The organism is Phenylobacterium sp., assembly GCF_030698145.1.
Classification (GTDB): Bacteria; Pseudomonadota; Alphaproteobacteria; order Caulobacterales; family Caulobacteraceae; genus Phenylobacterium.
In genome coordinates, this window is sequence record NZ_JAUYNW010000038.1 from 1 (window position 1) to 54,685 (window position 54,685).

Here is a 54,685-nt window from a genome sequence, read left to right on the forward strand (position 1 = left end):
GGTCGCAGCGCATCTGGACCGCCGCAGGCGGGCCGCGCTGTTCGACGAAATCGAGGCGCTCGAGCTGCAGGCGTTCCTGACCGGCACGGACGAGCTTCTCTTCGAGGATTTGAAGGGCCGGGCCCAGGGCGTCCATGTGGACGGCTCGAACCTGGCGATTCTGGACACCGTATGACCGACGAGACGCAGATTCCCGACAACACGCCCGAGAACAACGGCCAGGCCGAGTACGGCGCCGAGTCCATCAAGGTGCTCAAGGGCCTGGACGCGGTGCGCAAGCGCCCGGGCATGTACATCGGCGACACCGACGACGGCTCGGGCCTGCACCACATGGTCTACGAGGTGGTCGACAACGCCATCGACGAGACCCTGGCCGGCTGGGCGACGCGGGTGGAGGTGATCCTCAACGCCGACGGCTCGGTCACGGTCACCGACGACGGCCGCGGCATCCCCACCGACATCCACGAGGGCGAGGGCGTCTCGGCGGCCGAGGTCATCATGACCCAGCTCCACGCCGGCGGGAAATTCGACCAGAACTCCTACAAGGTCTCCGGCGGCCTGCATGGGGTCGGCGTTTCGGTGGTCAATGCGCTCTCCGACTGGCTTCGCTTGAAGATCTATCGTGGCGGCAAGGCCTACGAGATGGAGTTCCGCCGCGGCGACGCGGTCTCGCCCCTGATCGTCACCGGCGACGCGCCCCTGCGCGAGAACGGCGAGTTCCTGTCGGGCACCGAGGTCACCTTCATGGCCTCCACCGACACCTTCGCCTTCATCGACTACGACCGGAAGACCCTGGAGCACCGCCTGCGCGAGCTGGCCTTCCTCAATTCCGGCGTCACCATCTGGCTGAAGGACAACCGCGAGGCCGAGCCCTTCGTCGAGCTGCTGCACTATGAGGGCGGCATCGAGGCCTTCGTGCGCCACCTGGACAAGGCCAAGACGCCGCTGCTCAAGACCCCCATCGTCGTCCGGGGCAAGAAGGAGAACGTCGAGCTCGATATGTCGCTCTGGTGGAACGACGGCTATCACGAGAACGTCCTCTGCTTCACCAACAACATCCCGCAGAAGGACGGCGGCACCCACCTGGCCGCCTTCCGCTCGGCGCTGACCCGGATCATCACCGGCTATGCCGAAAGCTCGGGCGCCACCAAGCGCGAGAAGGTCTCGCTGTCGGGCGAGGACGCCCGCGAGGGCCTGACCTGCGTGCTGTCGGTCAAGGTGCCGGACCCGAAGTTCTCCTCGCAGACCAAGGACAAGCTGGTCTCCTCCGAGGTGCGCCCGGCGGTCGAGGGCCTGGTGTCCGAGGGCATCGGCCAGTGGTTCGAGGAGCATCCCAGCGAAGCCAAGCTGATCGTCCAGAAGATCGCCGAGGCGGCCATGGCCCGCGAGGCGGCGCGCAAGGCTCGCGAGCTGACCCGGCGCAAGTCGGCGCTCGACATCACCTCCCTGCCCGGCAAGCTCGCCGACTGCTCGGAAAAGGACCCGGCCAAGTCGGAGATCTTCCTGGTGGAGGGCGACTCCGCCGGCGGCTCGGCCAAGCAGGCGCGCAACCGCGAGAACCAGGCGATCCTGCCGCTGCGCGGCAAGATCCTCAACGTCGAGCGGGCGCGGTTTGACAAGATGCTGTCATCCGAGCAGATCGGCACCCTGATCGTGGCGCTGGGCGCCGGCATCGGCCGCGACGAGTTCGATATCGAAAAGGTCCGCTACCACAAGATCGTGATCATGACGGACGCCGACGTGGACGGCGCCCACATCCGCACGCTGCTGCTGACCTTCTTCTATCGGCAGATGCCGCAGATCATCGAGCGGGGCTTCCTCTATATCGCCCAGCCGCCCCTCTATAAGGCCACCAAGAACCGCCAGTCCCGCTATCTCAAGGACGACGCCGAGCTCGAGAACTACCTGATCGACGAGGGTGTCGAGGCCGCGACCCTTGACCTCGAATCCGGCGAGCGGCTGGTGGGCGCCGACCTGCTGGCGCTGGTGCAGAGCGCGCGCGGCGCCAAGGCCAATATCGAACGCCTGTCCAGCAGGGCCCCGGCCATCGCCATCGAACAGGCCGCGCTCGCGGGCCTGTTGAACGAGGGCGGCGGCGACATGGCCAAGGCCGCGGCCCGCATGGACCTCTACGCAGAGGAAGGCGACGGAAACTGGACCGGCGAGGTCGCCGCCACCGGCGGCTTCGCGTTCTCGCGGGTGCGCCGCGGCGTGTCGGAGCGCGTGGTGCTGGACGACCTGCTGCTGCACGCCGCCGACGCGCGGCGCCTGTCGGAGCGCTCGGCCGCCATGGCCGAGACCTTCCAGGGCGTGGGGACCTTCACGCGCAAGGACCGCTCAGCCAAGGTGCGCGGACCGCTCGACCTGTTCGCCGCGGTCATGGAGGCGGGTCGCCGGGGCCTGTCGATCCAGCGCTACAAGGGCCTGGGCGAGATGAACCCCGACCAGCTCTGGGAGACCACCCTGGACGCCGACGCCCGCACCCTGCTGCAGGTCAAGGTCAACCACGCCGACGACGCCGACGACATGTTCACGCGCCTGATGGGCGACCTTGTCGAACCGCGCCGCGAGTTCATCCAGGAAAACGCGCTCGACGCCGAGGTCGACGTCTAGGGCGTCGTCCGCGACCGTTCGGGAGGGTCGAAGATCGCGTCCAACCATTCGCCGGCCCGCCCCGGCGCAGCTTAGTTCCCCGTCACATTTCGCCGGCCGCGCGCACGCGCATGCGCCAATCCGTCGCAGAGAACGGCGTTCGCGTTAAGGCGGCGCTTGGGCCGCGCTGCTAAGTTGCCGATCAAGCGGCAAGAATCAGGGGCTCACCCGCGCATGCGCAGACTGCTGTCGGTTGGGTTCATCCTGCCGATCATCACCGGCCTGATGTCGCTGCTGTTGGTGGCCGCGGCGGTCGCCTTCGCGCAGTCGGCGTTGGAGCGGCGCCAGGCCGCCGATCGTGTGGCCTTCGTCACCGACGTCTCGGCCGACCTGTTCTCGGCCATGCAGCAGTTGCGGCTCGAGCGCGCGGGCGTGAGCTTCGCCCTGGCCAGTCCCCAACCGCCCTCTGAGGCTGCCCGGCGCCAGCTCAGTGTCATGCGCGCCATTGCGGCGAGAGGACTCGACGCGGCCGTCTCCAAGCTCGAGACGGCGGGCGGCGAGCATGACATCCCCGGCCTGGACGAGGCGCTGCTGGATATCCGCGCCAAACGCGCGCGCCTGGAGTGGATGCGGCGCGAGACCGACGCCGCCCTGTCGCACCCCGGCGCCGCGCGGCGGCCGGAACTGCGTGAGACCTGGGTTGAGGCGAGCACGGCCCTGCCGGCGTCGCTTGATCGCGTGTCCCAGGGGCTCGCCACCCAGGTCGACTATTCGCACCCCTTCGTCACCGAGATGATGGCGATCAAACAGGCGGCCTGGATCACGCGCGACGTCGCCGGCACGGACCTGCTGCTGCTTGGCGAGGCCCGCGCCCGTGGGGAGCCGCTCACACTCGACCAGCGTCTGGCGTTCGCGAACGCCGATGGCCAGGTCGCAACGGCCTGGCGACCGGTGGCCGAAACCATCATGCATGGCCGCGCGCCGCCGCGGCTGCGCCAGGCCGCGGACAAGGCGCAGACGGTCTATTTCGGAGAGGCGCGCGCCGCTCGCGCCGCCTTGATCGCCGACCTTGACGCCGGACGACAGCCGAAGGTCGGCCGCCAGGACATGAACCGGATGTCGACCCGGGGTCTGCGGAGCCTGATGGATGTCGCGAACACCGCGATCGACCTCATGGCCCAGTACGCGGCCGCCGACGCCGCCAAGGCGCGACAGGATCTCTATCTGGCCGTGCTGCTCGCCGGCCTGGCCGCGGGCTTCGGACTTACAGCGACGCTCTTTGTGGTCGGCCGGGTCGTGCGGCCCGTGATCCGGGTCACCGAAAGCATGCGCCTGGTCGCCGACGGCAACCTGGAGGGTCACATTCCCTATATGTCGCGGGATGACGAGATCGGCGAGCTCGCCCGCGCGCTGGGCGTCTTCCGCCGCAACGCCCTGGAGAAGCGGTGCGTCGAAATGCAGCTTATCGACAGCCGGGTGGCCAAGGAGGCCGCCGAGGCCGCCAACGAGATGAAGTCGCAATTCGTCGCCAATATCAGCCACGAGATCCGCACCCCGATGAACGGCGTGCTGGGGCTGCTGCACGTATTGAGCCAGAAGCGGCTCGATCCCTCGGCCCAGGGGCTGGTGGACGACGCCATCCGCAGCGGCAAGCTGCTGCAGCGTCTGCTCGACGACGTGATCGACCTCAGCCGGATCGAGGAGGGCCGCCTGGACCTGGACCCGCGCCCGATGGATCCGGCCCAGACCGTGGCCAGCGTGGTCGACCTGCTGCGGCCGCTGGCCGAGGCCAAGGGCGTCGAGGTCCGGCTGACCACCCGCGGCGCTCCGGGCTGGATGGTGCTGGACGAGCTGCGCCTGGGCCAGATCGTCCTCAACCTGATGGGCAACGCCGTGAAGTTCACCCAGGCCGGTCACGTGGAGGCGCGCCTGATCTTCGGAGATGCCGACCGGGCGGGGCGGCGGGAGCTGCGGGTGGAGATCGCCGACACCGGCGTCGGTATCTCCAAGGCGGCTCAGGCGGCGATCTTCTCGCGCTTCACCCAGGCCGACGAGGCCGTGGCGCGCCGGTTCGGTGGTTCGGGCCTGGGCCTCTCCATCAGCCGCGCCCTGGCCGAGCTGATGGACGGCGAGGTCGGCTTCGAGAGCCGCGAGGGCGAAGGCTCCACCTTCTGGCTAACGCTCAGCGCGTCGGCCGTCGTGGCCACGGGTCCGGCCGAGAACCAGGTCGGCGACCTGGACGGCGCGCGCATCCTGGTGGTGGAGGACAACGCCACCAACCGCCTGGTCGCCAAGCTGATCCTGGAAGAGATGGGCGCCGTGGTGGAAACCGCCGACGACGGCGCCGTGGGGGTGGCGGCGGTCCAGGCCGCGGGCTTCGACCTGGTGCTGATGGATGTCCAGATGCCGAACATGGACGGGGTGGAGGCCACGCGCCGCATCCGCGCCCTGCCTGGCCCCGTCGGGTGCATCCCAATCGTCGGCCTGACCGCCAATGTCATGCGCCGGGAACGTGAGGCCTATCTGGCCGCCGGCATGCAGGCGGTCGTCGGCAAGCCGCTGGACGTGGCCGAGCTGGTCGAGGCGATCGCCTCGGCCCTGGCGGCGCCCGACGAACAGGCCATGCAGGCCCGGGCCCGCGCCTAAACTCTAGGCGTCCATCCCGCGCAGCACGGCGAGCACCGCCTCGCCGTAGCGCTCCAGCTTGCCCTCGCCCACGCCGTTGATGGCGGCGAGCGCCGAGAGACCCGCGGGCTTCTTGACCGCGATCTCGGCCAGGGTCCGGTCGTGGAAGATCACATAGGGCGGCAGGTGCTGGCGGTGAGCCTCGTCCCGGCGCCAGGCGCGCAGGGCTTCGAACAGCGGCTGGTCGTGGGGGCCGATGGCCGTGGCGGCGGTGGAGGCGCGGGTCTTCTTGCGCGGCTTGCCGGAGCGGGTGGTGGGATCGTGTTCCTCCAGCCCCTGACGCAGGGCCACGCGGCGTTCGCCGCGATAGACCGCCTTGACCCCCTCGATGTCGCCCAGGCCCACCAGCGGGCGGCCGTCATTGGGGTCCTCGCGCAGCAGGCCGTCGAACAGCAGCTGGTCGATCAGGTCGCGCCAGCCGGTGGGGCTGAACTCCTTGCCGATGCCGAAGGTGGTGAGGCCGGCCTCGAAACTGGACGGCTCCTTGGTCTTGCCCAGCAGGTGCTCGACCAGGCGGCCGCGCCCGAACCGGCCCCCCATGCGGTGGGCCGCCGACAGGGCCTTCTGCGCCGCCTCGGTGGCGTCGACCGTTTCGACGGTTCCCAGGCAGAGATCGCACTGGCCGCAGGCGTCCACGCCTTCCTCGCCGAAATAGCGCCGCACCCCGGCGGCGCGGCAGGTCGTGCCGTCCAGCATCGTATAGAGCTGCCGCACCTTGCGGCTCTGGACCTGCTTGACCCCGTCGTCGACCTCGCGCCCGTCGATCCGCCGATAGGCCCATGCCATGTCGGAGGCGCCATAAAGGGTGATGCCCTCGGCCGGATCGCCGTCGCGCCCTGCGCGGCCGATCTCCTGCCAATAGGCCTCGATGGAGGCCGGCGGATCGGCGTGGATCACATAGCGGACGTCGGGTTTGTCGACCCCCATGCCGAAGGCGATGGTCGCCACCATCACCGCGGCGTCGGCCTCCAGGAAGGTCTCCAGCCGCTGGGCGCGCAGGCCCTTCTCCAGGCCCGCATGATAGGCGTGGGCCGGGACGCCCTCGCTGCGCAGCAGCTCGGCCAGCTTCTCGGTGCCGTCGCGGGAGCCGGCATAGATCACGCCCGAGCGGTCGGGCCGCGCGGCCACCAGCTCGGCCACCCGCTTGTGGGCGTTTCCCCGCTTGCGCTCGGCGAACAGGGCCAGTTCCGGCCGGGCGAATGAAGCCACGAACTCGGCTGACTCCTCCAGCTTCAGCTCCGCGCGGATGTCGTCGCGGGTCCGGGCGTCGGCGGTGGCGGTCACCGCCAGACGCGGGACCTTGGGAAAGATGTCGGCCAACCGCCCCAGCATCCGATATTCGGGCCGGAAGTCGTGGCCCCACTGGCTGACGCAGTGGGCCTCGTCGATGGCGATGAGGGCGAGCGGCGTGCGCGACAGCCGCTCCAGCATGGAGGGCTGCATCAGGCCTTCGGGGGAGATGTAGAGCAGGTCCAGCGTCCCTGCCTCGATCTTCTCCCAGGTGTCGGCCCGCTCCCAGGCCTCGCCGGTGGAATCCAGCCGCGCGGCCGAGACGCCCGATTGCTGCAATCCAGCCACCTGGTCGGCCATCAGCGCGATCAGCGGCGAGACCACCAGGCCCAGGCCCGGCCGCATCATGGCGGGGATCTGGTAGCAGACGCTCTTGCCGCCGCCGGTGGGCAGCACGGCCATGGCGCTGCGCCCGCCCAGGATCTCGGCGATCACCTCGGCCTGGCGGCCACGGAATTCGGCATGTCCGAAGGTGCGGCGCAGGATCTCCCGCGCCTCATCTAAACGAGAGGCTGGCATAGGGCGCTATATGGCGTGCGCCGCCCGGCAGGCGAAGAGGCAATGCGACGCGGCAGCGTTTTGCTGCAGTCCATGCTGCGCAGCATTTCCGCAGCAAAGCGGCCTCAGGTCACAGCGTCGAGCCGGCTGATCACCCGCTTCTGAGCCCAGTGCGAGCCCATGCGGTTGGTGAAGATGTCCGGCCGGTCGGCCAGGACCTCGGTCTCCAGCCACAGCCGCTTCAGGTGGCGGATCTTGCCGGCGGGGCGGTCGTCCACATAGGGCGTGCGCCCGTGGAGCACGTGGTAGTTGTTGATGAACTGCATGTCGCCGGGGCGGAAATCCATGATCACCGCGTGGCGGCCGGAGTCGGCCTCCGCCTTCATCCAGTCCAGGGCCTCGCGGGCCTTGTCGGTGAGGGTCGGGGCGTCATCGTGGCGCTGGGAGGCCAGGATGTAGGGGGCGATCAGGCGGATGAACAGGCGGCGGCCATGCTCGGTGAAGACCGGCATAAGGTACCAGCCGGGCTTCCCCGGCGCCTGCTCGCCGCGATAGTCGAAAGGCTGGGGCTTGTAGAGTTCGGCCGCCAGGTCGGGCCGCTCACGGACCAGCCGGTTGTGCAGCGACACTGAGTTGCAAACCGCCGAGAGCCCGCCCGAGGCTCCGGTCCTCAGGCACAGCAGGCCCACCAGGTCCGAACCGTCGCAGTGATAGTCGAGCCCGATCTGGCCCAGCTCGTTGCCCCGCGCGGTGGGGTCGTCCAGAGCCTTGCCGTGGTCGGTGACGTCGCCCAGCAGGTGGCCTTTGGCGTTCTGCGGCCAGGGCCGGCCCAGATGCGCGCCAATCCCCCAATAGGCCAGGCACATGTCGTCATTGGTCCAGCGGTCGCGAGGCAGGCCCCGGATCAGCACGAAGCCGCGCCCGTCCATCAGCTCGCGCTCGATAGCTTTCAGCCGCGCGGCCAGGGTGGGCAGGGGGAAGTCGGCCTTCTCGATCTCCAGGAAGTCGTCGGACTTGGCCCGGGCCGTCGCCATGGCCGCCTCCAGCTCGGCCACCTCGCCAGCGGTGAGCTCTTCGGTCCAGGCGGCGGGATCGGCGACATCGTCGGCGGTCCATTCGCAGGCGGCTTCCAGCACGTGCGGGGTCATGGCGACCCCCCTATTCCGCGGCCATGGCGACGGGGCCGCGCTTCGCGCCCCGCAGCAGGCGGCCCGGCAAGGCGCCGGTGGGTTCGCCGTCGCGATAGGTGACCTGGCCGGCGACGATGGTGGCCACATAGCCGTCGGCGCGCTGCACCAGCCGCCGTCCCCCGGCCGGGAGATCATGGGCCACGGCCGGCGCCTTCAGGGTCAGGTTCTCGTAGTCGATGATGTTGAGATCGGCGCGGTAGCCCGGCGCGATCAGGCCGCGATCGTGCAGCCCGACCGCCCTGGCGGTGTCATTCGTCTGCATACGGACCATGGTCTGCAGGTCGAGCCTTGGGCCCCGCGTGCGGTCCCGCGTCCAGTGGGTCAGGTTCGAGGTCGGGAAGGAGCCGTCGCAGATCATTCCCACATGGGCCCCGCCGTCTGACAGGCCGGGCACGGTGTTGGGATGGGTCAGCATGGCGTGGCTGGGGTCCAGCGAGCCGTTCGCATAGTTGAGGAACGGCAGGTAGAGCATGCCCTTGCCGTCGTTGGAGAGCATGTGGTCCAGGGCCAGCTCTTCCGGTGTCACGCCCTGGGCCGCCGCGAGGGCGGCGATGGTGCGGTCGGCGGTCTGCTCGTAGTCGGGAGCCTCGCCCATCAGGAACATGATGTGCCAATTGCGGGTCATGTTGGCCGCGAAGCCCGGCCCGCCGGGCGCGCCGTCGGCCAGGAGCCGAGCGCGGAAATCCAGGTCACGCAGATGGGTCAGGCGCTCGGCCAGGGGCAGCTGGGCGATGTCGCGATAGGTCGGATAGGCGCTGAACGGATTGAGGGTCAGCTCGAAGCCGAACAGGATCCCCACCGGCCGTCCGCAGACCTGGGCGCGCATCTCCAGTCCCGCCGCATTGGCGTCGGCCAGGCGTTCCAGCAGCAGCTTCCATTGGTCGGGATCGCGCGGGCTCTGGACCAGGGAGAACGACAGCGGCCGGCCCGACCGCTCCACCAGCCGGCGCAGCATGGCGAACTCGGCCTCGGGATCGGCGAAGTCGGAGACGAACTGCAGGGTCCCCTTGCCGGCCGCGGCCAGGCCCATGGCGATGCCGCCGAGTTCGTCCTCCGACGCCGTCAGGGTGGGCGTCGGCTGGCCGTCGCTGGTGCGGTGGTTCAGCGTGCGTGAGGTGGAAAATCCCAGGGCCCCGGCCTCCACCGCCCGTTTGGCGACGGCGGCCATGGCGTGGATGTCGGCCTCCGTGGCGTCCTCGCGATTGGCCCCGCGCTCGCCCATGACGAAGACCCGAAGCGCCGCGTGCGGGAGCTGGGTCCCGATGTCGACGTCGAAGGCGCGCTGGTCTAGGGCGTCCAGATAGTCGGGGAAGCTCTCCCAGTTCCAGGGCAGGCCCTGCGTCAGCACCGGGAAGGGGATGTCCTCGACGCCTTCCATCAGGCGGATCAGCCGGTCGTGGTCCTGCGGCTTGCAAGGGGCGAAGCCGACCCCGCAATTGCCCATCACCACCGTGGTCACCCCGTGCCAGGCTGAGGGCTGCATGTGGTGGTCCCAGGTGGCCTGGCCGTCATAGTGGGTGTGGATGTCGACGAAGCCCGGGGTGACGATCCTGCCCGAGGCGTCGATCTCCTCGGCCCCTTGGCCCGCGATGTCCCCGACCTTTGCGATCAGGCCGTTCTTCACGGCCACGTCGGCGCGGTACGGAACGCCGCCGGTTCCGTCCACGACGGTCCCGCCCCGGATGACGAGGTCCCAGGCCTTTTCCATGGCCGCTCTCCCTAAGACCATACTCTTGGGAAGAATTAGCCGCCCGACGGTGGGGTCAGGTCAAGGGCGCCCTTAGGTTACTTGCCGTCTTCGCGGGGCTGCTGCCCGACCTTGTTGGCGCAGCCGCGGAAGGTCAGGTCGCCCAGGGTGACCACGGCGAGGTACGGGTAGTTGAGGTTCGACATGCCGTCGGAACAGTCTTCCTGCGCCAGGCTGACCATGAAGGTCTTGCCGTTCGCCGTGGTCGACCAGACCGCCTTCTGGCCATCGTCATTGGCGCCGGGATTGGCGGCGACGACCGCGGGCTCCGGATCGGGGCGGGTCAGGGCGATCTTGTCGGCGCGGATCTGAACGGCCCAGAAGGGCTCGGTCCCGCGCGCGTCGATGTCGCCGGTGAATTCCTTGGGCGTCTCAGGCTCCTCGGGCTCCTCCGGCGGCGCGGGCACGTCGGCCGCGTCGGCTGGTGGCGGGGCGGGCTCGCCGTCCGGGGCCTGGGGCTGGCAGGCGGCGAGCATCAGGACCGCGACGGCCCCGGCGAGGCTCGCGGAAAGAGTCGTCGGAAGAACGTGTCGCATCGGCGATCCTTTCACGGCGGCGTGGGCAGGCTAGACTCGCACAAGATGAGTCGGAACAGAGCCCTTCGTTTTCTGGAATTCTTCGCGGGCGGCGGCATGGCCCGCCTTGGGCTCGGCGCGGGCTGGTCCTGCGCCTTCGCCAACGACTTCGACCCGGTCAAGGTTGCGACCTATCGCGCCAATTTCGAGGACGCCGAGCAGCATCTGCGGGCTGGCGACGTCTGGGCCCTGGACGCGGGCGACCTGCCGAGGGGGGGCGACCTGGCCTGGGCCTCCTCGCCCTGCCAGGACTTCAGCCTGGCCGGCGGCCGGGCGGGACTGGCCGGCGGCAAGTCCTCGGCCTTCTTCGGTTTCTGGCGGCTTATCGAGGCCTTGGGGCGGGACGCGCCGCGGGCGGTGGTGATCGAGAACGTCAGCGGCCTGCTCACCTCACACGGCGGGGCTGACTTCACCGCTCTCTGCGCGGCCCTGGCCGGCCAGGGCTACAGCTTCGGCGCGCTCGAGATCGACGCGGCCCGGTTCGTCCCCCAGTCGCGGCCCCGGGTGTTCGTCATCGCCACCCGTACGCCGCCGCCTGACCAGTTGGTCGGCGACAGCCCGTTCCAGACCCGCCTGGTCCGGGAGGCCCAGGCCCGCCTGCCCGCCGATCTCGCCGCGCGCTGGATCTGGTGGAGGGGCGAGGCGCCGGCGACGCGCAACACCGACCTCGCCAGCCTGCTGGAACCCGACGACGCGGTCGCCTGGCACAGCGCGGCGCGCACGACGCGGCTGATCGAGCTGATGTCGCCTTTGCACCAAAGGCGGCTGGCGGCGGCCCAGGCGAGCGGTGTCCGCCAGGTCGGCGCGGTCTTCAAACGCATGCGGGTGGAGGACGGCGTCCGGGTCCAGCGGGCCGAGGCGCGGTTCGATGGCCTGGCCGGCTGCCTGCGCACGCCCCGTGGGGGGTCTTCGCGCCAGACCCTGATCGTGACGGAGGGGCAGATCGTCCGTTCGCGCCTGGTCACGGCGCGCGAGGCCGCACGGCTGATGGGGCTGCCCGAGACCTATCAGACTCCATCCTCGGCGACCTCGGCCCTGCACGTGATGGGCGACGGCGTCGTAGTTCCCGTCGTGCGCTGGCTGGCCGCCGCGATCCTGGAACCGCTGCTGACGCCGACGCAGAGCGTGCTGGCCGCCGAATAGCCCAACTAGCGCCACCCCCCAGAGAAAGTGCGCTTCCAAATCCCGGCCACGGGCCTAAGTTCTCCGGCAATCGACCCTTGCAGCCAGAGACATCCCATGGCCGACGCCGGATCCACCACCAAGGACGCCGCCCGCTACAAGCGCTCCGGGCGCGGCAAGATCTTCGATTCCGTCCTCGACCTGATCGGCGACACCCCGTTGGTGCGCCTGCCGCGGCTGCACGCAGCGCTGAAGCCGCAGGGCGAGGTCGTCGCCAAGCTGGAGTTCTTCAACCCGCTGGCCTCGGTGAAGGACCGGATCGGGGTGTCCATGATCGAGTGGCTGGAGGCCAAGGGCCTCCTGAAGCCCGGCGGCTCCATCGTCGAGCCGACCAGCGGCAACACCGGCATCGCGCTGGCCTTCGTCGCCGCGGCCAAGGGCTATCCGATCACCCTGGTCATGCCCGAGAGCATGTCCATCGAACGGCGCAAGATGCTGATCATCCTGGGCGCCAAGCTGGAACTGACCCCCGCCGAGCGCGGCATGGCCGGCGCGGTGGCCCGCGCCAGGGAGATCGTCGAGGCCACGCCCGGCGCGGTGATGCCCCAGCAGTTCGACAACGAGGCCAACCCGCTGATCCACCGGGTCTCCACCGCCGAGGAGATCTGGAACGACACCGAGGGCCGCGTCGACGCGGTGATCTCCGGGGTCGGCACCGGCGGCACCATCACCGGCGTCGGCCAGGTGCTGAAGGCGCGCAAGCCATCGGTGCGGATGGTCGCCGTGGAGCCTGAGTCCTCGCCCGTGCTGTCGGGCGGCCAGCCCGCGCCGCACAAGATCCAGGGGATCGGGGCGGGCTTCGTGCCCTCGATCCTGGACCGCGGGATCATCGACGAGATCATCCAGGTCTCCAACGACGACAGCTTCGCCATGGCCCGCCGGGTCGCCAAGGAGGAGGGGATTCCGGTGGGCATCTCGTCCGGCGCGGCCCTGACCGCGGCCTTCGACGTGGCCTCGCGCGACGAGTTCAAGGGCAAGCTGATCGTGGCGATCATCCCGAGCTTCGCCGAACGCTACCTGTCGACGGCGCTGTTCGACGGCCTGTAGGCGATACGCCTCGGGTTGGGGCGCCGGGCGAAGGCGCCGCGGAGATAGAGCTCGGCCAGGATCAGGTTGGGGATCCAGCTCACATAGGCGGTCGCCACATAGGCGTCGTCCGGCGACAGGCCGAGCAGCGGAAGCACCAACAGGTCGATCCGCAGCATCACCGCGGCGAAGGTCATGGCGATGGAGCGGACCATCCATTCGCGGTGCTCGACGAAGCGGCGCGCCAGGGCCATGCGCCAGGCCTGCGCATTGGCGGTGATCCAGCACACCGCCAGGGTGGCGAACCCGACGGTGGCGACGGGTCCGGCCGTCGTGCCGAACGCCATGATGAAGCCGCCGATCCCGCCGGCGATGCAGCCGATGACATAGGTGCGGCCCATCCAGCGATGCAGCCGCCAGTGCTTCTCGCGCAGGCCGGGCAGGAACTGGAAGGGGCCCAGCAGCAGGGCCGTCGCGGCCCCCGCCACATGGACATCCAGCCAGGGCCGGGCGAACAGGTTCGCCAGGATCTCGGGGTCCATCAGGCCCATGCGCGGCAGGTAGCGATAGGAGAAGATCGCCACGGCCACGCTCAAGAAGGCGGCCAGGCTCCAAAGGGTGCGGGTCAGGGGTCGGGTCATCTGTTCGCTCCGGTTCGGGGCGAGATTGCCGCGGTCTCCAGGCCGCGCTAGCCGAGGTCCGCGAACGGCGCCAAATCTGCGTGAATGGAACAGATCGCCTGACCATGAAGCCCCTGGCCCAACCGGCGCCCTGGCGGCGCGTCGCTTCCGACGTCGCACTGCTCGTCGCGCTCGGCCTGTTCATGGGCGCGGTGGGACCGTTCGGCAGCGACGCCATGCCGAGCGCCACGCGCTATTCCTACTGGACGGCCTGCATCGTCGGCGGCGGGGTGATCGGCGTCGCGATCGACGAGATCGTCGGCCTGCGCCTGGGCGCGTTCTGGCGCCGGGTCGCCGCGGTCAGCCTGCTGATGACCCCCCTCGTCGCCCTCTACGTGCTCGTGGTCCCGGGCCAGATGTACGGCACGCCCTTCGAGGCCTGGCACCTGCGGGACCTGCTTTGGCAGGTGCTGGTGATCAGCGCCCTGGTGATGTCGGTGCGCGCCCTGGTCTGGCGGCGGCCGCGCACCGTGGTCGAGACCCGGGTCGTCGTCGCCCCGCCGCTGCCAGAGGCGGAGGCCGCCTTCCGGCGCAGGCTGTCGGCGCGCCGCCGCGCGGCCCGGCTGATCGCCATCGAGGCCCACGACCACTATCTCCGCGTCCATACCGACGCCGGGCCGGACCTGGTCACCCTGCGCTTCGCCGACGCCTTGGCCGAGCTGGCGGGCGCCCACGGCTTCCAGGTCCACCGCTCGTGGTGGGTGGCCGCCGACGCCATCGAGGCCGTGCGCTGGCGCCGCGGTGCGGGCGAGGCGCGCATGGCCGGCGGCCTCAGCGTGCCGGTCAGCCGCAGCCATGCGCCCGTCCTCAAGTCGGCGGGATGGTTCTAGGCCGATGACCGACGTCTACTCGCCGCAGAAGCGTTCGGCGGTGATGGCCCGGGTCAAGGGCAAGGGCACCACGCCCGAGCTCAAGGTCCGCAAGGCGCTGACCGCGCTCGGCGCGCGCTATCGCCTGAACCGCAAGGATCTGCCGGGGTCGCCGGACCTCGTCATGCCGGGCCGCAGGCTGGCGATCTTCGTCCACGGTTGCTTCTGGCACGGCCATGACTGCGCGCGCGGCGCCCGAGTGCCCAAGGCCAACCGCGATTATTGGGTCGGCAAGGTGGCGGGCAACCGGGCCCGCGACGTGGCCGCGTCCGAGGCCCTGGCCGCCAAGGGTTGGCGCGTCGAGACGATCTGGGAGTGCGATCTGAAGGATGGGGCGGCGCTGCGCGACCGGCTGGCGGCCCTGCTGGCCTGATCTCAGCCGGCGGCGCGGGGATAGCTCGGCGTGTCGGCGGGAAAGTCGAGCCAGCCGTGCTTCGTCTCGGTCCAGATGGTGCGGGCCGGCGCCTGGAACGACGGGTCGGCAAAGGCCCCGACAGCGACGCAGACCAGATGGGGGACCTGCGGATTGTCCCAGTACACGGTCGAGCCGCAGGTCGGGCAGAAGTGGAAGGTGAGCGTGCCGCCGCTGTCGCCCTGGCGCTGGAACGTGCGCTCGTCGCCGGCGATCGAGACGATCTGGTCGCGTGGGAAGAAGGCGCTGGACCCGAACAGGGCGCCGGTCCGCCTCTGGCAGGCCAGGCAGTGGCAGGAGGAGACCAGGGCGGGCGGGCCGGTCAGGCTGATCCGCAGTCCGCCACAGGCGCAGGCGCCGTCATGCGGCTTGGTCGACGTCATCGAGAACCTCCTGGCCGGGCCGGGCTAGACCACCGTCACCTCGGTGTTCACCGAATTGGCGATAAAGCATTCCTCGTGGGCCTCGTGATGCAGGTGGGCCAAGGCCGCGGCGTCGGGCGCCGCGCCCTCCCACACGATCTGTGGGTTCAGCGTCACCTTGGTCACCGCCATTCGACCGGGGGCGATCTCCTCCATGATCCCGGAGGCGTGGTCGCGATAGGCGGTCGCCACGAACCCCGCCAGCCGCGCCTTATGCAGGAAGGTCAGCATATGGCAGTTGGAGAGGGCGGCGATGAACATCTCCTCCGGATCGACCGCCGCCTCCACCGCCCACCTGCCCACCACGTGCGGCGAGGCCGAGGCGGGGACCACGGTCCCGCCGTCGAAGCTTAAGGTATGGCCGCGGCTGTAGCGGCCCTTGGCGAAATCCTCGCCCTCCTTGAGCGTCCACTCGATATCGGCCGTGTAGGTCGCCATCAGAACGCCTCCGCCGGCAGGGCCATCATCAGCTCCGAGCCGGTCTTCAGCTTGGTCAGGTGGCTGTCGGCCTCGGGCAGGATGCGCTGGACGAAGTAGCGGCCGACCACCAGCTTGTTCGAATAGAACGGGTCGCTGTCGCCAGCTGCGACCTTGGCGTTCGCCGCCTTGGCGATCAGGGCCCACATGTAGGAAAGTGCGGTCAGGCCGAAGAGGTGCATGTAGTCGGTTGAGGCCGCGCCGGCGTTGTCGGGGTTCATCAGGCCGTTCTGCATCAACCACATGGTGGCGTCCTGCAGCTTGGCCTTGGCCTCGGCGAGGCCGGCGATGAAGGGCTTGAGGGCCTCGTCGTCGCCATTGGCCTCCACGAAGGCGTCGATCTCGGCGAAGAAGCTCATCACCGCCCGGCCGCCGTCGGCCGCCAGCTTGCGGCCCACCAGGTCGAGCGCCTGGACCCCGTTGGCGCCCTCGTAGATCAGGGCGATGCGGACGTCGCGCATGTACTGGCTGACCGGGAAGTGCTCGGTGTAGCCCGAGCCGCCGTGGATCTGCACGGCGTCGGAACAGATATCGAGGCCCTTGTCGGTGAGGTAGCCCTTCACCACCGGGGTCATCAGCGCCATGTAGTCGCCCGCCCGCTGGCGCACCGCCTCATCGGGGTGCGCGTGGGCCAGGTCGCCGTGCAGGGCGGTCCAGAACAGGAAGGCCCGGCCGCCCTCGATGATGGCGCGCGAGTCCATCAGCATCCGCCGCACGTCGGGATGGACGATGATCGGATCGGCGGGGCCGTCGGGGTTCTTCGGGCCGGTCAGGGAGCGGCCCTGGAGGCGTTCCTTGGCGAAGCTGGCGGCGGCCTGGTAGGCGGCCTCGGCCTGGGCCACGCCCTGCATGCCGACCCCGATGCGGGCCTCGTTCATCATCACGAACATCAGCCGCAGGCCCTGGTTCTCCGTGCCCACCAGCCAGCCGGTCGACTCCTCGTGGCGGATCACGCAGGTGGCGTTGCCGTGGATGCCCATCTTCTCTTCCAGGCCGTCGCAATAGACGCTGTTGCGCTGGCCTGGCTTGCCCTCCGCGTCCGGAATGAACTTCGGCACGATGAACAGGCTGATGCCCCGGGTCCCCTGCGGGGCGCCTTCGATGCGGGCCAGGACGAGATGGACGATGTTCTCGGCCATGTCATGCTCGCCGCCCGAGATCCAGATCTTTCCGCCCGAGATCCTGTAGCTGCCGTCGGCCTGCGGGACCGCCTTGGTGCGCAGCAGGCCGAGGTCCGTGCCGCAGTGGGGCTCGGTCAGGTTCATGGTCCCGCCCCATTGGCCCGAGGCGAGCTTGGGCAGGTAGAGGTCCTTCTGGGCGTCCGAACCGCCGTTGAGGATCGCCGAATAGGCCCCGTGGGTCAGGCCCGGATACATGGAGAAGGCCATGTTGGCCGAGGAGCTCATCTCGGAGAACGACAGGTTCACCACATGGGGCAGGCCCTGGCCGCCATAGGCGGGCTCGGCGCCGAGCGCGGGCCAGCCGCCTTCCACCAGCTTGGCGTAGGCGTCCTTGAAGCCCGCGGGGGTGGTGACCGTGTGGTCGGGGTTCCAGGTGCAGCCCTGCTTGTCGCCGATGGCGTTGAGCGGGGCCAGCACCTCGCCCGTGAAGCGGCCGGCCTCCTCGATGATCTGCTCGACCACGTCGATGGCGGCGTCCTGGAAGCCCGGCAGGTTGGCGTAGTTCGCGATCTGCAGGACGTCGCGGAGCAGGAACACGTGATCGCGTACGGGGGGCTGGTAGGGCATGTCCGCTCCGATTGGGACGAAGAAGGGCTCGCAGCGCGCCGCGAGCCCTTCAGATAGCGCGAGGCGCGACGCCGCCGAAGCCTATTTGGCCTGTTCGTCTACTTGGCGTGTTCCAAGTCGCCCAGGCGTTCGCGCAGCACCTGGTCGTAGTCGGCGGCGCGCGGCAGCAGGTCGGGCCGCGTGGCGGCCAGGTGGGCCTCCAGGGCGTCGCAACCGGCGCGGAGTTGGCTGATGGCCTGGTCGATGTCGTGGCGCTGGGCCTCCAGCGCCACGATCCGCTCGCGGAACTTGGTCAGCGACTTGGCGTTCTGGGCCGCCCCGCCGTCGTCCAGTTCGTAGAGGTCGAGAATCTCGCCGATCTCGGCCAGGGCCAGGCCCACGCGCTTGCCGCGCAGGATCAGCTGCAGTCGCGCGCGATCCTTGTAGGAATAGACCCGGTTCATGCCGTCGCGGGCCGGGGCGAGCAGCCCCTTGTCCTCATAGAAGCGCAGGGCGCGCGGCGTGCATTTGAATTCCAGGCAGAGCTGGCGGATGGAGAAGGTGCGGTTCGGCCGGCGAAGGTCTGCGGGCATGGGCGTCCTCCCTGGACGCTTAAGTTTCTATTCCTGACAGTGTAAAAGCACGCTTCCGTTTACGTCAAGGTGATCGTTGGTAACCTGAGCGTGAGCGCCGGCCGGTCAAGTCTCGACGACGCCCTTGCCAACGGGGGTCAGAGACAGAATGGCGAGCTTCACGTGCTGCCAGGCGAAGGGGATGCCGATGATGGTCACCGCCAATCCCGCGGCCAGGATGATGTGGTGCAGCGCCAGCCACCAGCCGGCCAGGACGAACCAGAGGATGTTCAGGAGCAAGCTGGCGGCGCCCGTGTCGCGGTCGACGATGGTTTTGCCGAACGGCCAATAGCTGAAGCCGGCGATGCGGAAGGCCGCCGGGGTCCACGGCAGGCCGATGATGGTGATCGCCAGGATCGCCCCGGCGATCAGCCACAGGGTGCCGGAGATCCAGCCGCCGAGGATGAACCAGAGTAGGTTGAGCAACAGTCGCATCGGGTCGGCTCCGCTGATGGCGACCCGTACCACGGACCGCTCGCGAACCCCTAGCTCACCAGCTCGCCGGCCAGGGCCCGCTCGATGAGGGCGACGGTGCGGTCGAGGCCGAAGATGGCCGCGAAGGAGCCGAAGCGTGGTCCCTGGCTCTGGCCCAGCAGCACCTCGTAGAGCGCCTGGAACCAGCCGCGCAGCGGCTCGAAGCCCGCGACCTTGCCGGCCTCGAACACCTCGTTCTGAATGGCCTCGGCGTCGGCGCCGGCCGGCAGGGCCTTGAAGCGGGCGACCAGGTCGGCCATGGCGGCGCGCTCCTTGGCGTCCGGTTCACGGAACCGCTTCGAGGGCTTCACGAAGTCCTCGTAGTAGTTGATCGCGAAGTCGGAGAGCCGGTCGAGCAGGGGCTCGCTCTGCGGCGTGGCGCCGGGGATGTAGTTGCGGATGAAGCCCCAGAGGATCTCCTTGGTCGAGGCGTCCGCGGCCGAGACCAGGTTCAGGAGCAGGGAGAAGCTGACCGGCGAGCCCTTTTCCGGCGGCTGGCCGCCGTGTACGTGCCAGGCCGGATTGTCGATGGCAGGGCCGTTGGCGCCCTCCGCCCGGGCGCGGTTATAGGCGTCCAGCTGCTGGAGATATTCGTCGGTCGCCTTGGGGATGACGTCGAAATAGAGCCGCTTGGCCGACTTGGGCGACTGGTAGTTGTAATAGGCCAGGCTCTCGGGCGCGCCGTAGCGCAGCCACTCCTCCATGGTCAGGCCATTGCCCTTGGTCTTGGAGATCTTCTGGTTGTTCTCGTCCATGAAGAGCTCGTAGTGGAACCCGGCCGGCGGGGTCCCGCCCAGCACCTTGCAGACCTGGTTCGACAGCCGGACACTGTCGATCAGGTCCTTGCCGGACATCTCATAATCGACCTCAAGCGCGGTCCAGCGCAGGGCCCAGTCCGGCCGCCATTGCAGCTTCACGTGGCCGCCGGTCACCGGGACCTCGGCCAGGCTTCCGTCCTCGTCGCGGAACACGATGGTCCCGCGGTCCAGGTGTCGCTCGAGGGTCGGCACATAGAGCACCCGCCCGGTCTTGGGGCTGATCGGGATGAAGGGCGAATAGGTCGCCCGCCGCTCCTCGCCCAGCGACGGCAGCATGATCTTCTGGATGGCGTCGAAGCGCTCCAGGGCGATCAGCAGGGTCGCGTCGAACCGGCCGTCACGATAGCAGTCGGTGGCCGAGGCGAACTCGTAGTCGAAGCCGAAGCCGTCGAGGAAGGCCCGCAGCCGCGCGTTGTTGTGCGCCCCGAAGCTCTCATGCGTGCCGTAGGGGTCGCGGACCACGGTCAGCGGCTTGTCCAGGTCCTCGGCCAGCAGGTCGGCGTTGGGCAGGTTCGGCGGGATTTTGCGCAGGCCGTCCATGTCGTCGCTGAAGGCGATCAGCCGGGTGGGGATGGCATCGTCGGTCAGACCTCGGAAGGCGACGCGGACCATGGTGGTGCGGGCCACCTCGCCGAAGGTGCCCAGGTGCGGCAGGCCGGAGGGACCATAACCGGTTTCGAACACCACCGGCTTCAGCAGGGCCGGGAATGTCGCGACGGCCTGCGCGGCCTTGCCCTCGCCGATCAGGCTGGCGGCCAGGTCGCGCTCGCCGTCGGTCAGGCGCAGGCGCAGGATGCGGTCGAGCAGCAGGCGGGCCTGTTCGAAGGGCCAGCTCTTAGCGTCGCGGGCTTGCTGGGAGAGGCCTTGCAGGGTGTTGGTCACGGACATGGGCGGGCCGTAGCGCCCTAAGCCCCTCGCCTCAAGCGGACTTTTCGGCTCATCTCCGTCGCGAGCCTGTCACGGACGCCGCCGAAACTAGCGCCTTGGCCGCATATGGGGACGACGAATGATCGCACGGCGCACGGTTCTGGCCCTTCCCCTGGCGCTCGCCGCCTGCGCCGAACCGGCGGAGAAGAAGCCCGCCGCGCCGACCGTGCTCAACTTCTCGATCATGTCGACCGAGGGCCGCCAGACCATGATGGCCGACTGGGGTCCTTTCCTGGCCGAGATGGAAAAGCAGATCGGCATTCCGGTGAAGCCGTTCTTCGGGACCAACTACACCTCGTTGATCGAGGCCATGCGCTTCCGGCAGACCGATATGGGCTGGTTCACCAACCAGTCGGGGCTGGAGGCGGTGCGCCGCGCCAATGGCGAGGTCTTCGCTCGCACGGTGAAGCCCAACGGGCCCGACGGCTACCAGGCGGTGATCATCGTCAAGAAGGGGTCGGGGATCACGCTGGAGAAGCTGCTGGCCTGCGACAAGAGCCTGGACTTCGGCATGGGCGACGCCAAGTCGACCTCCGGCACGCTGGCGCCCATGACCTACCTGTTCTCGCCGCGCGGGGTCGATCCCAACGCCTGCTTCAAGACCCTGCGCTCGGCCAACCATGAGGCCAACCTGTTCTCGGTGGCCCAAGGCCTGCTGGACGCGGCCACCAACAACACCGCCTCCATGGAGCGGATGGGCATGATCGAGACTGATATGGCCCGCAACACGCTCAAGAACGTCGAGGTGATCTGGACCTCGCCGACAATTCCGGAGGATCCGATGGTCCGCCGCAAGGACCTGGACCCGGCGCTCAAGGCCAAGATCGACGCCTTCATGTTCAGCTACGGGGTCGGCGAAGGCCCGGAGGCCGTGCGCCAGCGCAAGATCCTCGAACGCATCCAGACCAAGCCCTTCGTCCGCGCCGACGACAGCCACCTGCTGCCGGTGCGCGAGATGGAGGCCGCCGGCCAGCTCATCCTCGCCAAACGCAAGGGCGACGCCCCGGCCACGGCGGCGGCGCAGGCCGAGCTCGCGAAGATCGCCGCCGAGAAGAAGGCGCTGGGGCTCTAGGCCGGAACCCAACCGCCACCTTGGGCGTCATTCTCTCCGAACTGGGCTCCGAGCTGGAGAGGACGCCGCCATGAACCTGCTGATCGCCAAACGCGCGCTGGGGCTGCTTTCCATCGGGCTGGGCGTGATCGCCGTCGCCTCGCCCGAGCGGGTGTCGCGGTTCTTCGGGCTGAAGTTCGAGGACGGGGCGATGAGCGCCTTCGGGGCCCGGGAGATCGCGTCGGGCGCAGGCCTGCTGTCGCCGGTCAAGCCCGGCCCCTGGTTCTGGATGCGGGTCGGCGGCGATGTCATGGACATCACCGCCCTGGCCCGCGCCATGGACCGCAGCAATCCGCGCCGGAAGTACGCGATCGCCGCCCTGGTCACCGTCGCCGCCATCGCCATCCTCGACATCGCCATGGCCGCGGAGGCGACGATGAACAAGCGCGAGAACGCGCAGGCGGCGGCCTAGCGGATTAGGTGTCGCCCGCCAGCAGGAAATGGCCGCGCAGGGCGGCGATGGGCTTGGCGCGGGCTTCCTGCCAGGCCTCCACATGCACATTGGCGATCTGGCGGCCGATCTTGCGCACGTCGGCGCGGGCGTAGGTGGTCTGGGCCTTGCCCGGGCGCAGGTACTCGATGGTCACGTCAATCGTCTTGTGCACCCGCGGGCTCTGGGCGGTCAGCGAGAGCTGCGACAGGGCCGCCATCTCCATGAAGGCGCCGATCACCCCGCCGTGCAGGGCGGGCATAAACGTGTTGCCGATCAGGTGCGGGGCGAAGGGCAGGATGGCGGTCATCTCGTCGCCGGCCAGCTCGGCGCGCATGCCGAGGAAGCGCACATAGGGCACGCGGGCGAGGAAGGCCTGCAGGCGTTCGGCGGGATCGCTCACGGCTTTGCCGGTTCTTCAGGCCGCTTCAGCACGAAGGCCGCCTGGGCCGTGGCGATCGGGTCGGCCGGGTCGGTGTCGAAGGCCTGGGCGCGGACGAAGGCGATGGAGCGGGTGATCTTGTAGCAATGGGCCTGGGCGGTGACGCCGGCGCGCGGCGCGGCGGGGCGCATATAGTCGATGCGCAGGTCCAGGGTGGCGGTGGAGAAGGCGGTGACCTTGCCCATCATGGACGAGGTTATCGCCAGTCCGCAGCAGTGGTCGAGGAGGGCGGTGACCACCCCTCCGGCGATGACCCCGGTGTCGGGATCGCCGACCAGGTCTTCGCGCCAGGGGGTGAAGATGGAGCCATGTCCGGGCTCGACGGTTACAAGTTCGAAGCCGAGGGCGGAGGCCTGGGGCACGGATTGCACCATGTTCCTAGCCAACTCGCGAAGGGCCTCTGGGAATGTGGTCATTCCCCAGGTGTGAGGCGCCTCCGCCTATCGGTCAACGTGACGGAAGGTCAAGGCCTCCACCTCAGACGGCGGTGAAGGCTTGGGTGTAGACGGCGAGCACGACGGCCAGCAGCGGGGTGGCGGCGAGGACGAGGTTGGCGAGGCCGTTGAAGGCGAAGCTCTTGTGCATGGTGGTGTCCCTCTTTTCTGGTGGGCCGCGACATCCGCAACCCGATGAGAGGGGTATATGAAACTTCTCTCGCGAATACTCGTTAAGTCTTGGTCATGACGCCTTTTTCACAATATGAATACTGTGTAATGTTCCTTAAGTCAGGTCCAGGCCCATATCCCCAGGCATGATCAAGCCCGAAGCCCTGCTCTGCCCCCGGCCCGAGGGGCTCTATTGCGCGCCCGGCGATTTCTACATCGACCCCGTCCGGCCAGTCGCGCGCGCGGTGATCACCCATGGCCACGCCGATCATGCGCGGGCGGGTCACGAGCGGGTGCTGGCCACGCCGGAGACCCTGGCGATCATGGCCGAGCGCTATGGTCAGGACTTCGCCTATGAGACCCAGGCCGCCGCCTATGGCGAGAAGATCGTCCGCGACGAGGTCGAGGTGACCCTGGTCCCGGCTGGCCACGTGCTGGGCTCGGCCCAGGCGGTGGTGCGCTGGAAGGGGCTGACCATGGTGGTCTCCGGCGACTACAAGCGCCGGCGCGATCCGACCTGCCCGGCCTTCGAGCCCGTGCCCTGCGACGTCTTCATCTCCGAGGCCACCTTCGGCCTGCCGGTGTTCCGCCATCCCGACGACAAGCTCGAGATCGCCCGCCTGCTGCGCTCGGTCGCCCAGTTCCCGGAGCGCGCCCACCTGGTCGGCGCCTATGCGCTCGGCAAGGCGCAGCGGGTGATCCGCCTGCTGCGCGAGGCCGGATGGGATCAAACCATCTATGTGCATGGCGCCCTGGAGCGGCTGAACCGGCTCTATGAGGCCCACGGCGTGCCGCTGGGTCAGCTGGCGCCGGCCACCTCGGACACCAAGCAGGCCTTCGCCGGCGCCATCATCATCGCCCCGCCCTCCGCGCTCGCCGACCGCTGGTCACGGCGCTTCCCCGATCCGGTCTCGGCCTTCGCCTCGGGCTGGATGCAGATCCGCGCCCGCGCGCGCCAGCGCGGCGTCGAGCTGCCCCTGGTGATCTCCGACCACGCTGACTGGGACGAGCTCACCGCCACGGTGGACGAGATCCGCCCGGGCGAGCTCTGGATCACCCACGGCCGGGAGGAGGCCCTGGCCCGCTGGGCCGAGCTGCACGGGATCAAGGCCCGGGCCCTGGCCCTGGTCGGCTACGACGACGAGGCCGAGGACTAGGAACGCGGGGGCCCGCGCCGCGTTGGGGCGGCGAAGGAGACGCGCCATGACCGAACCCCGCAATAAGCCCGTCCCGCCGCCCGAACCCAAGGCCGAGGGCGGCCCGAAATCCACCGAGAAGCCGCCCCCGGCCGAGACCGGCATGATCGACGAGGGCGCCCCCACGCCACGCGAGCCGAACCGCGAAGGCGGCATGATCGGGGAGGGTTGAGGCCAAGCTCGGCGTGGCGCGTTAAGCTCAGCCCATGCGCGCTTTCGCCGAGCTCCTGGACCGACTGTCGCTGACGGCGTCGCGCAACGCCAAGCTCACCCTGGTGCGCGACTACCTGGCCGAGACGCCCGACCCCGATCGGGGCTGGGCGCTGGCGGCGCTGACCGGTGACCTCGCCTTCAACGCCGCCAAGCCGGCCTTCATCCGCAAGGCGGTGGAGGCGCGGATGGACGCCACCCTGTTCCGCTGGTCCTACGACTATGTGGGCGACCTCGCCGAGACCGTGGCCCTGGTCTGGCCGGCGCGGCCGGGCGCCAACCGTGAGCCGGAGCTATCTGAGGTGGTCGACGCCCTGCGGGGCGCCTCGCGGACCGAGGTCCAGCGGCTGATCGAGGCCTGGCTGGACGGCCTGGAGACCACCGGCCGCTGGGCGCTGCTGAAGCTGATGACCGGCGGCATGAGGGTCGGCGTCTCCTCGCGCCTGGCCAAGCAGGCCGTGGCCGACCTTGGCAAGGTCGAGGTCGCCGAGATCGAAGAGGTCTGGCACGCCCTGCACCCGCCCTATGAGGACCTGTTCGCCTGGCTGGAGGGGCGTTCGGACCGGCCCTCGGCCGTGGCCCCGGGGCGCTTCCGGCCGGTGATGCTGGCCCAGGCCATCGACGAGGCGGTCGACTTCGGCAAGCTCGACCCCGCCGACTACGCCGCCGAATGGAAGTGGGACGGCATCCGGGTCCAGGCGGTGAACGAGGCCGGGGTGCGGCGGCTCTACACCCGCAACGGCGACGACATTTCGAAGACCTTCCCCGATGTGCTCGAGGCCCTGGAGTTCGAGGGCGCCATCGACGGCGAACTGCTGGTGATGCGCGACGGCGCGGTCGCCAGTTTCGGCGACCTGCAGCAGCGGCTGAACCGCAAGACCGTCGACGTGAAGACGATGCAAAGCTTCCCCGCCGCGATCCGCGCCTACGATCTGCTGGCCGACGGCGAGGAGGACACCCGCGTCCTGCCCTTCGCCGAGCGTCGCAGGCGGCTGGAGGCCTTCGTCGGCGGACTGAAGACCTCGCAGATCGACCTCTCGCCCATGCAGCCCTTCGAGACATGGGCCGAGCTCGCCGACCTGCGCCGCGCGCCACCGCCGGGCGATCCCCAGATCGCCGAGGGTCTGATGCTCAAACGCTGGGACTCGATCTACGAGGCCGGCCGGCCCAAGGGACCGTGGTTCAAGTGGAAGCGCGACCCGTTCCTGATCGACGCGGTGCTGATGTACGCCCAGCGCGGGCACGGCAAACGCTCCAGCTTCTATTCCGACTACACCTTCGGGGTCTGGACGGAGGGGCCGGACGGCAAGCGGGCGCTGACTCCGGTGGGCAAGGCCTATTTCGGCTTCACCGACGAGGAGCTGAAACAGATCGACAAGTTCGTCCGCGACAACACCGTCGACCGGTTCGGGCCGGTGCGGTCGGTCAAGGCCGACATCCATTTCGGCCTGGTGTTCGAGGTGGCCTTCGAGGGGCTGCAGCGCTCGACCCGGCACAAGTCGGGCGTGGCCATGCGCTTCCCGCGCATCAGCCGCATCCGGTGGGACAAGCCGGCCGGGGAGGCCGACGAGCTTACGACGCTGGAACGGATGCTGGCGCGGATGGAGGGGCGCTAGAGCAAAATCCGATCTGATTGGATCGGATTCTGCTCACGCCTCTTTGAATTTAGACCATTTTCTTCGCCGAACCGGTGCCCACTTCGGCGGAAAATGGTCTAGGCCCCAGCCGGCGCGCCACCAGCCCCCAGGCGATCGCCGCCTGCACCAGACCCGAGGCCAGGCTCAGCAGCGGCGCGGCGCCGAGCGGCGCGAACAGGGCCGCGCCGGTGTCGCGGTCCACCGACCAGCCGACGATCCCACCCACGCCGTAGAGCACGGCCAGGGCCACCACCGCGGCGAAGTCGCCGCGCTGCGGCCGCTCGCCCAGGCGGCACAGGGCGATGACGGCCAGGTCGCGCAGCAGGAAGGCGATCAAGGCGCCGGCCTGGGCCAGGCCCGGACCCACGAAGTCGCCCGCGCTGGCGGCGAAGGCCAGGAGCACCAGCAGGGTCGCGAGGATCAGCGGCGCGAGCGGGGCCGGCGCCAGCGGCGCGGCGCGGGCCAGGTCGCGAGCCTGGACGTGCTGGCGGAACTGACGCATCCGCACGCGGTCGGCCGGTTCGGCGAAGGCCGCGGCGTAGGCGCTGAGCGCCACGGCCAGGGCCCCGGTGGTGAGTGCGCCGGCGAGGCCGCCGTCCCGGAGTACGAAACCGCCGGCGAACACCGCCAGGAAGACCAGGAAGGCCGGCCAGACGATCGGCGCGTTCTGCATCTGCAGCTCCAGCCGCATCAGCCGCCAAGCCCCGATCACCGCCCAGCCGGCGAACAGGGTGACGGCGACCGCGCGGAAGCCATCGGCGGGCCAGTAGGTCCCGCCCCAGTCGATCAGGCCCTTGGCGCCCAGCATGGCGCTGAAGCCCTCCAGCCCCGCGCCGCGTTGGAAGCCGGCCGAGCCCGCCACCCACGACAGCAGGACGCCGCCGACGATCAGTCCGCCCAACACCCCGCCGGCCCGGGCCGTGCGGCCCTCGGCGCGGGCCTTGCGTACGCCGATCAGCGCCGCGGCCATGGACACCGCCTGCAGGAGCACGGCCAGGGCCACGAAGAAGGTCAGGGTCGAGAGCGTGCCGCTGTCGCCCCGTTGCAATCCCGCCACGGCCATCAGCACCAGGCCGGTGAGCGCGCACATCCAGGCCAGGCTGGCTCCGCCCGCGAGCTTGCCCCAGGTCATCGCCCAGGGATCGAGCGCCGAGAGGCGTTGGAAGTCCCAGGTGCGGTCGGCGATCTCATTGAGGATCGAACTGCCCGCCGCCCGTGCGCCCCAGACCATGCCGCAGGCCACGAACACCACCGCGCCCACGCCGGCCAGGCCGGTCAGGGCGCCGTAGGGATTGTTGCGCAGGACCATGATCGCCGCGCCGTAGATCATCACCAGGGTGATAGCCGCCCAGGCCACCCGGCGGGGCGCGGCCTCGAGCCAGAGATTGCGCTGGAATTCCGGGTTCATGACTGCATCTCCGGGCGGGCCTCGGCCAGGTAAGCGTCTTCCAGGGTCTTGCGGGCGGGCTGGAAGGCCGAGACCTTCAGCCCTGCGCCGATCAGCTTGGCCAGCACGGCGTCGTCGTCCTCGCCGTCGGCGGCGAGCAGGACGGCCTGGTCGCCGTCGCGGCGCTCCAGGGCGATGTCGAGCTTGCCCAGACGTTCGGCGAGATCGGCGGGTGGGCCGTTGAAGGTGACGCTGATCCGGGCGCCGTCACGCACGCCGGACCCGGCTGCGACGACGCCCCCGCCGGACACCTTGCCGTCGCGGATCATCAGCATTTGGGTGGAATAGTCCTCCAGCTCCGACAGGATGTGGGAGGAGACCACGATGGTCATGCCCTCGCGCGCCAGGCGCAGGATCAGGTCGGAGAGCGAGCGCCGCGCCTCGGGATCGAGGCCGGCGGCGGGCTCGTCCAGCAGCAGGACGCGGGGCTTGTGGACGATGGTCTGGCCGATGGCCAGGCGCTGGCGCAGGCCGCGCGACAGTTCGCCCGCCCGCATCTCCAACCGGTCGGTGAGCTGGACGCGCGCGGCGGCCTCCTCGACGGCGGCGGGAGTGGCGCTTTCCGAGACCCCGCGCGAGCGCGCGGCATAGGTCAGGGCCTGCCGCACCGACAGGTCCTCGTAGAGGCCGAAGAAGTCGGGCAGATAGCCGATCGCCCCGTGGACGCCGCGCGGGTCGTCGCGGGTGTCGAGCCCCGTGATGGAGATGATCCCCTCGGTGGGATTGTCCAGCGCCGCCATGCAGCGCAGCAGGGTGGTCTTGCCCGCGCCGTTGGGCCCGACCATGGCCAGGACCGCCCCGGCCTCGACCTTGAACGACACCCCGTGCAGCGCCCGCGCCGAGGGGTAGTCGTAGATGACGTCTTTGACTTCGATCATGCGGGAACCAGTTCCTTCCTCAGGAAGTCCATCAGGTTGTCGCTCGGGAACTTCAGGCCGCGGATGCCCGCCCGCCGGGCGGCCTCCACGTCGGCGTCCTTGTCGCCCACCATAATCGAGCGGGCCACATCGACGGGCCATTCGCGCAGGGCGCGCAGGATCATGCCGGGATTGGGCTTGCGGTCGGGCGGGTCGGGATGGCGATAGGCCTCGACCGTCGCCTCCGGATGCTGCGGGCAATAATAGTAGGCGTCGATGCGGGCGCCGGCCTCGGCCAGGCTCTCAGACATCTTGGCGTGCAGGGTCACGACGTCGTCCTCGCCGTAGTAGCCGCGTCCGACGCCGGACTGGTTGGTCACCACGAACACCAGCCATCCGGCGCGGTTGAAGGCGGCGACCGCCTCCCGCGCACCGGGGATCCAACGGAAGTCCTCCCAGCGGTGGACATAGCCGGGGTCTTCGTTCAGCACGCCGTCGCGGTCGAGGAACAGGGCGGGGCGGGTCTGGGTGTCGGGCAGGCTCACGGGCACCACTATACAGCGGCCGACGCGCCTTGGGGCTTACGCTTTCGCAATGGGCGGGCGCGAGGCTATGGTCGGCCCTCGCAGTTCTCGAGCTTGAGGTCGCCTTGGCCGGTCCCGTCCTTTCCATCGACAGTCTGAAGGTCGACTTCACCACCCACGACGGGCTGGTGAACGCCGTGCGCGGCGTCTCCCTGAACGTCCAGCGCGGCGAGACCCTGGGCGTGGTGGGCGAGAGCGGATCGGGCAAGAGCCAGACCTTCATGGCGGTCATGGGCCTGCTGGCCGCCAATGGCCGGGCGAGCGGCTCCGTGAAGTTCCTGGACCAGGAGATCCTGGGCCTGAAGCCCGGAGCCCTCAACAGGATCCGCGGCTCGAAGATGACCATGATCTTCCAGGATCCGCTGACGGCGCTCACCCCGCATGTGCGCATCGGCGAGCAGATCGCCGAACCCCTGCGCCTGCACCTGGGCATGAGCGCCAAGGACGCCATGGCCCACGCCCGGGACTGGATCGGCCGGGTCCGCATCCCCGACGCGGCGCGGCGCCTGTCGCAATATCCCCACGAGCTTTCCGGCGGCATGCGCCAGCGGGTGATGATCGCCGCGGCCATGGCCGGCGGCCCGGCCCTGCTGATCGCCGACGAACCGACCACCGCGCTGGACGTCACCGTCCAGGCCGAGATCCTGGACCTGATGGCCGAGCTCGGCCGCGAGACCGGGACGGCCATGGTGCTGATCACCCACGACATGGGGGTCATCGCCCGGCTCGCCGACCGGGTCTGCGTGATGAAGGACGGCGCCTATGTGGAAGAGGGCTCGGCCGAGGAGATCTTTGGCGCGCCCAAGTCCGACTACACCCGCGCCCTGCTGGACGCGATCCCGCGCCTGGACCGCACCGACCGGGGCGGTCGCCCGACCCTGGCCCCCGTGGCGCCGGACGCCCCGGTGATCGTCGAGGGTCACGACGTCAAGGTCTGGTTCCCGGTCCGTCAGGGGGCGTTCGGCGGCAAGCTTGCCCTGCGCGCGGTCGATGGGGTCAGCTTCCAGGTGCGCCAGGGCGAGACCCTGGGCGTCGTCGGCGAGAGCGGCTGCGGCAAGTCGACCCTGAGCCGCGCGGTGCTGAACCTGCTGCCGCCGACCGCCGGGGCGGTGACCCTGATGGGCCGCGACATCACCCATGCCGACCGCGAGAGCATGAGGGCGGCCCGCAAGGACCTGCAGATCGTCTTCCAGGACCCGCTGGCCAGCCTCGATCCGCGGATGACGGTGGGCGACTCCATCGCCGAGCCGCTGCAGGTGTTCCGGCCGAAGATGAACCACGCCGAGCGCGAGGCCGAGGTGAAGGCGATGATGCTGCGCGCCGGCCTCTCGCCCGCGCTCATCAACCGCTATCCGCACGAACTCAGCGGCGGCCAGAACCAGCGGGTCGGCATCGCCCGGGCCATGATCCTGCGGCCGAAGCTGGTGATCTGCGACGAGGCGGTCTCGGCCCTGGACGTCTCCATCCGCGCCCAGATCATCGACCTGCTGATCGAGCTGCAGAAGGAGATGGGCCTGGCGATGATCTTCATCAGCCATGACCTGGCGGTGGTGCGCGAGATCAGCCACCGGATCATGGTGCTCTATCTGGGCCGGGTGATGGAGCAGGCCGACCGCCAGCGGCTCTACGAGGCGCCGCAGCACCCCTACACCAAGGCCCTGCTCTCGGCGGCGCCGATCCCCGACCCGGTCCGCGAAAGGGCCCGGGCCCGGGTGAAGCTGGTGGGCGAACCGCCCTCCCCGCTCGATCCGCGCAGCGCCCTGCGCTTCCTGCCCTCGCGGCTCAGCGCCGACCCCCTGGCCCAGGTCTATATCCCGGAGCTGAAGGAGATCGCGCCCGGTCATCTGGTCAGCGAGTACGATCCGCCGGCCGGAGCCGCCTGAGTGACGCGCAAGATCATCCCCGTCCTGATGTCGGGCGGCGCGGGCACGAGACTGTGGCCGCTGTCGCGCCAGGCCCGGCCCAAACAGTTCCACCGGCTCGGCGGCGAACACAGCCTGATCCAGGACACCGCCCTGCGGGTCGTGGGCGAGCTGTTCGAGGCGCCCGTCGTGGTTTGCGCCGCGGCCCATGCCGACCTTGCCCGCGCCCAGCTCGCCGAGGTCGGCGTCAAGCCCCAGGCCCTGATCGCAGAGCCCGCGCCGCGCAACACGGCCCCGGCCTCCGTCGCGGTGGCCGCCTTCGGCGCCGAGCGCGACCCCGAGGCCCTGATGGTGCTGCTGCACGCCGACAACCTGGTGGCCGACGTCGCCGCCCTGCACGCCGCCATCGAGGCTGGGCGCGCGGCGGCGGAAGCTGGCCAGATCGTGCTGTTCGGGCTGACGCCCACCGGTCCGGCCACCATTTACGGCTACATCCGCGCCGATGGCCCCGGTCCGGTCCGCAAGGTCGCCCAGTTCGTCGAGAAACCCGACCTCGCCACCGCCCGGCGCTTCGTGGCCGACCCCGACTATTCCTGGAACGGCGGCATGTTCCTGTTCAAGGCGGGCGCCTTCCTCGAGATCGCCCGCGTCCTGGCGCCGGACGTGGCCGCCGCCGCCGAGGCCGCGGTGGCGAACGCCGCGCGGGCCGGGGATCTGATCACCCTGGGCGAGGCCTTCCTGTCGGCGCCCAGCATCGCCATCGACGTGGCGGTGATGGAGAAGACCGACCGCGCGGGCGTGGTGGCCGCCGACATCGGCTGGGCCGACGTGGGAAACTGGGACGCCCTCTGGACGCTGTCGCCCCGCGACGCCGACGGAAACGCCCTCGACGGGGAGGTGACGGCCGTTGAGACGCGGGGATCCCTCGCCCGCACGGACGGCCCCGCCGTGGTCCTGGCCGGCGTGGAGGACGTGGTGGTGGTGGTCGAGAACGGTGTGGTCCTGGTCACCCGCCGCGACGCGCCGGCCGCGGTGCGCGCGGCGGTCGAGGCGCTGAAGGCCAAGGGGCGCGCCGACCTGCTCTAGCCGGCAAGGTCCCGGAAAGACTTGGTCGTTATCCTCGACGGCTCAAGCTTCGGGTCCGGGGACCGCGCCTTTGCAAATCGACGTCCTTCGTCCGCAGGATCTCTCGGCCGAGCGCGTGGCGCGGTGGGCCGAGCTCCAGGCGGCCGACATCGAGCTGGACACGCCCTTCCTCGCGCCCGACTGGGCGCGGCTGGTGGAGCGCATCCAGGGCGAGGGCGCGCGCAATGTCCGCGTGGCCGTGGCCCGCCAGGACGGCCGGGACGTGGCCTTCATGCCCGTGCGCGTCGGCGCCTTCACCGCCATGCCGGCCGGCGCGCCGATGTGCGACTACCAGGGCCTGGTGGCCGAGGCGGGCGCGGTGATCGACGCGCGGGCCATGGTCGGGGCGCTCGGCGTCCACCGGCTCGACTTCTCGCACATGCTGGAGAGCCAACCCGCCTTCAAGCGCTTCGCCCGCGGCCGGTTCGTCTCCCATGTCATCGACGTTAGCGACGGCTACGAAGCCTATGACGCCGAGCGCCGCGCGGTCGGGACCTCGGTGCTCAAGGACTGCGACAAGAAACGCCGCAAGGCCGAGCGCGAGGTCGGCCCCGCCGTCTTCCAGGCCTTTTCCCGCTCCAGCGCTGATTTCGACAAGCTGCTGGAGTGGAAGCGGGCCCAGCTCAAGGCCACCGGCCAGACCGACATCTTCGAGACCGGCTGGACCCGCGAGCTGATGCGCGAGACCTTCGAAAGCCGCGATCCGGACTTCGGCGGGGTGATGTTCACCCTGCATTTCGGCGATCGCCTCGCGGCCGTTCACCTGCACCTGCGCGGCCGGCGCACGATCCACGGCTGGATCATCGCCCACGATCCGGAGTTCGAGCGTTACTCGCCGGGCCTGCTGCTGTTCCAGCACATCCTGCGCTGGATGGACGACACCCCCTATTGCCGGCTCGACCTCGGGCCGGGCGACTATCGATTCAAGCGCGACCTGGCCAATCACGGCCAATGGGTGACCCACGGCTTCGTCGGCACGCCGTCGCCGGCGGCGCTCAGCCGGGCGGTCGCCTATGGGGTGCGTCGGGTAGCGGAAGCTCTGCCCTTGGGCCAGTTTTCAGAACTTCCCGGCAAGGCGATGCGTCGCATGGACCAATGGCGGGGGCTTCGGTAGCGGATTCGGTAATGGCGATTCTTCAGGATATTCGGCGGCTTATGGGCGCCCGGCGCGACGACCAGGTCGCCCAGCGGGTGGTCAAGACCGTGAGCTGCGCGGACGGGACGCGGTTCCTCGAGATCGCGGAGCGCGAGGACGGCCTCTATCGCTACATCGAGCACTGCAAGCAGAGCGAACACGGCATGATGATCTGGAAGTCCGGGGCGCTGTCGGACCTGCACCAGAGCCTGGCCGCCGCCGAACAGGCCGCCCGCGATCAGCTCTGCTGGCTGACCTACACCCGGAAAGTCTAGACGCGGCCGCATTGCCGATTGGCGGCTCCGCCGCTAGACGTGACCTCCCGCTCCCTATCGGCCAGGCCATGACGCTTTCCATCGACGATATCCGCGCCGCCGCCGGGCGGCTGGCCGGACATATCGAACGCACTCCCTGCCGCCACTCGCGCACCCTGTCGGAAATCACCGGGGCCGAGGTCTGGGTGAAGTTCGAGAACCTGCAGTTCACCGCCGCCTACAAGGAGCGCGGGGCGCTCAACACCCTGTTGCAGCTTTCGGACAACGAGCGCGGGCGCGGGGTCATCGCCGCCTCGGCCGGTAACCACAGCCAGGGCCTGGCCTACCATGCCGCGCGCCTGGGCATCCCCGTCACCATCGTCATGCCGCGCGGCACGCCGTTCGTGAAGGTGCAGCAGACCCGCGCCCACGGCGCCGAGGTGGTGATCGAAGGCGACAGCTACGACGAGGCCTCGGCGGTGGCCATGACCCTGTGCAAGGCCCGCGACCTGGCCTTCATCCATCCGTTCAACGACCTGCAGGTGATGGCCGGGCAGGGCACCGTAGCGCTGGAGATGCTGGAGGACGTGCCGGACCTGGAGGTCCTGCCAATCCCCATCGGCGGCGGCGGCCTGATCGCCGGCTGCGCCACCGCGGCCAAGTCGATCAATCCCAGGATCCAAATCATCGGGGTAGAGCCGGCGATGTACCCCTCCTTCACCGCCAAGATGCGCGGCGTGAACGGGATCACCGGTGGCGCGACCATCGCCGAGGGCATCGCCGTCAAGAAGGTGGGCGACCTGTCCTACGCCGTCGCGCGGCCGCTGATCGACCAGGTGCTGCTGATCGAGGAGCCGCATTTCGAGCGGGCCGTGGCGCTCTACTGCAATGTGGAGAAGACGGTGGTGGAGGGCGCGGGCGCCGCGGCCCTGGCCGCCCTGCTGGCCTATCCCGACCAGTTCAAGGGCAAGAAGGTCGGGCTGATCATTACCGGCGGCAATATCGACACCCGCCTGCTGGCCTCGGTCCTGACCCGTGAACTGGTCCGCGACCAGCGGCTCGTCAGTCTACGGATCATCGGCGACGACCGCCCCGGACTGCTGGCCACCGTCTCGGCGGTGATCGGCCAGATGGGCGGCAACATCATCGAGGTGGCCCACAACCGCTTGGCCCTGGACGTGCCCGCCAAGGGCGCGGAGTTCGACATCATGATCGAGACCCGCGACGCCCAGCACACCCAGGAAATCATGGACGCCCTGCGCGATAGCGGCTACCCGCCCCGCGCTGTCTGAGGTCTTGCAAATGAAACGTCTGATCGTCGCCCTCGCCGCCGTCCTGGCGCTCGCCGGCTGCAACCGCGCGGGCGATGCGGACGCCGCCAAGGCCGCGGCCGAGGCCAAGACCTACATGGCGACCAACGCCAGGGCCGAGGGGGTCAAGAGCCTGCCGTCGGGGGTCCAGTACAAGATCGTGCGCTCGGGCGCGGCCACCGGCCTGAAGCCCGGCCCCAGTGACGAGGTGAAGGTCCACTACGAGGGCAAGCTTGTCTCGGGCGCGGTGTTCGATTCCTCTTACGAGCGCGGCGCGCCCGCCGCCATGCCCCTGCCGGCCCTGATCCCGGCCTGGAAAGAAGCCCTGCAGCAGATGCGGCCCGGGGACGAATGGGTGCTCTATGTGCCGCCGGAGATGGGCTACGGCGCCGAGGGCCAGGGCGCCATCCCGCCCAACAGCGTGCTGATCTTCCGCATCGAGCTGATCGACGTCCTGCCCGCCCCGGGGCGCATCGGCCAGGGCTGATCGGTTCGCTCTTGCGCCCAGGCTCTCTCGGCTATTTGTTGACCCGCAAAATCAGCATGGGGAAACGCACGGATGAGACTGACCAAGCCGAGGATCGCGCCGGTCCAGGACGCCGACCTGACGTCCGACCAGAAGGAAATCCTGGAGCCGATGGGCGGCCGCGTGCTGAACATCTTCCGCACCATGGTCCAGGCCCCGAAGGCCGCGAAGGGCTTCCTCGCCTGGGGCAACTATGTGCTGTCGCGGCGCAACGACCTGCCGGCCCGCGAGCGCGAGATCGTCATCCTGCGCATCGGCTACCTCTGCAAATCCGGCTATGAATGGACCCAGCACCACGCCATCGGCGTGCGCGAGGGCCTGACCCCCGACGAGATCGAGGCGATCAAGATCGGCGCCGAGGCCCCCAACTGGAGCGCCGCCGACCGCGCCCTGCTGAAGGCGTCCGACGAGCTGCACAACGACCAGTTCGTCACCGACGGAACCTGGGCCGCGCTCACCCGCCATTTCTCCGACAAGCAGTGCATGGACGTGGTGTTCACCGCCGGCCAGTACACCCAGGTCTCGATGATCCTGAATTCCTTTGGGGTGCAGCTCGATGCCGGCCAGACCCTCGATCCCGACCTGAAGGGCTTCTGACCGTGCGCTTGCAGGGCAAGACCGCCATTGTCGTCGGCGCCGGCCAGACCCCGGGCGAGACCCTTGGCAACGGCCGGGCCATGTCCCTGCTGTTCGCCCGCGAGGGGGCGGAGGTCCTCTGCGTCGACCGGCTGATCGACCGCGCCGAGGAGACCGCCTCGATGATCGTGGCCGAGGGCGGCAAGGCCGCGGCCTTCGCCGCCGACATCACCAAGGCCGCCGATTGCGCGGCGATGATCGAGGCGGCCAAGGCCCGCTGGGATCGCGTCGACATCCTGGTCAACAATGTCGGCATCGGCGGGGGCGGCGACGGCCCGGCCCATCGGGCGGAGGAAGCCGCCTTCGATCGCATCCTCTCGGTGAATCTGAAGGGCGCCTGGCTGTCCACCAAGGCGGCCCTGCCGCTGATGCGCGAGCAGGGTGGCGGCTCGATCGTCAACATCTCGTCCCTGGCCTCGATCGCCGGCGGGAACCAGGTGGCCTACGAGGTCTCCAAGGCCGCGGTGAACCGGCTGACCACCTCCACGGCCCAGGCCAATGCGGCCAAGGGCGTGCGCTGCAACGCCATCGCCATGGGCCTGATGGACACGCCGATGGCGGTGGCCGGCATCGCCTCGTCCACGGGCCAGGAACAGCAGGCGGTCCGCGACGCCCGCAACGCCCGGGTCCCCCTGGGCGGCCAGATGGGCACGGCCTGGGATACGGCCTATGCCGCCCTGTTCCTGGCCAGCGACGAGGCGCGGTTCATCACCGGCGTGGTGCTGTGGGTCGACGGCGGGATGTCGAGCCGGATTGGCTAGGGCCGCGGGGTGGAGGATCGCGCGTTCCAGATGCTCCCCCTCTGGGGGAGCTGTCACCGCAGGTGACTGAGGGGGACTTTGACTCGCTTTGGCGCGCTTCAACCCCCTCCGTCTCGCCGCTTCGCTCCGAGCCACCTCCCCCAAATCGCGCTGCGCGCTGGGGGAGGATCTGATCTCCCTACAGCCCATACCCCCGCGCCATCGCCGCGGCGAAGGCGGGGATCAGGGCGAAGACGGCCAGCTCGGCGATCAGGAATCCGCGCACCGAGGCCACGTGGTCGGGGGTGAGCGCGAAGGCGGGGTCGTCCTTGGCTTGCCGCCGCCAGACGGCGATCCGGATGGTCGGCTGCACCGACAGCACGCCCACCACCAGGAAGGCGGCGATCTTGGCCCAGAACACCCAGTTGCCGAGATAGGCGTCGGGGCCCTTCAGGCCCAGGAACACGCGCGCGAACCCCGCCGCCAGGATCAGGCCGGCGATCAGGCCATAATGGAGATCGACGATCCCCAGCCGCTTCAGGTCGTTCCCGGCCAGGCCGGGGCGGATCATGACCAGCTCTACGGCCAGGATCGCGAACAGGGCGAAGACCAGCAGGTGGTGGGCGATGGCGAGGACGAGGTCGGTCACGGCGGCGCTCCCAGGACAGGCCGCGACATTCGCCTTACTCGCTTACGATGTAAATACTAAGCCTTGTCGCCGGTCCGGTAGTCGCCGAACGCGCTGTCGCGGGCGGTGAGCGCCTGGGTCACGCCCTGCCGCATCTGGGCCATGTATTCGCGCGAGGCCTTGGTGTGCCAGCCCAGGGCATGGACGTCGGTGGCCGCCCGGATGCCGGTGCGCATGCCCATGGCCTCCATCTGCCGGTGGACGGCGCGCTTGTTGAGTTGGGCCAGTTCCGGGTCGACCTTGGCCACACGGATCGCCATGGCCAAGACCTCCTCCTCAAGCTTGTCGGCGGGGAAGGCGCGGTTGGCGAAGCCCAGCCGCACGGCCTCGTTCCCATCGATCGAGTCGCCGGTCAGCATTTGCTCCATGGCCGCCCGCATGCCCATCAACCAGGCGTGGGAGTGGTTGTCGGCGGGGCTCATGGTGCGCACGGCCGGGTAGCCGATCTGGGCGTCCTCGGCGACATAGACCAGGTCGCAGGAGGTCGCGAGTTCCGAGCCCCCGGCCAGGCACCAGCCGTGCACCTGGGCGATCACCGGCTTGGCCAGGTCCCAGACCTTGAAACAGCCCTCGACCACGTGGCGCGCCCACTGGCCCTGGTTTCCCGCCGTGTGCCAGGGCTGCTCGCCCAGGCCCGCCAGGTCATAGCCGGAGGAGAAGCAGGTCCCTGCCCCGCGCACGATCATCACCCGCACCTCGGGGTCGCGGTCGCCGGCCTCCAGCGCCGCGTAGATTTCGGCCCGCAGGGCGTTTGACAACGCATTGCGCTTGTTTGGCCGGTTCAAGGTGAGGCGGCGCACATGCGGCGCGGGCTCGTCGATGAGTAGGTCGTCGGCCATGGGGTCCTCCCGGGACTTTGGAGGGAGGCTAGGCGCCTGCCGTCCCGGCAGTCCAGGGCGTTCCCTAGTCCGTGAAAACCACGGTCTTGGCGCCGTTCAGCAGCACCCGATCCTCCAGCTTCCAGCGCACGGCGCGGGCCAGGACCCGGCGCTCGATGTCGCGGCCCTTGCGGATCAGGGCGGCGGGCGTGTCGCGGTGGCTGATGCGCTCGACGTCCTGCTCGATGATCGGGCCCTCGTCGAGATTGGCGGTGACGTAGTGGGCCGTGGCGCCGATCACCTTCACCCCGCGCTCGTGGGCCTGGTGATAGGGCCGCGCGCCCTTGAAGCCCGGCAGGAACGAGTGGTGGATGTTGATGCAGCGCTCTTCCAGCTTGGCCGACAGCCCCTCGGACAGCACCTGCATGTAGCGGGCGAGGACCACCAGCTCCGTCCCGGTCTGCTGGATCAGCGCCCAGATCGCCGCTTCCTGCTCCAGCTTGGTGGCGCGGGTCACCGGCAGGTGGTGGAAGTCCACGTCGGTCATGTCCAGCTTGGCGTAGGTCTCGATGGGGTGGTTGGACACCACCGCGGAGATGTCCATCGGCAGCTCACCACGGCGCCAGCGATAGAGCAGGTCGGCCAGGCAGTGGTCCTGCTGGCTGGCCAGGATCATCACCTTCTGGCGGACCTTGGGGTCGCGCAGGCTCCAGCGCATGGAGAAGCCTTCCGCCAGGTCGCCGAAATCGGCGCGCAGGGCGCCGAGGTCGGCGCCGGGGGTGGCGGCGAACACCACCCGCATGAAGAAATGGCCGGTCTCGACGTCGTCATATTGCTGGGCGTCGAGGATGTTGGCCCCACGCTCATAGAGGAAGGTCGAGACACGGGCGACGATGCCCGGCTGGTCGGGACAGGAGAGGGTCAGGATCATGGCGCCGCTCAAAGCCTCGAAATTCTGCGAGGCGTCAAGTTCCGGACGCCGATCAACCTCATCGCTTGGAGCCGGAGCGCCGCCGGGGCTAGGGTCCGCGCCATGCCCTCAGCCGAAGCCCTGACGCCCCGCGCCATCGACATCCTTGCGAGCCTGGTGGCGTTCGACACCACCTCGCGGCTCTCCAACCTGGCGCTGATCGAGTGGGTCGAGGCCTATCTGGACGGCCACGGCGTGGCCCACCGGCGGGCGCCCAACCACGACGGGACCAAGTCGAACCTGCTGGCGACCGTCGGCCCCATCGTCGAAGGCGGGGTGGTGCTGTCGGGACATACCGACGTGGTGCCGGTGGACGGCCAGGCCTGGGTCACCGATCCCTTCGTGCTGACGCCCAAGGACGACGGTCGGATCTATGGGCGCGGGACCTGCGACATGAAGGGGTTCCTGGCCCTGGCCCTGGCGGCCGTGCCGGACCTGGCGGCGGCGGACCTCAAGAAGCCGGTGCACCTGGCCTTCTCCTATGACGAGGAGATCGGCTGCCTGGGCGCGCCCGACCTCATCGCCCTGATCGAGAGCGAGCTGCCGCGCCCGGCCCTGGTGGTGGTGGGCGAACCCACCGACATGGTGGCGGTGTCGGGTCACAAGGGCATTTCCAGCTTCGTGGTCACCGTGACCGGCAAGGAGGCCCACTCCAGCCAGACCCATCTGGGCGTCTCGGCCAATATGGAGGCGGTCAAGCTGATGGCCGCGCTGTCGGACCTGGCCGACCGGCTGGAGCGCGAGGCCGACCCCGCCTCGGCCTTCGTGCCGAAGCATACGACCCTGACCATCGGCCTGGTGCATGGCGGCACCGCCGGCAACATCCTGGCGCGGGAATGCAGCTTCCAGTTCGACCTGCGCTGTCCGCCCGGCCAGGACCCGCTGGAGGTCCTGGAGCCCTTCTTCGGCCAGGTCGCCGCCACGGACGCCGCCATGAAGGCCCGCTTCCCGGAGGCCGGCGCGAAGATCTCCCGGCGCTCGGGCACGCCGGCCATGTCGGTGGAGAAGGACGGGGCGGCCGAGGCCTTCGCCCGGCGGCTGGCCGGCGACAACGGCCCGGCGCGGGTGGTGCCCTACGCCGCCGAGGCCGGCCAGTTCCAGCAGGCGGGGTTCTCGACGGTGATCTGCGGCCCGGGCAGCATCGACCAGGCCCACCAGGCCAACGAGTTCGTCGAGCGCTCGCAGATGGAGCGCGGGGCCGCCTTCATGGCTCGCCTGGTCGATTGGGCCGCACGCGGCGAATGACCGGACGGCGGCCGGTGAGGTCGCGGGGGTTCCAGGTCATGGCCCGGGCGATGGCCCAGGCCGAGACGCGGCGGCGGGCCTGGACCTCGCGCCGGCTCTTCAGGATGGTCGGCAGGCCCTTCAACGACGCCTTGAACGCCCGCCAGACGATACCGGCGTGGGGCCGGTTCTCACGGCGCGAGGAAATGTAGATCACCGCCAGCAGGTGCAGCGGCACCACGATCGGCAGCAGCGGCCAGGGCGTGTCCTTATAGATTCCGTAGAAGCGGTTGCGGGTGCCGTGGAAGACCGCGAACTCCGACTTCCGTCCCCCGGTGGAGGCCGAACCCACGTGGCGGATCACCGCCTTGGGCGCCAGCACCGTCGGCTCCCCGGCGAGCTGCAGGCGGTAGCCCAGGTCGACGTCCTCGGAATAGCAGAAGAAGAACTCGTCGAAGCCGCCCTGCTCCAGGAAGAGCCGGCGGTCGATCATCATGGCCGCGCCGCAGGGGCTGAACACCTCGCCCTCCGGCACCTCGTCCGGACAGCGCGACATGTAGCCGCCGCGATAGGGGATGCCGTAGCCGCTCATCACGTCGCCCAGGCCGTCGAGCAGGGCCGGGTCCTCGTCCATCAACTGGCGCGAGGTGAAGGAGCGCACGGGCGGATGGCGCGCCGAGGCCGCCACCAGCTCCGCCAGCCAGTCGGGGGCGGCGAAGGCGTCGGGGTTCAGGAACGCCAGCCACTTGCCGCGCCCCTGCCGGGCGCCCTGGTTGCCGGCCCCGGAGAAGCCCAGATTGGCGGCATTCTCGATCAGCCGCATGGCCGGGAACGCCCGCGCGATGGCCCGGTCGCCGGGGTCGGGCGAGGCGTTGTCGATGATCAGCGTCTCGAAGTCGGTGAAGGTCTGGGCCGCCAGATGCTCCAGGCAGGTGCGCAGGGTCGGGCCCGAATTGAAGGCGATCACGCAGACGGTGATCAGCGGCTTATCGGCCTTGGCCTTGTCTTCCTGCGCGGGGTCGTCCATGCGGTGGCGGTTTTCCAAAGCTCCCGGACCGCCATGACGTCGATCACGCCGCTCTCGATCCCCGAAGTCCTGCTTATCACGCCCAAGCGCCATGGCGATGCGCGGGGATGGTTCGCCGAGACGTGGAACCGCCAGGCCCTGGCCAATGCGGGCCTGGACTATGCGTTCGAGCAGGACAACCAGGCCTTCAACGCCAAGGCCGGCACCGTGCGGGGCCTGCACTTCCAGCAGGCGCCCCATCCCCAGGCCAAGCTGGTCCGGGTTCTGCGTGGCGAGATCTATGACGTCGCCGTCGATGTGCGCGCCGGATCCCCCACCTATGGCAAGTGGGTCGGCGCCAGGCTGACCGCCGAGGGGGGCGAACAACTTCTGGTGCCGCGCGGTTTCGCCCACGGGTATTGCACGCTGACCGACGATTGCGAGCTCTTCTACAAGGTCGACGGCCCGTACGCGCCGCAGACCGAGGGATCGCTGCTCTGGAACGATCCTGACCTGGGCATCGACTGGCCGATCGGCGGTGAGGCGATCCTGTCCGACCGCGACCGCGTCGCGCTGCGACTCAAGGATATGCCGAGCCTGACCTTCTGATGAGCGAACTGGTCCGCATCCTCGACATCGAGCCCATCGACCTCGACATGTTCCGGGGCCACACCCCCGAGGGCGAGACCCGGCGGATCTATGGGGGCCAGGTGATCGCCCAGGCCCTGACCGCGGCCTACCGAACCATCGACGGGCGGCACTGCCACTCGATGCACGCCTATTTCATCCGCCCCGGCGATCCGAAGATTCCGATCCTCTTGAAGGTGGAGCGGGTGCGCGACGGCGGCAGCTTCGCGGTGCGCCGGGTGGTGGCCCTGCAGCACGGCCAGCAGATCTTCAACCTGGCCGCCTCGTTCCAGGTCCCGGAGAAAGGGTTCGAGCATCAGATCGAGATGCCGGTCCCGCCCGGCCCCGACGGGCTGATGGACGAGGACGAGCTGCGCAAGGCGGCCGGCGACGAGAGCCCCCGCCGCACCTGGCCCATCGAGGTGCGGCCCGTCGATCCCATGCCGCACGGCAAGGCTCCGAAGATGGAGCCGACCCAGTCGGTCTGGTTCCGGGCGCGCGAGCCCCTGCCCGCCGACGTGGCGATCAACCAGTGCGCCCTGGCCTACGCCTCCGACATGACCTTGCTCGACACGTCGCTGCGGCCGCACGAGGTGGTCTGGAGCGAGGGCCGCCTGCAGGTGGCGAGCCTCGACCACGCCCTGTGGTTCCACGAGGCCACCGACTTTTCCGACTGGCACCTCTATGTCCAGGACAGCCCCTCGGCCTCGGGCGGGCGCGGCTTCAACCGTGGCTCGATCTTCAACAGCGCCGGCAAGCTGGTCGCCTCGGCCACCCAGGAAGCCCTGATCCGGTATCGGTAGGTTTAAATCCTCCCCCAGCGCGCAGCGCGGTTAGGGGAGGTGGCGCGTCGCCCTCTTTGGCGACGTGGCGGAGGGGGCTGAAGCCCACAAACGAGAGTCAAAGTCCCCTTCAGTCAGCTTCGCTGACAGCTCCCCCAGAGGGGGAGCATCTGCTCAATGCCCGTCGTCCAGACAAGAAAAGGCCCGCCGTGGGGCGGCGGGCCTTGGGATGTCCGATCCAGGGGGAGCTGGGAGCCGGACGGGGCTGTCAGTCGCGTTTAGCGGCTGGCCAGGGTGTTGGCTTGGCGCTTGGCGGCCACGGCCATGTTGTGGGCTTCGAACTTCTCGGCGATCTCGGCGCGGACCGCGGTCTTGCAGGCGGCCTTCTCGCGCAGGCCCGGTTGGCCGGCGGTGGCGGCGCGGCAGAACTTGCGGGTCGCGGCGTCGGCGCGCTGCTGGAAGGTCCGGGCGCCTTCGGGGCTGAGGGTGTCGATGTCGGAGGCCTGGATGACCGCGACCGGCGCGGCGTGGGCCGAGGTCGCCAGGGCGGCGACCGGGATGATGGCGAGGGCCAGGGTGGCGAGGCCGGCGAGGGTGGACTTGAACATCTTGTTTCTCCCGTTGCTGGTCGCCCTGGGCGGCCGATGACCAACGAGATAGACCCCGCCTGTGACGAAGTCTTGTTAAGTCGGAGTAATGACAGAGATTTAAGAGTATTACAGGAAGTTCATTAACTTGGTTACATAACATTTACTTAAGTGACGCCGCCGCGTCACAGGTGACGCGGCGGCGTGAAGCCTAGGCCGCCTCGACCTTGAAGCTGAGGCCGGCCTTCTCTTGCAGGCGCTCGATCAGGCGGGTCCCCAGGGCCGCGCCGGGGGTCAGGACCCCGCCAGCGACCTCGGGCGAATTGACCAGGCAGATGGCTGTCTCGGCGATCAGCTTGGAGGTCGAGCCGTAGCCGGGGTCACGGTCGCCATAGACGCTGACCTTCACCTTGCGCCCGTCCTTGGCGATGCCGATGAACACCAGGTCGTAGAAGCCGGTGTCGCGGTCATGCTTGCTGGGGCCTTCGCCGGGCTTGGGGCCGCTATTGGCGTCCATGGCGAAGCTGGCCGGGGCTTTGGGGTCGACCACGCTCATCTCGTCATAGACGAAGTCGGTCCCGTACGGATGGCCCATCAGGAAGTTGGAGCGGTGGACGTTCTTGGTGTTGATCGCCGCCATCATGAAAGGGCCGACCTGGGCGTCCATGTCCGGATCGTGCTCGGGCTGGTCGCCGCGCGGCTGTTCCGGCCCGGTGAAGCCCGGGGTCAGCGCGAAGGGGTTGGCCATCAGCATCATCAGGCTGGGATCCTTCATGATCGCCGCCATGGTGGCGCGGCCGCTGGCGGCGGTGCCGCCGGAGAGGCCGCCCTTCATGGACCGCACCCGGCCCTTCACCCGCGGGACAGTCCCGCCGAGTTTCGCCTTGGCCGTCTCCTGGGCGAAGAGCACGCCCAGTTCGAAGGGGATGGAGTCGAAGCCGGCCGAATGCAGGATCCGCGCGCCGCTGGCCTTGGCGGCCGCATGGTGGGCGGCGACGGTCGACGCCATCCAGTTGGGCTCGCCCGACAGGTCCAGATAGTCGGTCCCGGCCTCGGCGCAGGCGGCGATCAGGGCGTCGCCATAGAGCTGATAGGGGCCGACGGTGGTCACGATCGCCTTGGCCCGGCCGACCATGGCCTTCAGCGAGGCGGCGTCGTCGGCGTCGGCGACCACCAGGGGCGTGTCCTTGGGCGCGCCGATTTCGTCGCGGACCGCGGCCAACTTCTCGGCGCTGCGGCCGGCCATGGCCCATTTGACCTCGCCGCCGACGCCGTAGCGCTGGGCCAGGTGCTCGGCCACCAGCCGGCCGGTGAACCCGGTCGCCCCGTAGACGATGATGTCGAACTCCGCGTCGCGGTTCATGGCGGTCCCCTTCGATTTACATTGTACGTGACCATGCCGGATTTGATCGGCGCGCGCAAACCTCCTGTGGGGAAATCGGCGCTTGATCTTCCCCTTGGGAACCCGGTCATCTGGCCCAAGCGGCGCGGCGCCTGCGGAGATCGAAGCCTTGACCCACGACGCCAGTTCGCCAGGCCGCCCGCTGTCGTCGTCCACCGTGCTTTCGTTCTCCGCCGCCGCCCTGCCCCTCTGGGCGCTGTCGGTGGCCGTGGCCGTCTACCTGCCCGCCTATTTCGCCAGTCACCTGGGCGTCAGTCTCGGCGTGATCGGGGTGGCCTGGGCGGTGGTGCGCTTCCTGGACATCGCCGTCGACCCGGCGCTGGGCATGGTGATGGACCGCACCCGCACGCGGATCGGCCGTTACCGCGTCTGGTTGCTGATCGGGGCGCCGATCCTGATGGCCTCGGTCTACGCCCTGTTCCTGGCCCCGGCCGGCATCGGAGCCACCTACCTGATCGGCTGGCTGTTCGTGCTCTATCTGGGCATCTCGATCGTCACCCTGGGCCACCTGGCCTGGGCCGCCACGCTCGCAACCGAGTACCACCAACGCTCTCGGGTGTTCGGGGTGGTGGCGACCGTGGGCGTAGTGGGCGCGGTGGCCGTGCTGCTGATCCCCATCGCCGCCAGCGCCACCGGCCGTTCGGACGCGCAAGGGGTGCAGGCCATGGGCTGGTTCATCTTCTGGCTGGTCCCGGCCTCGGTCGCCCTGGTCTGCCTGCGCACGCCCGAGCACATCGCCCCGGTCCGGGAGGGCGCCCATCTGAACCTGAGGGATCTCTGGGCCCTGCTGGTCAAGCCCGACCTAGTGCGGCTGGTCCTGGCCCAGATGGCGTTGACGCTCGGCCCTGGCTGGATGAGCGCGCTCTACCTGTTCTTCTTCACCGACGCCCGGGGCTACAGCTCGGAACAGGCCTCGATCCTGCTGCTGATCTATGTGGTGGCGGGCATCGCCGGCGCCCCGGCCACCGCGCGCCTGGCCATGAGGTTCGGCAAGCACCGCACCCTGATGGTGACGACCACCGCCTATTCGCTGGGCCTCTGTACGATCCTGTTCCTGCCCAAGGCCAGCATGGCCGCGGGCGTCCCGATGATGTTCTGGTGCGGCTTCATGGCTGCGGGCTTCGACCTGATGGTCCGCGCCATGCTGGCCGACGTCGGCGACGAGGTGCGGCTGGACCAGGGCCAGGAGCAGATCAGCCTGATCTACGCGCTGAACACCCTGGCGGCGAAGATCGCCGCGGCCTTCGCCATCGTGCTCACCTTCCCCCTGCTGGGCTGGCTGGGCTATGTGGCCGTCGAGGGGGCGACCAATACGCCGGCGGCGATCCGCAGCCTGGAGTTCACCTTCATCCTCGGACCCATCGTCTTCGTGATGCTGGGCGGGGCCTGCGTGATCGGCTGGCGGCTGGACGCGGGGCGTCACGCCGACATCCGCCGCCAGCTCGACGCGCGCGACGCCCAGTACGCCGAGGCGCCGATCCTGGAGAGCCTGACCACCCAGTCGGCGATCGCCGTCCTGGCCGAGGACGGCAAGCCCGGCTGACGTCGCGTCAGAGTATTCTCGCGCCCGTTTCCGTGACAGCGTAAGGCTAGCCGCCCGCCAGAGGCGTGCGTGGGGAACGAAGATGGCCGGGATGATCCTGCACCACTACGACACCTCGCCCTTCTCCGAGAAGGTGCGGCTGATGTTCGGCCTGAAAGGGCTGGCCTGGGACTCCGTCCAGGCGCCGGTGATCATGCCCAAGCCCGAGCTCACCCCCCTGACCGGCGGCTATCGGCGCATTCCGGTGCTGCAGATCGGGGCCGACATCTATTGCGACACACAGGTCATCCTCGCGGAGATCGAGCGCCGCGCGCCCAAGCCGCCCACCGTCCGCGGCGCAGCCTGGGCGGTCAATTTCTGGGCCGACCGGCTGTTCTTCGGGGTCACGGTCCCGATCATCTTCGGCGAACTGGGCGACGCCACCTCGCGGGAGTTCATCGAGGACCGCGAGAAGCTGTCGGGCCGGCCGTTCGACATCGCCGCCATGAAGGCCGCGGCCGGGGTCATGCGGCCGCAATGGCGCGCCCAGGCCGCCTGGATCGAGGAAGGCCTGGCCCACGGCGCCTGGTTGGACGGCGAGGCGGCCGGCCTCAGCGACATCGCCGCCTACATGAACCTGTGGTTCCTGGGCCGCAGCCTGCCCACCGTCGCCTATGGCCTGCTGGCGGGCTTGCCGCGCACCCAGGCCTGGCGCGACCGGGTGGCGGCCATCGGCCACGGGACCCGCCGGGAGATCACCGGAGCCGAGGCCCTGCAGGCGGCCCACGACGCCGAGCCCGCCCAGCCGCCGACCCACGACCACGCCGATCCCCTAGCCCTGGCGTCCGGGGCCGCGGTGGTCGTCGCCGCCGACGACTATGGCCGCGACGCCGTGGCCGGGACCCTGGTCGCCGCCACCCCCGACCGCGTGGTCATCGCCCGACTGACACCCGAGCTCGGCAGGACCCACATCCATTTCCCCCGCGCCGGCTACCGGGTCGGCAAGGCCTGAAGGAGCCGCCCCATGGAAGATCGCATCAAGGTTGAGCTGAAGGACGGCGTGGCCGATGTCCGCCTCACCCGCGCCGACAAGATGAACGCCCTGGACGACGCCATGTTCTCGGCCCTGATCGCCACGGGCGAGGCGCTGAAGACCCGTCCGGGCGTGCGCGCCATCGTGCTCTCCGGCGAGGGCCGGGCCTTCTGCGCAGGGCTGGACATGGGCAATTTCGGCAAGATGGCCTCCGGTGAGCGGTCGGGCGGCCAGTCGTCGACGGGCGAGACCCTGGTCAACACCAAGCGCACGCCCGGCGGCTCCAACCGCGCCCAGCACGCGGTGATGGTCTGGCGCGAACAGACCGTGCCGGTGATCGCCGCGATCCACGGCGTCGCCTTCGGCGGCGGGTTCCAGCTGGCCCTCGGCGCCGACATCCGCTTCGTCACCGCCGACACCCGGATGTCGGTCATGGAGATCAAGTGGGGCCTGGTGCCCGACATGGCCGGCGTGGTGCTGATGAAGCGCCTGGTGCGCGACGACGTGGCCCGGGAGCTGACCTATACCGGCCGCCAGTTCAACGGCGAGGAGGCCCTCGCCCTGGGCTTCGCCACCCGGGTCTGCGCCGACCCCTATGCCGAAGCCCTCGCCCTGGCGGCCGATATCGCGGCCAAGAGCCCGCACGCCATCCGGGGCGCCAAGCGGCTGCTGGACATGGCGCCGGACGCCGATCAGCACGCCATCCTGCTGGCGGAGAGCCAGGAGCAAACCGTACTGATGGGCTCGCCCAACCAGGTCGAGGCGGTGATGTCGAACATGCAGAAGCGCGCCGCCGTCTATGCGGACTAGTCGGGATGCTCACCCTTTATCACTGCGCCGATGCGCGCTCCTTCCGGGCCCTGTGGGCGCTGGAGGAGCTCGAGGTCCCCTATGAGCTGAAGCTGCTGCCCTTCCCGCCGCGGGTGCTGGCGCCGGAGTACCTGGAGCAGAACCCGCTGGGGACCATCCCCCTGCTGGTGGACGGGGCGACGCGGATGACGGAGTCCTCCGCCATCGTCCAGTACCTGGCGGTCCGGCACGGCGGGCCGCTGCTGGTGACGCCGGACGATCCCGCTTACGGCGCCTGGCTGAACTGGCTCTATCTGGGCGAGGCGACGCTCACCTTTCCCCAGACCCTGGTGCTCCGCTATACGCGGCTGGAGCCCAAGGAGCGCCGCAACCCGCAGGTGGCCGAGGACTATGGCCGCTGGTTCATGGCCCGGCTGCGGGCGGTGGACGCGGCCCTGCAGGACGCCGAGCACCTGTGCGCGGGCCGGTTCACGGCGGCGGATATCTCGGTGGGCTACGCCCTGCTGCTGGCGCAGACGCTGGGCCTCGACGCCCGCTTCAGCCCGGCGGTGAGCGCCTACTGGGCGCGGCTCCAGACCCGCGACGGCTTTAAGCGCGCCAAGTTGGCCCAGGCCGCCGAGGGCGTTCCTAGTTGGCGGGGCTGAGCGCGCGGGTCCGCCGCCACGCGCCGTAGGCGAAGACCGCAGCCCCGCCCCAGATGAACACGAAGGATAGCGCCCGCAGCGGCGTGAACGCCTCGCCCTGGGCGACGCCGATGAAGAAGCTGATGGTGGGCGCGATGAACTGCAGGAAGCCGATGGCCGACAGGGGCAGGCGCCGCGCCGCCCAGGAGAACAGCACCAGCGGCACGGCGGTGATCGGTCCCGATGCCAGCAGCCAGGCCGTCGCCGCCGGGTCTCCGAAGAAGTGCCCACCGCCCTGCTGCTCCAGCCACAGGATGAAGGCCAGGCTGGGCAGGCCCAGGATCAGGCACTCGATGAACAGGCCGGTCTGGGCGTCGGCCGCCACCTGCTTACGCACCACGCCATAGCCGCCGAACGAGAGGGCCAGCGCCAGGGAGACCAGCGGCAGATGGCCGAGGGCGAAGGCCTGGACGGTCACGCCGACCACGGCCAAGGCGATGGCGGCCTTGCCGATCCTGTCGATCCGTTCGCGGAACAGCAGCGCCCCGCAGGCCATGTTGACGAGGGGATTGATGTAGTAGCCGAGGCTGGTTTCCAGCACCCGGCCGGAGTTCACCGCCCAGATGAACACGATCCAGTTGGCGGTGACCAGGGCCGAGGAGAGGGCGAGCCAGGCCAGCACCCTGGGCTGGCGGAAGACGGCGACCACCTGGCGCCACTGGTGGGCCAGCAGCACGAAGATCAGCGCGGTTGGAGCACTCCAGAGGATGCGGTGGGCCAGGATCTCCCACGACCCCACCCCGAACCCGCCGATCACCTGGATGGCCAGGGGCACGAAGCCCCAGATCAGATAGCAGGCGAGCCCGGCCGTGAGCGCGGAGTTGGCGGGCGTCTTGGCCAAGGCGGAACCTTCCGGGCGAGGCCAGTCTCGCCTGGCGCGTCTTACCTATGGACGAGGCCGCGTCGGACAAGCCCCAAGGCTCGCCCGATCAGCGGGTTTCGGACACGCAATTTCCGACCCGATCAGCCTAGGCGATGGCTTTCGTCTTGATCAGGCCACGCTCGTGCAGCAGTTCGGCGATCTGCACCGCATTCAGCGCCGCGCCCTTGCGCAGGTTGTCGGCCACGACCCACAGGTTCAGGCCGTGCTCCACGGTGGTGTCGTTGCGGATGCGGCTTACGAAGACCGGGAATTCGCCCTGGGCCTCCTTGGGGGTCATGTAGCCCTTGTCGTGCTGCTGATCGATGACGATCAGGCCCGGGCTCTCGCGCAGCAGGTCGCGGGCCTCGTCGGCGTCCAGCGGGTCATGGAATTCGATGTTCACCGCCTCGGAGTGGCCCACCATCACCGGCACGCGCACGCAGGTGACCGTCAGCTTGATCGAGGGGTCGATCATCTTGTGGACCTCGTTCCACATCTTGGCCTCTTCGTCGGTGTAGCCGTCCTCGTTGAACGATCCGATGAAGGGGATGACGTTGAAGGCGATCTGCTTGGGGAACTTCTTGGGCTCCGGCGCGCCCAGGACGAAGACGCCCTTGGTCTGGTCCCAGAGCTCGTCCATGCCTTCCTTGCCCGCGCCGGAAACCGACTGGTAGGTCGCCACGACGACGCGCTTGATCCGCGCCCGGTCGTGCAGGGGCTTCAACGCCACCACGAGCTGGGCCGTCGAGCAGTTGGGATTGGCGATGATGTTCTTCTTGGCCGCGTAGCTGACGTCGTCGGGGTTCACCTCCGGCACGATCAGCGGCACATCGGGGTCCATCCGCCAGGCCGAGGAGTTGTCGATGACGATGGGGCCCTGGGCGCCGATCTTCGGCGCCCACTCCTTGGAGAAGGCGCCCGAGACGCTCATCAGCACCAGGTCGACGGTGGTGAAGTCGAACTGCTCGACGTCCTCGCACTTGACGATCTTGTCGCCGAAGGAGACCTCGACCCCGATGGATTTGCGGCTGGCGATCGCGTGGATCTTGTCGACGGGGAAGTTCACTTCCTCGAGGATGTTCAGCATCTCGCGGCCCACATTGCCCGTGGCGCCGACCACGGCTACCCGATAGCCCATGGCGGTCTCCTCTAGATGACTTGTCGCGGAGCGTCCCGTTACGCCCTGTGCTTCCCGCGCGCAAGGCGATGGCGCCCAAGGACCTAGATAGTGCGCCCGAAGGCGCCTGGCACGGGGGTTGCGTCTGAGCCTGCGACGTCAACCGGAGTACCGCCATGTCCGTCAACGGCCTATCGCACGGAAAGCCCGCCGTGGCGCAGATCGCGCCCCTGCTGGATCGCAAGCCCGCCAAGGCCGAGGACCCCACGGCCGTGGCCCAGCAACGGATCGCGGCCAAGCTGGACGCCAACGGCGACGGCGCCTTGAGCGTCTCGGAACTCGCCAAGCTGGAAAAGGGCGGACACGGCAAGAATGGTCGCCCCGCCCAGGCGATTCTTGCCGCCCAGGCGACTTCGACCGAGCCCGCGGCCATGTCGGCCGAGCCGCCGGCCGCCCGCCGCTTCGGTCCCAAGACCCTCGACGCCCTGATCAAGAACCAGACGGCCCCCACCCCTGAGAGCATCGCCGAGAAGCTGGTGGCGGCCATCGACGGCGACGACGACGGCGCCTTTTCGCTCACGGAACTGAAGGACGCCCTGCCGGGCAAGTCCGGTCAGGCCAAGGGGCGTGCCGCCCATGCGGAGCGCGCCTTCGACCGCCTGGACGGCGACGGCGACGGCAAGGTGACCATGGCCGAGCTCGCCCTCGCCCTGGGCGCAACCCCGCCCGCGCCGCCGGCCCCGGTCGAGGAGCCGCCTGTGCCGCCGCCGGTCGTGTTGCCGGTCGAGACCGCGGAGAACACCGCGACCGATCCTGTTACCCAAGAGGTCATTGACCCCACGCCGCTGGAGCCCTCCGCTAGCGCCTGATCACGGCCCAGGAGCGCTCCATGACCACCGAAACCGGCATGCCCTTCTCCAACCTGATGGGCGTGGAGATCGTCGAACGGAGCAAGGCGCGCGTCACCGGCCGGCTCACGGTCCGTGAAGACCTCTGCACCTCGGGCGGCATCCTGCACGGCGGGGCCTTCATGGCCTTCGCCGATGCGCTAGGCGCCATTGGCGGCTTCCTGAACCTGGCGCCCGGCGCGCGGACCACGACACTGGAGTCCAAGACCAACTTCCTGGGCTCGGCCAGGGTCGGAACCACGGTGGAGGGCGAGGCCACGCCCCTGCACATCGGCCGCCGCTCCAGCGTCTGGCAGACGAAGATCACCGACGCCGACGGCAAACTGCTTTGCCTGGTGCTCCAGACCCAGATGACGGTCGAGGGTTAGCCCACCCCGATGTCGGCCGGGCTGACTGCGTTGAGCATCGGCTCGCCGCGCACGTAACGGCCCAGGTTCTCCAGGAACAGCGCCTCGCCGCGCGCGCCGGTGAGCGCGCCGCGGTTGGAGGCGTGGGGCGTGACGCGGATCTTGGGATGGTCCCAGATCCAGCTATCTGCGGGCAGGGGCTCGGTCTTGAAGACGTCGAGCACCGCATGAGCCGGCTTGCCAGCGTCCAGGGCCAGGCGCAGGGCGTCTTCGTCCAGCAGGCCGCCGCGGCCGATATTGATCAGGATCGAGCCGGGCTTCATGGCGGCGAAGAACGCAGCGTTCGCCAGGTCACGGGTGTCGTCGTTCAGCGCGCAGGCCAGGACCACCACGTCGGCCTGGGGCAGCCGCGAGGGCAGGTCCTTGATCGTGGAGACCGCGTCGGCCAGGCCCTCGGCGCCGGCCGAGCGGCGCACGGCCTCCACATGGGCGCCAAACGCCTTGGCGCGGGCGGCGATCTCGCGGCCGATATTGCCGAAGCCGATGATCAGCCAGCGGCTCTGCCCCACCTCGCGGAAGTCCACCGGTTTCCATTCGCGCGCAGCCTGGTGGCGGGCCTGGGCGTCGATGGGATGCAGCAGGCTGAGCGCGTGGATGGCCACGTACTCGGCGATGGCCGGCGCCTGGGCGCTGGAGTTGGTCACCTTCAGTCCGCCGCGGGCCAGGGGCTTGAAGCTGGGATGCTCCACCCCGGCGAACACCGTCTGGACCCAGCGCGCATCTTCGCTGTCGCGAAGGCGCCCGAAATAGGCCTGCCGCTGGGCGCCGAAGGCCTCGAGGCTCAGCCACCAGATCTCGGGCTTGAGATCGGCGGGATCGAAGGGCGCGCCGTTCAGGGTGAGCCCGCCGTCCGGCTCCAGCACCACCACGTCCAGGTCGGGGGCCGCGGCGGGCAGCCGATCGGCGATGCGGTCATGGGCGGCGCGGAGGAGGAAGGCTTGCATGGGCTCGACTGTAGCGGCGCGGGCAGGTCCGAGCCAAGTGTCGGCCTTTTGACAATGCTGTGTCAAAGCCGCAGAGTGCGCCTGTCATGTCGAACGACTCGCTCACGAAGCTGATCGCGGCGACCCATCGGGCTCACGACGCCCTGGTGAGCGCAGATGACAAGCTATTGTCGGATCTTGGCCTCAGCCACGCCCGGGCCCGGGTCCTGGCGGCCCTGGCCGACCAGGGCGCGGCCAGGACGGTGTCGCAGCTCGCCCGGGTCCTGGGCGTCGCGCGCCAGGGCGTCCAGCGGCTGGCCGACGACCTGGCGGCGGCCGGGCTCATCGCCTTCCAGGACAATCCCGGCCATGCCCGCGCCAAGCTGGCGAACCTCACCCAGGCGGGACAGACGGCCCATGCGGAGGCCGAGCGCCGCCGCGCCGTCTGGGCGGAGGGCTTGACGGCAGGGCTTTCGCCGACCTGGCTGGAGATCGGGTCCGAATTGCTCACCTTGCTGCGCCAGCGCGCCTCAGCGCCGAAAAAAGCCTGAGGATTCAAGGTGTGACGATGATAGTTGACTCAGTCAATTAACTCGCGCCAACTGGGATCGGGAGGCTGGCCATGCTGCTTCAGGACCCGATCTCGGCCGTGCGCCGGTTCAACCGCTTCTATACCCGCGCCATCGGCGCCCTCGACGAGGCCCACCTGGGATCGCCCTACAGCCTGGCCGAGGGCCGGGTGCTGTACGAGGTCGCCCAGTCGCCGACCGGGGTGACCCCCAAGGCCCTGGCCGCGGCGTCGGGCCTGGACGCCGGCTATCTCAGCCGCATCCTGAAGCGGTTCGAGGGCGAGGGGCTGATGGTCCGCGAGACCTCCCGCAAGGATGGCCGCAGCGTCTCCATCTGGCTGACCTCGGCGGGCATCGAGGCCTATAACGGCCTGCGCCAGACGGCCGAGGGCGCGGTCGAGGGGATCCTCGGCGGCCTCGCCACCCCGGAGCGGGCGCGGCTGGTCGACGCCATGCGGGAGATCGAGGGCCTGCTGGGCGCGCCGCCGGCCGGCGAGGTGATCCTGCGCCCGCACCGGGTCGGCGACATGGGCTGGGTCACTTGGCGGCACGCGGTCTTCTACGCCCGAGAGTACGGCTGGGGCGACGCCTTCGAGGCCCTGGTGGCCAGGATCGCCGCCGACTTCATCCAAAACTTCGATCCGGCTCGCGAGCGCTGCTGGATCGCCGAGCGGGGCGGGGAGATCGTCGGCTCGATCTTCCTGGTCAAGGGCGAGGGCGACCAGGCCAAGCTGCGCCTGCTGCTGGTCGAGCCCTCGGCCCGGGGCCTGGGGCTGGGCAAGCGGCTGGTGGCGGAGTGCGTCGCCTTCGCCCGTGAGGCGGGCTACGGCGAGATCACCCTGTGGACCCAGAGCATCCTGACGGCCGCGCGCGAGATCTACGCCGCCGCGGGGTTCGAGCTCGTCGACTCCACGCCCCACCGCACCATCGGCGTCGACCTGGTCGGCGAGACCTGGGTCCTGAAGCTCTAGGGGAGGCTTGACGGCCCCCGCGTCGACCGGGCGAGGTGAGCGTTCGCGCGAGAGGACCCCGCCTATGAGGCCGCCCAACTTCATCGTCATCCTGGCCGACGACCTCGGCTACGGCGATCTCGGCTGTGACGGGGGCAAGGTGATCCGCACCCCGAACCTCGACAGGATGGCGGCCGAAGGGGTGCGGCTCACCGACTTCTACGCCTCGGCCAATGTCTGCACGCCGTCGCGGGCGGGGTTGCTGACCGGCCAGTACGCGATCCGCAACGGCTTGGCCCACGAGGTGATCCAGCCCGCCGACACCACCGGCCTGCCGCCGGACGCCCTGACCATCCCCAAGGCCTTGGGCGAGGATTATGCGCGGGCCCTGATCGGCAAGTGGCACCTGGGCCACGCGGCCCCGCACTGGCCACCGATGGCCTACGGCTTCGACCGGTTCTACGGCC

The 54,685-nt window shown here is 69.5% G+C and carries 56 protein-coding genes and 1 pseudogene (1 of these 57 cut by a window edge); 32 read left to right on the top strand and 25 right to left on the bottom strand.

The genetic code is table 11. The annotated features are described in order from the left end of the window. From Q8Q77_RS04450 to Q8Q77_RS04460, 3 genes and pseudogenes are all read left to right on the top strand, one after another. A pseudogene (locus tag Q8Q77_RS04450) lies at positions 1-175 on the top strand (DNA replication and repair protein RecF); the annotation flags it as partial. Next, on the top strand, positions 172-2,613 hold the full coding sequence (gene gyrB / locus Q8Q77_RS04455) for a DNA topoisomerase (ATP-hydrolyzing) subunit B (protein ID WP_305581581.1): 2,442 nt from the start codon (positions 172-174) through the stop codon (positions 2,611-2,613). The pseudogene Q8Q77_RS04450 and the gene gyrB, both read left to right, overlap by 4 nt. 213 nt (positions 2,614-2,826) lie before the next feature. After that, complete coding sequence (locus tag Q8Q77_RS04460; RefSeq protein WP_305581583.1) at positions 2,827-5,238, top strand: ATP-binding protein; 2,412 nt, start codon at positions 2,827-2,829, stop codon at positions 5,236-5,238. 3 nt (positions 5,239-5,241) lie between these two features. On the opposite strand, the gene recQ is transcribed toward Q8Q77_RS04460, so the two are convergent. The 4 genes from recQ to Q8Q77_RS04480 form a co-directional block, all read right to left on the bottom strand. Next, a complete protein-coding gene (gene recQ / locus Q8Q77_RS04465; protein WP_305581585.1) occupies positions 5,242-7,086 on the bottom strand; it encodes a DNA helicase RecQ in 1,845 nt (614 codons plus the stop codon). Between the two features lie 104 nt (positions 7,087-7,190). Further along, a complete protein-coding gene (locus Q8Q77_RS04470; protein ID WP_305581586.1) occupies positions 7,191-8,213 on the bottom strand; it encodes a TauD/TfdA family dioxygenase in 1,023 nt (340 codons plus the stop codon). A 10-nt stretch (positions 8,214-8,223) separates the two neighbouring features. Continuing rightward, entirely contained in the window at positions 8,224-9,963 is a 1,740-nt protein-coding gene (locus Q8Q77_RS04475) for an amidohydrolase family protein (RefSeq protein ID WP_305581588.1), read from the bottom strand. A 77-nt stretch (positions 9,964-10,040) separates the two neighbouring features. Further along, positions 10,041-10,538, bottom strand: coding sequence for a hypothetical protein (locus Q8Q77_RS04480; RefSeq protein ID WP_305581590.1), 498 nt, complete (start codon positions 10,536-10,538; stop codon positions 10,041-10,043). A gap of 45 nt (positions 10,539-10,583) precedes the next feature. On the opposite strand from Q8Q77_RS04480, the gene Q8Q77_RS04485 reads away from it, so the two are divergent. Together Q8Q77_RS04485 and cysK are read left to right on the top strand one after the other, a co-directional pair. Further along, positions 10,584-11,720, top strand: a complete 1,137-nt coding sequence (locus tag Q8Q77_RS04485) for a DNA cytosine methyltransferase (protein ID WP_305581592.1) — start codon at positions 10,584-10,586, stop codon at positions 11,718-11,720. Positions 11,721-11,816: 96 nt separating this feature from the next. Further along, positions 11,817-12,806: a cysteine synthase A gene (cysK, locus tag Q8Q77_RS04490; RefSeq protein WP_305581594.1), complete on the top strand. Its 990-nt coding sequence runs from the start codon at positions 11,817-11,819 to the stop codon at positions 12,804-12,806. Here the strand turns inward: cysK and Q8Q77_RS04495 are convergent. Beyond that, a complete protein-coding gene (locus Q8Q77_RS04495) occupies positions 12,773-13,426 on the bottom strand; it encodes a DUF2306 domain-containing protein (RefSeq protein WP_305581596.1) in 654 nt (217 codons plus the stop codon). The two genes, cysK and Q8Q77_RS04495, sit on opposite strands and share 34 nt — an antisense overlap. 104 nt (positions 13,427-13,530) lie before the next feature. Between Q8Q77_RS04495 and Q8Q77_RS04500 the strand changes: the two genes are divergently transcribed. Further along, positions 13,531-14,295 carry a LytTR family DNA-binding domain-containing protein gene (locus Q8Q77_RS04500; RefSeq protein WP_305581598.1) on the top strand — a complete coding sequence of 255 codons (765 nt, stop codon included), beginning with the start codon at positions 13,531-13,533 and terminating at the stop codon, positions 14,293-14,295. Positions 14,296-14,299: 4 nt separating this feature from the next. Beyond that, positions 14,300-14,707 carry a very short patch repair endonuclease gene (locus Q8Q77_RS04505; protein WP_305581600.1) on the top strand — a complete coding sequence of 136 codons (408 nt, stop codon included), beginning with the start codon at positions 14,300-14,302 and terminating at the stop codon, positions 14,705-14,707. Positions 14,708-14,709: 2 nt separating this feature from the next. On the opposite strand, the gene Q8Q77_RS04510 is transcribed toward Q8Q77_RS04505, so the two are convergent. From Q8Q77_RS04510 to Q8Q77_RS04535, 6 genes are all read right to left on the bottom strand, one after another. Continuing rightward, a complete protein-coding gene (locus tag Q8Q77_RS04510) occupies positions 14,710-15,129 on the bottom strand; it encodes a GFA family protein (RefSeq protein WP_305581602.1) in 420 nt (139 codons plus the stop codon). A 24-nt stretch (positions 15,130-15,153) separates the two neighbouring features. Beyond that, positions 15,154-15,606 carry an OsmC family protein gene (locus tag Q8Q77_RS04515; RefSeq protein ID WP_305581604.1) on the bottom strand — a complete coding sequence of 151 codons (453 nt, stop codon included), beginning with the start codon at positions 15,604-15,606 and terminating at the stop codon, positions 15,154-15,156. Further along, positions 15,606-17,393 carry an acyl-CoA dehydrogenase C-terminal domain-containing protein gene (locus Q8Q77_RS04520; RefSeq protein ID WP_305581606.1) on the bottom strand — a complete coding sequence of 596 codons (1,788 nt, stop codon included), beginning with the start codon at positions 17,391-17,393 and terminating at the stop codon, positions 15,606-15,608. Before Q8Q77_RS04520 ends, Q8Q77_RS04515 begins: the two co-directional genes overlap by 1 nt. A 98-nt stretch (positions 17,394-17,491) precedes the next feature. Then, entirely contained in the window at positions 17,492-17,965 is a 474-nt protein-coding gene (locus Q8Q77_RS04525) for a MerR family DNA-binding transcriptional regulator (RefSeq protein ID WP_305581608.1), read from the bottom strand. 105 nt (positions 17,966-18,070) lie between these two features. Next, positions 18,071-18,439 (bottom strand): YccF domain-containing protein, encoded by a 369-nt coding sequence (locus Q8Q77_RS04530; RefSeq protein ID WP_305581609.1) that lies wholly within the window; start codon positions 18,437-18,439, stop codon positions 18,071-18,073. 50 nt (positions 18,440-18,489) lie between these two features. Then, positions 18,490-20,184 carry a lysine--tRNA ligase gene (locus Q8Q77_RS04535; protein ID WP_305581611.1) on the bottom strand — a complete coding sequence of 565 codons (1,695 nt, stop codon included), beginning with the start codon at positions 20,182-20,184 and terminating at the stop codon, positions 18,490-18,492. Positions 20,185-20,302: 118 nt separating this feature from the next. Between Q8Q77_RS04535 and phnD the strand changes: the two genes are divergently transcribed. After that, positions 20,303-21,295 carry a phosphate/phosphite/phosphonate ABC transporter substrate-binding protein gene (gene phnD / locus Q8Q77_RS04540; protein WP_305581613.1) on the top strand — a complete coding sequence of 331 codons (993 nt, stop codon included), beginning with the start codon at positions 20,303-20,305 and terminating at the stop codon, positions 21,293-21,295. 70 nt (positions 21,296-21,365) lie between these two features. Then, positions 21,366-21,746, top strand: a complete 381-nt coding sequence (locus Q8Q77_RS04545) for a hypothetical protein (RefSeq protein ID WP_305581615.1) — start codon at positions 21,366-21,368, stop codon at positions 21,744-21,746. A gap of 4 nt (positions 21,747-21,750) precedes the next feature. On the opposite strand, the gene Q8Q77_RS04550 is transcribed toward Q8Q77_RS04545, so the two are convergent. After that, positions 21,751-22,167: a PaaI family thioesterase gene (locus Q8Q77_RS04550; RefSeq protein ID WP_305581617.1), complete on the bottom strand. Its 417-nt coding sequence runs from the start codon at positions 22,165-22,167 to the stop codon at positions 21,751-21,753. Further along, on the bottom strand, positions 22,164-22,622 hold the full coding sequence (locus Q8Q77_RS04555; protein ID WP_305581619.1) for a PaaI family thioesterase: 459 nt from the start codon (positions 22,620-22,622) through the stop codon (positions 22,164-22,166). The genes Q8Q77_RS04550 and Q8Q77_RS04555 overlap by 4 nt, the downstream gene beginning before the upstream one ends. Before the next feature lie 335 nt (positions 22,623-22,957). Here Q8Q77_RS04555 and Q8Q77_RS04560 point away from each other — a divergent pair, with 335 nt between their 5' ends. Genes Q8Q77_RS04560 through Q8Q77_RS04570 form a run of 3 tightly spaced genes read left to right on the top strand, consistent with a single transcriptional unit; the run spans position 22,958 to position 25,833 of the window. Continuing rightward, the gene (locus Q8Q77_RS04560; protein ID WP_305581621.1) at positions 22,958-23,968 is read left to right on the top strand and encodes a ligase-associated DNA damage response exonuclease; all 1,011 of its coding nucleotides are present in this window, start codon (positions 22,958-22,960) and stop codon (positions 23,966-23,968) included. Between the two features lie 46 nt (positions 23,969-24,014). Then, positions 24,015-24,179: a hypothetical protein gene (locus Q8Q77_RS04565; RefSeq protein ID WP_305581623.1), complete on the top strand. Its 165-nt coding sequence runs from the start codon at positions 24,015-24,017 to the stop codon at positions 24,177-24,179. 34 nt (positions 24,180-24,213) lie between these two features. Continuing rightward, positions 24,214-25,833, top strand: a complete 1,620-nt coding sequence (locus Q8Q77_RS04570) for a cisplatin damage response ATP-dependent DNA ligase (protein ID WP_305581625.1) — start codon at positions 24,214-24,216, stop codon at positions 25,831-25,833. 49 nt (positions 25,834-25,882) lie between these two features. On the opposite strand, the gene Q8Q77_RS04575 is transcribed toward Q8Q77_RS04570, so the two are convergent. The 3 genes from Q8Q77_RS04575 to Q8Q77_RS04585 are packed head-to-tail and all read right to left on the bottom strand — an operon-like array spanning position 25,883 to position 28,703. Continuing rightward, positions 25,883-27,262: a hypothetical protein gene (locus Q8Q77_RS04575; RefSeq protein ID WP_305581627.1), complete on the bottom strand. Its 1,380-nt coding sequence runs from the start codon at positions 27,260-27,262 to the stop codon at positions 25,883-25,885. After that, positions 27,259-28,179, bottom strand: a complete 921-nt coding sequence (locus Q8Q77_RS04580) for an ABC transporter ATP-binding protein (protein WP_305581629.1) — start codon at positions 28,177-28,179, stop codon at positions 27,259-27,261. Before Q8Q77_RS04580 ends, Q8Q77_RS04575 begins: the two co-directional genes overlap by 4 nt. Continuing rightward, positions 28,176-28,703: an HAD family hydrolase gene (locus tag Q8Q77_RS04585; protein WP_305581631.1), complete on the bottom strand. Its 528-nt coding sequence runs from the start codon at positions 28,701-28,703 to the stop codon at positions 28,176-28,178. Before Q8Q77_RS04585 ends, Q8Q77_RS04580 begins: the two co-directional genes overlap by 4 nt. Before the next feature lie 104 nt (positions 28,704-28,807). On the opposite strand from Q8Q77_RS04585, the gene Q8Q77_RS04590 reads away from it, so the two are divergent. The 8 genes from Q8Q77_RS04590 (at position 28,808) to Q8Q77_RS04625 (ending at position 36,351) form a co-directional block, all read left to right on the top strand. Further along, positions 28,808-30,625 carry a dipeptide ABC transporter ATP-binding protein gene (locus tag Q8Q77_RS04590; RefSeq protein ID WP_305581633.1) on the top strand — a complete coding sequence of 606 codons (1,818 nt, stop codon included), beginning with the start codon at positions 28,808-28,810 and terminating at the stop codon, positions 30,623-30,625. Beyond that, positions 30,626-31,690: a mannose-1-phosphate guanylyltransferase gene (locus Q8Q77_RS04595; RefSeq protein ID WP_305581635.1), complete on the top strand. Its 1,065-nt coding sequence runs from the start codon at positions 30,626-30,628 to the stop codon at positions 31,688-31,690. It begins immediately after the preceding gene. Between the two features lie 70 nt (positions 31,691-31,760). Further along, positions 31,761-32,843: a GNAT family N-acetyltransferase gene (locus tag Q8Q77_RS04600; RefSeq protein ID WP_305581637.1), complete on the top strand. Its 1,083-nt coding sequence runs from the start codon at positions 31,761-31,763 to the stop codon at positions 32,841-32,843. Positions 32,844-32,854: 11 nt separating this feature from the next. After that, positions 32,855-33,139 (top strand): hypothetical protein, encoded by a 285-nt coding sequence (locus Q8Q77_RS04605; RefSeq protein ID WP_305581639.1) that lies wholly within the window; start codon positions 32,855-32,857, stop codon positions 33,137-33,139. A 68-nt stretch (positions 33,140-33,207) separates the two neighbouring features. Continuing rightward, positions 33,208-34,410, top strand: coding sequence for a threonine ammonia-lyase (locus Q8Q77_RS04610; protein WP_305581641.1), 1,203 nt, complete (start codon positions 33,208-33,210; stop codon positions 34,408-34,410). Positions 34,411-34,420: 10 nt separating this feature from the next. Next, a complete protein-coding gene (locus tag Q8Q77_RS04615; RefSeq protein WP_305581643.1) occupies positions 34,421-34,915 on the top strand; it encodes an FKBP-type peptidyl-prolyl cis-trans isomerase in 495 nt (164 codons plus the stop codon). A gap of 72 nt (positions 34,916-34,987) precedes the next feature. After that, the gene (locus Q8Q77_RS04620; protein WP_305581645.1) at positions 34,988-35,551 is read left to right on the top strand and encodes a carboxymuconolactone decarboxylase family protein; all 564 of its coding nucleotides are present in this window, start codon (positions 34,988-34,990) and stop codon (positions 35,549-35,551) included. An 8-nt stretch (positions 35,552-35,559) separates the two neighbouring features. Next, entirely contained in the window at positions 35,560-36,351 is a 792-nt protein-coding gene (locus Q8Q77_RS04625) for an SDR family NAD(P)-dependent oxidoreductase (RefSeq protein WP_305581646.1), read from the top strand. A gap of 178 nt (positions 36,352-36,529) precedes the next feature. Here the strand turns inward: Q8Q77_RS04625 and Q8Q77_RS04630 are convergent, their stop codons facing one another. From Q8Q77_RS04630 to purU, 3 genes are all read right to left on the bottom strand, one after another. Continuing rightward, positions 36,530-36,979: a DUF2214 family protein gene (locus Q8Q77_RS04630; RefSeq protein ID WP_305581648.1), complete on the bottom strand. Its 450-nt coding sequence runs from the start codon at positions 36,977-36,979 to the stop codon at positions 36,530-36,532. A gap of 56 nt (positions 36,980-37,035) precedes the next feature. Next, complete coding sequence (locus Q8Q77_RS04635; protein WP_305581650.1) at positions 37,036-37,857, bottom strand: enoyl-CoA hydratase-related protein; 822 nt, start codon at positions 37,855-37,857, stop codon at positions 37,036-37,038. Between the two features lie 64 nt (positions 37,858-37,921). Next, the gene (purU, locus tag Q8Q77_RS04640) at positions 37,922-38,767 is read right to left on the bottom strand and encodes a formyltetrahydrofolate deformylase (RefSeq protein WP_305581651.1); all 846 of its coding nucleotides are present in this window, start codon (positions 38,765-38,767) and stop codon (positions 37,922-37,924) included. Positions 38,768-38,869: 102 nt separating this feature from the next. On the opposite strand from purU, the gene argE reads away from it, so the two are divergent. Continuing rightward, a complete protein-coding gene (argE, locus tag Q8Q77_RS04645) occupies positions 38,870-40,051 on the top strand; it encodes an acetylornithine deacetylase (RefSeq protein ID WP_305581653.1) in 1,182 nt (393 codons plus the stop codon). Here argE and Q8Q77_RS04650 read toward each other — a convergent pair. Further along, complete coding sequence (locus Q8Q77_RS04650; RefSeq protein ID WP_305581655.1) at positions 40,011-41,057, bottom strand: glycosyltransferase family 2 protein; 1,047 nt, start codon at positions 41,055-41,057, stop codon at positions 40,011-40,013. The two genes, argE and Q8Q77_RS04650, sit on opposite strands and share 41 nt — an antisense overlap. A 33-nt stretch (positions 41,058-41,090) precedes the next feature. On the opposite strand from Q8Q77_RS04650, the gene rfbC reads away from it, so the two are divergent. Continuing rightward, positions 41,091-41,645: a dTDP-4-dehydrorhamnose 3,5-epimerase gene (gene rfbC / locus Q8Q77_RS04655; protein ID WP_305581657.1), complete on the top strand. Its 555-nt coding sequence runs from the start codon at positions 41,091-41,093 to the stop codon at positions 41,643-41,645. Continuing rightward, positions 41,645-42,466 carry an acyl-CoA thioesterase II gene (locus Q8Q77_RS04660; RefSeq protein WP_305581659.1) on the top strand — a complete coding sequence of 274 codons (822 nt, stop codon included), beginning with the start codon at positions 41,645-41,647 and terminating at the stop codon, positions 42,464-42,466. The genes rfbC and Q8Q77_RS04660 overlap by 1 nt, the downstream gene beginning before the upstream one ends. A 257-nt stretch (positions 42,467-42,723) precedes the next feature. On the opposite strand, the gene Q8Q77_RS04665 is transcribed toward Q8Q77_RS04660, so the two are convergent. Further along, entirely contained in the window at positions 42,724-43,053 is a 330-nt protein-coding gene (locus tag Q8Q77_RS04665) for a UrcA family protein (protein ID WP_305581661.1), read from the bottom strand. A gap of 190 nt (positions 43,054-43,243) precedes the next feature. Further along, the gene (locus Q8Q77_RS04670) at positions 43,244-44,395 is read right to left on the bottom strand and encodes a trans-acting enoyl reductase family protein (RefSeq protein WP_305581663.1); all 1,152 of its coding nucleotides are present in this window, start codon (positions 44,393-44,395) and stop codon (positions 43,244-43,246) included. A gap of 148 nt (positions 44,396-44,543) precedes the next feature. Between Q8Q77_RS04670 and Q8Q77_RS04675 the strand changes: the two genes are divergently transcribed. The 4 genes from Q8Q77_RS04675 to Q8Q77_RS04690 all read left to right on the top strand — a co-directional run bounded on the left by Q8Q77_RS04675 (position 44,544) and on the right by Q8Q77_RS04690 (position 48,443). Further along, positions 44,544-45,977, top strand: a complete 1,434-nt coding sequence (locus Q8Q77_RS04675; RefSeq protein ID WP_305581665.1) for an MFS transporter — start codon at positions 44,544-44,546, stop codon at positions 45,975-45,977. Positions 45,978-46,059: 82 nt separating this feature from the next. Further along, positions 46,060-46,968 (top strand): glutathione S-transferase family protein, encoded by a 909-nt coding sequence (locus Q8Q77_RS04680; RefSeq protein ID WP_305581667.1) that lies wholly within the window; start codon positions 46,060-46,062, stop codon positions 46,966-46,968. 12 nt (positions 46,969-46,980) lie between these two features. After that, a complete protein-coding gene (locus Q8Q77_RS04685; RefSeq protein ID WP_305581669.1) occupies positions 46,981-47,799 on the top strand; it encodes a crotonase/enoyl-CoA hydratase family protein in 819 nt (272 codons plus the stop codon). A gap of 5 nt (positions 47,800-47,804) precedes the next feature. Beyond that, entirely contained in the window at positions 47,805-48,443 is a 639-nt protein-coding gene (locus Q8Q77_RS04690; protein ID WP_305581671.1) for a glutathione S-transferase family protein, read from the top strand. Here Q8Q77_RS04690 and rarD read toward each other — a convergent pair. Both rarD and Q8Q77_RS04700 read right to left on the bottom strand, forming a co-directional pair. Beyond that, a complete protein-coding gene (gene rarD, locus Q8Q77_RS04695) occupies positions 48,427-49,323 on the bottom strand; it encodes an EamA family transporter RarD (protein WP_305581673.1) in 897 nt (298 codons plus the stop codon). The two genes, Q8Q77_RS04690 and rarD, sit on opposite strands and share 17 nt — an antisense overlap. Before the next feature lie 127 nt (positions 49,324-49,450). Then, positions 49,451-50,482, bottom strand: coding sequence for an aspartate-semialdehyde dehydrogenase (locus Q8Q77_RS04700; protein WP_305581675.1), 1,032 nt, complete (start codon positions 50,480-50,482; stop codon positions 49,451-49,453). Between the two features lie 155 nt (positions 50,483-50,637). On the opposite strand from Q8Q77_RS04700, the gene Q8Q77_RS04705 reads away from it, so the two are divergent. Further along, positions 50,638-51,330 (top strand): EF-hand domain-containing protein, encoded by a 693-nt coding sequence (locus tag Q8Q77_RS04705; protein ID WP_305581677.1) that lies wholly within the window; start codon positions 50,638-50,640, stop codon positions 51,328-51,330. 20 nt (positions 51,331-51,350) lie between these two features. Next, complete coding sequence (locus Q8Q77_RS04710) at positions 51,351-51,737, top strand: PaaI family thioesterase (RefSeq protein ID WP_305581679.1); 387 nt, start codon at positions 51,351-51,353, stop codon at positions 51,735-51,737. Here Q8Q77_RS04710 and Q8Q77_RS04715 read toward each other — a convergent pair. Beyond that, positions 51,734-52,720 carry a D-2-hydroxyacid dehydrogenase gene (locus Q8Q77_RS04715; RefSeq protein WP_305581681.1) on the bottom strand — a complete coding sequence of 329 codons (987 nt, stop codon included), beginning with the start codon at positions 52,718-52,720 and terminating at the stop codon, positions 51,734-51,736. The genes Q8Q77_RS04710 and Q8Q77_RS04715 overlap by 4 nt on opposite strands. Before the next feature lie 86 nt (positions 52,721-52,806). On the opposite strand from Q8Q77_RS04715, the gene Q8Q77_RS04720 reads away from it, so the two are divergent. The 3 genes from Q8Q77_RS04720 to Q8Q77_RS04730 all read left to right on the top strand — a co-directional run. Further along, positions 52,807-53,250: a MarR family winged helix-turn-helix transcriptional regulator gene (locus tag Q8Q77_RS04720; RefSeq protein WP_305581683.1), complete on the top strand. Its 444-nt coding sequence runs from the start codon at positions 52,807-52,809 to the stop codon at positions 53,248-53,250. A 71-nt stretch (positions 53,251-53,321) separates the two neighbouring features. Further along, positions 53,322-54,239, top strand: a complete 918-nt coding sequence (locus tag Q8Q77_RS04725) for a bifunctional helix-turn-helix transcriptional regulator/GNAT family N-acetyltransferase (RefSeq protein WP_305581685.1) — start codon at positions 53,322-53,324, stop codon at positions 54,237-54,239. Positions 54,240-54,303: 64 nt separating this feature from the next. Further along, on the top strand, positions 54,304-54,685 hold the beginning of the coding sequence (locus Q8Q77_RS04730; RefSeq protein WP_305581687.1) for a sulfatase. 887 nt of this gene lie beyond the right edge of the window; only the first 382 of its 1,269 coding nucleotides appear in the window; the start codon lies at positions 54,304-54,306; its stop codon lies beyond the right edge, outside the window.

Coding starts and splice junctions, on each gene's coding strand:
- gyrB (WP_305581581.1), top strand. CDS start 172: ATGACCGACGAGACGCAGATTCCCGACAACACGCCCGAGAACAACGGC.
- Q8Q77_RS04460 (WP_305581583.1), top strand. CDS start 2,827: ATGCGCAGACTGCTGTCGGTTGGGTTCATCCTGCCGATCATCACCGGC.
- recQ (WP_305581585.1), bottom strand. CDS start 7,086: ATGCCAGCCTCTCGTTTAGATGAGGCGCGGGAGATCCTGCGCCGCACC.
- Q8Q77_RS04470 (WP_305581586.1), bottom strand. CDS start 8,213: ATGACCCCGCACGTGCTGGAAGCCGCCTGCGAATGGACCGCCGACGAT.
- Q8Q77_RS04475 (WP_305581588.1), bottom strand. CDS start 9,963: ATGGAAAAGGCCTGGGACCTCGTCATCCGGGGCGGGACCGTCGTGGAC.
- Q8Q77_RS04480 (WP_305581590.1), bottom strand. CDS start 10,538: ATGCGACACGTTCTTCCGACGACTCTTTCCGCGAGCCTCGCCGGGGCC.
- Q8Q77_RS04485 (WP_305581592.1), top strand. CDS start 10,584: ATGAGTCGGAACAGAGCCCTTCGTTTTCTGGAATTCTTCGCGGGCGGC.
- cysK (WP_305581594.1), top strand. CDS start 11,817: ATGGCCGACGCCGGATCCACCACCAAGGACGCCGCCCGCTACAAGCGC.
- Q8Q77_RS04495 (WP_305581596.1), bottom strand. CDS start 13,426: ATGACCCGACCCCTGACCCGCACCCTTTGGAGCCTGGCCGCCTTCTTG.
- Q8Q77_RS04500 (WP_305581598.1), top strand. CDS start 13,531: ATGAAGCCCCTGGCCCAACCGGCGCCCTGGCGGCGCGTCGCTTCCGAC.
- Q8Q77_RS04505 (WP_305581600.1), top strand. CDS start 14,300: ATGACCGACGTCTACTCGCCGCAGAAGCGTTCGGCGGTGATGGCCCGG.
- Q8Q77_RS04510 (WP_305581602.1), bottom strand. CDS start 15,129: ATGACGTCGACCAAGCCGCATGACGGCGCCTGCGCCTGTGGCGGACTG.
- Q8Q77_RS04515 (WP_305581604.1), bottom strand. CDS start 15,606: ATGGCGACCTACACGGCCGATATCGAGTGGACGCTCAAGGAGGGCGAG.
- Q8Q77_RS04520 (WP_305581606.1), bottom strand. CDS start 17,393: ATGCCCTACCAGCCCCCCGTACGCGATCACGTGTTCCTGCTCCGCGAC.
- Q8Q77_RS04525 (WP_305581608.1), bottom strand. CDS start 17,965: ATGCCCGCAGACCTTCGCCGGCCGAACCGCACCTTCTCCATCCGCCAG.
- Q8Q77_RS04530 (WP_305581609.1), bottom strand. CDS start 18,439: ATGCGACTGTTGCTCAACCTACTCTGGTTCATCCTCGGCGGCTGGATC.
- Q8Q77_RS04535 (WP_305581611.1), bottom strand. CDS start 20,184: ATGTCCGTGACCAACACCCTGCAAGGCCTCTCCCAGCAAGCCCGCGAC.
- phnD (WP_305581613.1), top strand. CDS start 20,303: ATGATCGCACGGCGCACGGTTCTGGCCCTTCCCCTGGCGCTCGCCGCC.
- Q8Q77_RS04545 (WP_305581615.1), top strand. CDS start 21,366: ATGAACCTGCTGATCGCCAAACGCGCGCTGGGGCTGCTTTCCATCGGG.
- Q8Q77_RS04555 (WP_305581619.1), bottom strand. CDS start 22,622: ATGACCACATTCCCAGAGGCCCTTCGCGAGTTGGCTAGGAACATGGTG.
- Q8Q77_RS04560 (WP_305581621.1), top strand. CDS start 22,958: ATGATCAAGCCCGAAGCCCTGCTCTGCCCCCGGCCCGAGGGGCTCTAT.
- Q8Q77_RS04565 (WP_305581623.1), top strand. CDS start 24,015: ATGACCGAACCCCGCAATAAGCCCGTCCCGCCGCCCGAACCCAAGGCC.
- Q8Q77_RS04570 (WP_305581625.1), top strand. CDS start 24,214: ATGCGCGCTTTCGCCGAGCTCCTGGACCGACTGTCGCTGACGGCGTCG.
- Q8Q77_RS04575 (WP_305581627.1), bottom strand. CDS start 27,262: ATGAACCCGGAATTCCAGCGCAATCTCTGGCTCGAGGCCGCGCCCCGC.
- Q8Q77_RS04580 (WP_305581629.1), bottom strand. CDS start 28,179: ATGATCGAAGTCAAAGACGTCATCTACGACTACCCCTCGGCGCGGGCG.
- Q8Q77_RS04605 (WP_305581639.1), top strand. CDS start 32,855: ATGGCGATTCTTCAGGATATTCGGCGGCTTATGGGCGCCCGGCGCGAC.
- Q8Q77_RS04610 (WP_305581641.1), top strand. CDS start 33,208: ATGACGCTTTCCATCGACGATATCCGCGCCGCCGCCGGGCGGCTGGCC.
- Q8Q77_RS04615 (WP_305581643.1), top strand. CDS start 34,421: ATGAAACGTCTGATCGTCGCCCTCGCCGCCGTCCTGGCGCTCGCCGGC.
- Q8Q77_RS04620 (WP_305581645.1), top strand. CDS start 34,988: ATGAGACTGACCAAGCCGAGGATCGCGCCGGTCCAGGACGCCGACCTG.
- Q8Q77_RS04635 (WP_305581650.1), bottom strand. CDS start 37,857: ATGGCCGACGACCTACTCATCGACGAGCCCGCGCCGCATGTGCGCCGC.
- purU (WP_305581651.1), bottom strand. CDS start 38,767: ATGATCCTGACCCTCTCCTGTCCCGACCAGCCGGGCATCGTCGCCCGT.
- argE (WP_305581653.1), top strand. CDS start 38,870: ATGCCCTCAGCCGAAGCCCTGACGCCCCGCGCCATCGACATCCTTGCG.
- Q8Q77_RS04650 (WP_305581655.1), bottom strand. CDS start 41,057: ATGGACGACCCCGCGCAGGAAGACAAGGCCAAGGCCGATAAGCCGCTG.
- rfbC (WP_305581657.1), top strand. CDS start 41,091: ATGACGTCGATCACGCCGCTCTCGATCCCCGAAGTCCTGCTTATCACG.
- Q8Q77_RS04660 (WP_305581659.1), top strand. CDS start 41,645: ATGAGCGAACTGGTCCGCATCCTCGACATCGAGCCCATCGACCTCGAC.
- Q8Q77_RS04665 (WP_305581661.1), bottom strand. CDS start 43,053: ATGTTCAAGTCCACCCTCGCCGGCCTCGCCACCCTGGCCCTCGCCATC.
- Q8Q77_RS04670 (WP_305581663.1), bottom strand. CDS start 44,395: ATGAACCGCGACGCGGAGTTCGACATCATCGTCTACGGGGCGACCGGG.
- Q8Q77_RS04680 (WP_305581667.1), top strand. CDS start 46,060: ATGGCCGGGATGATCCTGCACCACTACGACACCTCGCCCTTCTCCGAG.
- Q8Q77_RS04685 (WP_305581669.1), top strand. CDS start 46,981: ATGGAAGATCGCATCAAGGTTGAGCTGAAGGACGGCGTGGCCGATGTC.
- Q8Q77_RS04690 (WP_305581671.1), top strand. CDS start 47,805: ATGCTCACCCTTTATCACTGCGCCGATGCGCGCTCCTTCCGGGCCCTG.
- Q8Q77_RS04700 (WP_305581675.1), bottom strand. CDS start 50,482: ATGGGCTATCGGGTAGCCGTGGTCGGCGCCACGGGCAATGTGGGCCGC.
- Q8Q77_RS04705 (WP_305581677.1), top strand. CDS start 50,638: ATGTCCGTCAACGGCCTATCGCACGGAAAGCCCGCCGTGGCGCAGATC.
- Q8Q77_RS04710 (WP_305581679.1), top strand. CDS start 51,351: ATGACCACCGAAACCGGCATGCCCTTCTCCAACCTGATGGGCGTGGAG.
- Q8Q77_RS04715 (WP_305581681.1), bottom strand. CDS start 52,720: ATGCAAGCCTTCCTCCTCCGCGCCGCCCATGACCGCATCGCCGATCGG.
- Q8Q77_RS04720 (WP_305581683.1), top strand. CDS start 52,807: ATGTCGAACGACTCGCTCACGAAGCTGATCGCGGCGACCCATCGGGCT.
- Q8Q77_RS04725 (WP_305581685.1), top strand. CDS start 53,322: ATGCTGCTTCAGGACCCGATCTCGGCCGTGCGCCGGTTCAACCGCTTC.